General features: G+C 70.3%; 57 protein-coding genes and 1 pseudogene (2 of these 58 cut by a window edge). 41 read left to right on the top strand and 17 right to left on the bottom strand.

All coding sequences use genetic code 11. From position 1 onward, the window contains the following. The 7 genes from LSF15_RS00815 to LSF15_RS00785 form a co-directional block, all read left to right on the top strand. Window positions 1-425, top strand: the final stretch of a protein-coding gene (locus LSF15_RS00815) for an alpha/beta fold hydrolase (RefSeq protein WP_232496628.1). It extends 475 nt beyond the left edge of the window; only the last 425 of its 900 coding nucleotides appear in the window; its start codon lies off the left edge, out of view; it ends in the stop codon at window positions 423-425. Beyond that, window positions 422-1,225 (top strand): CoA transferase subunit A, encoded by an 804-nt coding sequence (locus LSF15_RS00810; RefSeq protein WP_232496627.1) that lies wholly within the window; start codon window positions 422-424, stop codon window positions 1,223-1,225. Before LSF15_RS00815 ends, LSF15_RS00810 begins: the two co-directional genes overlap by 4 nt. A gap of 3 nt (window positions 1,226-1,228) precedes the next feature. Further along, window positions 1,229-1,870 (top strand): CoA transferase subunit B, encoded by a 642-nt coding sequence (locus tag LSF15_RS00805; protein ID WP_232496626.1) that lies wholly within the window; start codon window positions 1,229-1,231, stop codon window positions 1,868-1,870. Between the two features lie 68 nt (window positions 1,871-1,938). Continuing rightward, a complete protein-coding gene (locus LSF15_RS00800; protein WP_232496625.1) occupies window positions 1,939-2,985 on the top strand; it encodes an alpha/beta fold hydrolase in 1,047 nt (348 codons plus the stop codon). A gap of 169 nt (window positions 2,986-3,154) precedes the next feature. Beyond that, entirely contained in the window at window positions 3,155-3,892 is a 738-nt protein-coding gene (locus LSF15_RS00795; protein ID WP_232496624.1) for a hypothetical protein, read from the top strand. 77 nt (window positions 3,893-3,969) lie between these two features. Then, entirely contained in the window at window positions 3,970-5,100 is a 1,131-nt protein-coding gene (gene ispG / locus LSF15_RS00790; RefSeq protein ID WP_232496623.1) for a flavodoxin-dependent (E)-4-hydroxy-3-methylbut-2-enyl-diphosphate synthase, read from the top strand. 75 nt (window positions 5,101-5,175) lie between these two features. Then, on the top strand, window positions 5,176-5,373 hold the full coding sequence (locus LSF15_RS00785; RefSeq protein WP_232496622.1) for a hypothetical protein: 198 nt from the start codon (window positions 5,176-5,178) through the stop codon (window positions 5,371-5,373). Between the two features lie 70 nt (window positions 5,374-5,443). Here LSF15_RS00785 and LSF15_RS00780 read toward each other — a convergent pair whose 3' ends face one another. Further along, a complete protein-coding gene (locus LSF15_RS00780) occupies window positions 5,444-6,874 on the bottom strand; it encodes an RNB domain-containing ribonuclease (protein WP_232496621.1) in 1,431 nt (476 codons plus the stop codon). A gap of 79 nt (window positions 6,875-6,953) precedes the next feature. Here LSF15_RS00780 and LSF15_RS00775 point away from each other — a divergent pair, with 79 nt between their 5' ends. The 5 genes from LSF15_RS00775 to rbfA all read left to right on the top strand — a co-directional run bounded on the left by LSF15_RS00775 (window position 6,954) and on the right by rbfA (window position 13,576). Further along, window positions 6,954-8,714 (top strand): proline--tRNA ligase, encoded by a 1,761-nt coding sequence (locus tag LSF15_RS00775; protein ID WP_232496620.1) that lies wholly within the window; start codon window positions 6,954-6,956, stop codon window positions 8,712-8,714. 108 nt (window positions 8,715-8,822) lie between these two features. Further along, window positions 8,823-9,821: a transcription termination factor NusA gene (gene nusA, locus LSF15_RS00770; RefSeq protein WP_231048353.1), complete on the top strand. Its 999-nt coding sequence runs from the start codon at window positions 8,823-8,825 to the stop codon at window positions 9,819-9,821. A 55-nt stretch (window positions 9,822-9,876) separates the two neighbouring features. Continuing rightward, entirely contained in the window at window positions 9,877-10,149 is a 273-nt protein-coding gene (locus tag LSF15_RS00765) for a YlxR family protein (RefSeq protein WP_232496619.1), read from the top strand. A gap of 59 nt (window positions 10,150-10,208) precedes the next feature. After that, the gene (gene infB, locus LSF15_RS00760) at window positions 10,209-13,028 is read left to right on the top strand and encodes a translation initiation factor IF-2 (RefSeq protein ID WP_232496618.1); all 2,820 of its coding nucleotides are present in this window, start codon (window positions 10,209-10,211) and stop codon (window positions 13,026-13,028) included. Window positions 13,029-13,084: 56 nt separating this feature from the next. Next, window positions 13,085-13,576, top strand: a complete 492-nt coding sequence (gene rbfA / locus LSF15_RS00755; RefSeq protein WP_232496617.1) for a 30S ribosome-binding factor RbfA — start codon at window positions 13,085-13,087, stop codon at window positions 13,574-13,576. 27 nt (window positions 13,577-13,603) lie between these two features. Here the strand turns inward: rbfA and LSF15_RS00750 are convergent, their stop codons facing one another. Both LSF15_RS00750 and LSF15_RS00745 read right to left on the bottom strand, forming a co-directional pair. Then, the gene (locus LSF15_RS00750; protein WP_232496616.1) at window positions 13,604-14,524 is read right to left on the bottom strand and encodes a LysR family transcriptional regulator; all 921 of its coding nucleotides are present in this window, start codon (window positions 14,522-14,524) and stop codon (window positions 13,604-13,606) included. Window positions 14,525-14,588: 64 nt separating this feature from the next. Continuing rightward, window positions 14,589-15,476: an HhH-GPD family protein gene (locus LSF15_RS00745; protein WP_232496615.1), complete on the bottom strand. Its 888-nt coding sequence runs from the start codon at window positions 15,474-15,476 to the stop codon at window positions 14,589-14,591. Between the two features lie 58 nt (window positions 15,477-15,534). On the opposite strand from LSF15_RS00745, the gene LSF15_RS00740 reads away from it, so the two are divergent. Beyond that, window positions 15,535-16,122, top strand: a complete 588-nt coding sequence (locus tag LSF15_RS00740) for a nucleoside/nucleotide kinase family protein (protein WP_232496614.1) — start codon at window positions 15,535-15,537, stop codon at window positions 16,120-16,122. 12 nt (window positions 16,123-16,134) lie between these two features. Here LSF15_RS00740 and LSF15_RS00735 read toward each other — a convergent pair whose 3' ends face one another. Further along, on the bottom strand, window positions 16,135-17,130 hold the full coding sequence (locus LSF15_RS00735; RefSeq protein WP_232496613.1) for a ketopantoate reductase family protein: 996 nt from the start codon (window positions 17,128-17,130) through the stop codon (window positions 16,135-16,137). Window positions 17,131-17,197: 67 nt separating this feature from the next. Between LSF15_RS00735 and truB the strand changes: the two genes are divergently transcribed. The 5 genes from truB to LSF15_RS00710 all read left to right on the top strand — a co-directional run bounded on the left by truB (window position 17,198) and on the right by LSF15_RS00710 (window position 21,229). Continuing rightward, window positions 17,198-18,118, top strand: coding sequence for a tRNA pseudouridine(55) synthase TruB (gene truB / locus LSF15_RS00730; RefSeq protein ID WP_232496612.1), 921 nt, complete (start codon window positions 17,198-17,200; stop codon window positions 18,116-18,118). Further along, window positions 18,115-18,483, top strand: coding sequence for a hypothetical protein (locus LSF15_RS00725; RefSeq protein WP_232496611.1), 369 nt, complete (start codon window positions 18,115-18,117; stop codon window positions 18,481-18,483). The genes truB and LSF15_RS00725 overlap by 4 nt, the downstream gene beginning before the upstream one ends. A 73-nt stretch (window positions 18,484-18,556) precedes the next feature. Beyond that, window positions 18,557-18,991, top strand: a complete 435-nt coding sequence (locus tag LSF15_RS00720) for a hypothetical protein (protein WP_372459886.1) — start codon at window positions 18,557-18,559, stop codon at window positions 18,989-18,991. After that, entirely contained in the window at window positions 18,988-19,920 is a 933-nt protein-coding gene (locus LSF15_RS00715; RefSeq protein WP_232496609.1) for a bifunctional riboflavin kinase/FAD synthetase, read from the top strand. Before LSF15_RS00720 ends, LSF15_RS00715 begins: the two co-directional genes overlap by 4 nt. A gap of 94 nt (window positions 19,921-20,014) precedes the next feature. Next, window positions 20,015-21,229, top strand: a complete 1,215-nt coding sequence (locus LSF15_RS00710; RefSeq protein ID WP_232496608.1) for an MFS transporter — start codon at window positions 20,015-20,017, stop codon at window positions 21,227-21,229. Between the two features lie 24 nt (window positions 21,230-21,253). Here the strand turns inward: LSF15_RS00710 and LSF15_RS00705 are convergent, their stop codons facing one another. Beyond that, entirely contained in the window at window positions 21,254-22,186 is a 933-nt protein-coding gene (locus LSF15_RS00705; RefSeq protein ID WP_232496607.1) for an ROK family protein, read from the bottom strand. A gap of 138 nt (window positions 22,187-22,324) precedes the next feature. On the opposite strand from LSF15_RS00705, the gene LSF15_RS00700 reads away from it, so the two are divergent. The 6 genes from LSF15_RS00700 (at window position 22,325) to LSF15_RS00675 (ending at window position 28,235) form a co-directional block, all read left to right on the top strand. Next, a complete protein-coding gene (locus LSF15_RS00700; protein WP_231048340.1) occupies window positions 22,325-23,269 on the top strand; it encodes a sugar-binding transcriptional regulator in 945 nt (314 codons plus the stop codon). Window positions 23,270-23,316: 47 nt separating this feature from the next. Next, on the top strand, window positions 23,317-24,324 hold the full coding sequence (gene deoC / locus LSF15_RS00695) for a deoxyribose-phosphate aldolase (RefSeq protein ID WP_232496606.1): 1,008 nt from the start codon (window positions 23,317-23,319) through the stop codon (window positions 24,322-24,324). An 82-nt stretch (window positions 24,325-24,406) separates the two neighbouring features. Beyond that, the gene (locus tag LSF15_RS00690) at window positions 24,407-26,020 is read left to right on the top strand and encodes an aldehyde dehydrogenase family protein (protein WP_232496605.1); all 1,614 of its coding nucleotides are present in this window, start codon (window positions 24,407-24,409) and stop codon (window positions 26,018-26,020) included. Further along, window positions 26,017-26,877, top strand: a complete 861-nt coding sequence (locus LSF15_RS00685; RefSeq protein ID WP_232496604.1) for an aldehyde dehydrogenase family protein — start codon at window positions 26,017-26,019, stop codon at window positions 26,875-26,877. Before LSF15_RS00690 ends, LSF15_RS00685 begins: the two co-directional genes overlap by 4 nt. A 10-nt stretch (window positions 26,878-26,887) precedes the next feature. After that, window positions 26,888-27,127: a hypothetical protein gene (locus tag LSF15_RS00680; protein ID WP_232496603.1), complete on the top strand. Its 240-nt coding sequence runs from the start codon at window positions 26,888-26,890 to the stop codon at window positions 27,125-27,127. A gap of 187 nt (window positions 27,128-27,314) precedes the next feature. Continuing rightward, window positions 27,315-28,235 (top strand): glycerophosphodiester phosphodiesterase, encoded by a 921-nt coding sequence (locus LSF15_RS00675; RefSeq protein WP_232496602.1) that lies wholly within the window; start codon window positions 27,315-27,317, stop codon window positions 28,233-28,235. Window positions 28,236-28,244: 9 nt separating this feature from the next. Here LSF15_RS00675 and LSF15_RS00670 read toward each other — a convergent pair whose 3' ends face one another. Beyond that, entirely contained in the window at window positions 28,245-28,799 is a 555-nt protein-coding gene (locus LSF15_RS00670) for an O-acetyl-ADP-ribose deacetylase (protein ID WP_232496601.1), read from the bottom strand. A gap of 1 nt (window position 28,800) precedes the next feature. Further along, window positions 28,801-29,079 (bottom strand): metal-sensitive transcriptional regulator, encoded by a 279-nt coding sequence (locus LSF15_RS00665; protein ID WP_232496600.1) that lies wholly within the window; start codon window positions 29,077-29,079, stop codon window positions 28,801-28,803. 89 nt (window positions 29,080-29,168) lie between these two features. Between LSF15_RS00665 and LSF15_RS00660 the strand changes: the two genes are divergently transcribed. Continuing rightward, entirely contained in the window at window positions 29,169-31,067 is a 1,899-nt protein-coding gene (locus tag LSF15_RS00660; protein WP_232496599.1) for a DUF2207 family protein, read from the top strand. A 72-nt stretch (window positions 31,068-31,139) separates the two neighbouring features. On the opposite strand, the gene LSF15_RS00655 is transcribed toward LSF15_RS00660, so the two are convergent. Beyond that, window positions 31,140-31,349, bottom strand: coding sequence for a hypothetical protein (locus LSF15_RS00655; protein WP_232496598.1), 210 nt, complete (start codon window positions 31,347-31,349; stop codon window positions 31,140-31,142). Between the two features lie 83 nt (window positions 31,350-31,432). Between LSF15_RS00655 and LSF15_RS00650 the strand changes: the two genes are divergently transcribed. From LSF15_RS00650 to LSF15_RS00625, 6 genes are all read left to right on the top strand, one after another. Continuing rightward, window positions 31,433-32,164, top strand: coding sequence for a ZIP family metal transporter (locus LSF15_RS00650; protein WP_232496597.1), 732 nt, complete (start codon window positions 31,433-31,435; stop codon window positions 32,162-32,164). A 236-nt stretch (window positions 32,165-32,400) separates the two neighbouring features. Beyond that, on the top strand, window positions 32,401-34,524 hold the full coding sequence (locus LSF15_RS00645; protein WP_232496596.1) for a DEAD/DEAH box helicase: 2,124 nt from the start codon (window positions 32,401-32,403) through the stop codon (window positions 34,522-34,524). A gap of 117 nt (window positions 34,525-34,641) precedes the next feature. Beyond that, window positions 34,642-35,673, top strand: coding sequence for a 6-phosphofructokinase (locus tag LSF15_RS00640; protein WP_232496595.1), 1,032 nt, complete (start codon window positions 34,642-34,644; stop codon window positions 35,671-35,673). A 22-nt stretch (window positions 35,674-35,695) separates the two neighbouring features. Beyond that, window positions 35,696-36,178, top strand: coding sequence for an 8-oxo-dGTP diphosphatase (locus tag LSF15_RS00635; RefSeq protein WP_232496594.1), 483 nt, complete (start codon window positions 35,696-35,698; stop codon window positions 36,176-36,178). A gap of 127 nt (window positions 36,179-36,305) precedes the next feature. Beyond that, complete coding sequence (locus LSF15_RS00630) at window positions 36,306-37,484, top strand: inorganic phosphate transporter (RefSeq protein ID WP_308188385.1); 1,179 nt, start codon at window positions 36,306-36,308, stop codon at window positions 37,482-37,484. Then, window positions 37,481-37,828 (top strand): peptidase, encoded by a 348-nt coding sequence (locus LSF15_RS00625; protein WP_232496592.1) that lies wholly within the window; start codon window positions 37,481-37,483, stop codon window positions 37,826-37,828. The genes LSF15_RS00630 and LSF15_RS00625 overlap by 4 nt, the downstream gene beginning before the upstream one ends. A 19-nt stretch (window positions 37,829-37,847) precedes the next feature. On the opposite strand, the gene LSF15_RS00620 is transcribed toward LSF15_RS00625, so the two are convergent. Further along, window positions 37,848-39,134, bottom strand: a complete 1,287-nt coding sequence (locus tag LSF15_RS00620; RefSeq protein ID WP_232496591.1) for a uracil-xanthine permease family protein — start codon at window positions 39,132-39,134, stop codon at window positions 37,848-37,850. A 185-nt stretch (window positions 39,135-39,319) separates the two neighbouring features. Here LSF15_RS00620 and LSF15_RS00615 point away from each other — a divergent pair, with 185 nt between their 5' ends. Beyond that, window positions 39,320-39,649, top strand: a complete 330-nt coding sequence (locus tag LSF15_RS00615) for a DUF4190 domain-containing protein (RefSeq protein WP_232496590.1) — start codon at window positions 39,320-39,322, stop codon at window positions 39,647-39,649. A gap of 165 nt (window positions 39,650-39,814) precedes the next feature. Beyond that, window positions 39,815-41,326, top strand: coding sequence for an aspartate ammonia-lyase (locus LSF15_RS00610; protein ID WP_308188384.1), 1,512 nt, complete (start codon window positions 39,815-39,817; stop codon window positions 41,324-41,326). A 152-nt stretch (window positions 41,327-41,478) separates the two neighbouring features. Here the strand turns inward: LSF15_RS00610 and LSF15_RS00605 are convergent, their stop codons facing one another. Both LSF15_RS00605 and LSF15_RS00600 read right to left on the bottom strand, forming a co-directional pair. Then, on the bottom strand, window positions 41,479-42,354 hold the full coding sequence (locus tag LSF15_RS00605) for a fumarylacetoacetate hydrolase family protein (protein WP_232496589.1): 876 nt from the start codon (window positions 42,352-42,354) through the stop codon (window positions 41,479-41,481). 119 nt (window positions 42,355-42,473) lie between these two features. Beyond that, the gene (locus tag LSF15_RS00600; protein ID WP_269756090.1) at window positions 42,474-44,060 is read right to left on the bottom strand and encodes a DNA-3-methyladenine glycosylase 2 family protein; all 1,587 of its coding nucleotides are present in this window, start codon (window positions 44,058-44,060) and stop codon (window positions 42,474-42,476) included. 98 nt (window positions 44,061-44,158) lie between these two features. Between LSF15_RS00600 and LSF15_RS00595 the strand changes: the two genes are divergently transcribed. The 6 genes and pseudogenes from LSF15_RS00595 to LSF15_RS19140 all read left to right on the top strand — a co-directional run. Next, window positions 44,159-45,565 (top strand): FAD-binding oxidoreductase, encoded by a 1,407-nt coding sequence (locus LSF15_RS00595; protein ID WP_232496588.1) that lies wholly within the window; start codon window positions 44,159-44,161, stop codon window positions 45,563-45,565. A gap of 9 nt (window positions 45,566-45,574) precedes the next feature. Continuing rightward, a complete protein-coding gene (locus tag LSF15_RS00590) occupies window positions 45,575-46,693 on the top strand; it encodes a PrsW family intramembrane metalloprotease (RefSeq protein WP_232496587.1) in 1,119 nt (372 codons plus the stop codon). Window positions 46,694-46,861: 168 nt separating this feature from the next. Then, window positions 46,862-47,233, top strand: a complete 372-nt coding sequence (locus tag LSF15_RS00585; RefSeq protein ID WP_232496586.1) for an FKBP-type peptidyl-prolyl cis-trans isomerase — start codon at window positions 46,862-46,864, stop codon at window positions 47,231-47,233. 92 nt (window positions 47,234-47,325) lie between these two features. Continuing rightward, a complete protein-coding gene (gene fdhD / locus LSF15_RS00580) occupies window positions 47,326-48,216 on the top strand; it encodes a formate dehydrogenase accessory sulfurtransferase FdhD (protein ID WP_232496585.1) in 891 nt (296 codons plus the stop codon). Next, the gene (locus tag LSF15_RS00575; protein ID WP_232496584.1) at window positions 48,213-50,501 is read left to right on the top strand and encodes an FdhF/YdeP family oxidoreductase; all 2,289 of its coding nucleotides are present in this window, start codon (window positions 48,213-48,215) and stop codon (window positions 50,499-50,501) included. The genes fdhD and LSF15_RS00575 overlap by 4 nt, the downstream gene beginning before the upstream one ends. Before the next feature lie 60 nt (window positions 50,502-50,561). Continuing rightward, window positions 50,562-50,723 (top strand): annotated as a pseudogene (locus tag LSF15_RS19140) (lysoplasmalogenase family protein); the annotation flags it as partial. A gap of 13 nt (window positions 50,724-50,736) precedes the next feature. Here LSF15_RS19140 and LSF15_RS00570 read toward each other — a convergent pair. After that, a complete protein-coding gene (locus tag LSF15_RS00570; RefSeq protein WP_232496583.1) occupies window positions 50,737-51,078 on the bottom strand; it encodes a protealysin inhibitor emfourin in 342 nt (113 codons plus the stop codon). A gap of 10 nt (window positions 51,079-51,088) precedes the next feature. Beyond that, complete coding sequence (locus tag LSF15_RS00565; RefSeq protein ID WP_232496582.1) at window positions 51,089-52,183, bottom strand: M4 family metallopeptidase; 1,095 nt, start codon at window positions 52,181-52,183, stop codon at window positions 51,089-51,091. 47 nt (window positions 52,184-52,230) lie between these two features. Between LSF15_RS00565 and LSF15_RS00560 the strand changes: the two genes are divergently transcribed. Then, window positions 52,231-53,082, top strand: coding sequence for a CPBP family glutamic-type intramembrane protease (locus LSF15_RS00560; RefSeq protein ID WP_232496581.1), 852 nt, complete (start codon window positions 52,231-52,233; stop codon window positions 53,080-53,082). A 10-nt stretch (window positions 53,083-53,092) separates the two neighbouring features. Here the strand turns inward: LSF15_RS00560 and LSF15_RS00555 are convergent, their stop codons facing one another. The 4 genes from LSF15_RS00555 to LSF15_RS00540 form a co-directional block, all read right to left on the bottom strand. Beyond that, window positions 53,093-53,587: a hypothetical protein gene (locus LSF15_RS00555; RefSeq protein WP_232496580.1), complete on the bottom strand. Its 495-nt coding sequence runs from the start codon at window positions 53,585-53,587 to the stop codon at window positions 53,093-53,095. 202 nt (window positions 53,588-53,789) lie between these two features. Beyond that, window positions 53,790-54,230, bottom strand: a complete 441-nt coding sequence (locus LSF15_RS00550; RefSeq protein ID WP_232496579.1) for a CHRD domain-containing protein — start codon at window positions 54,228-54,230, stop codon at window positions 53,790-53,792. A 76-nt stretch (window positions 54,231-54,306) separates the two neighbouring features. Then, the gene (locus LSF15_RS00545; RefSeq protein WP_232496578.1) at window positions 54,307-54,672 is read right to left on the bottom strand and encodes a DUF488 domain-containing protein; all 366 of its coding nucleotides are present in this window, start codon (window positions 54,670-54,672) and stop codon (window positions 54,307-54,309) included. A gap of 11 nt (window positions 54,673-54,683) precedes the next feature. Then, the gene (locus LSF15_RS00540) at window positions 54,684-54,878 is read right to left on the bottom strand and encodes a hypothetical protein (protein ID WP_232496577.1); all 195 of its coding nucleotides are present in this window, start codon (window positions 54,876-54,878) and stop codon (window positions 54,684-54,686) included. A 100-nt stretch (window positions 54,879-54,978) separates the two neighbouring features. Between LSF15_RS00540 and LSF15_RS00535 the strand changes: the two genes are divergently transcribed. Next, on the top strand, window positions 54,979-55,303 hold the beginning of the coding sequence (locus LSF15_RS00535) for an NAD(P)-dependent alcohol dehydrogenase (RefSeq protein WP_232496576.1). It continues 653 nt past the right edge of the window; the window shows 325 of its 978 coding nt (coding positions 1-325); it begins with the start codon at window positions 54,979-54,981; its stop codon lies off the right edge, out of view.

Genomic DNA, 55,303 nt, shown 5'->3' with positions numbered 1-55,303 from the left:
CCGACTACGTCGAGTTCTGGCAGCGGCATCCGGCCCTCGGGCCGTACTGGAACTCCGCGATCGAGGCGTACGTGCAGTACGACCTCGACGGAGACGAGCCGGCGCTGCGCAGCTCGGCGAGCGCCGCCGCCGTCGCGGTGAACGCGGTCGAGCTCGACGGCTCGGCGGGCTACACCGAGGCACTGCTCGCGACTCGCGGGCCGGTCGACTTCTTCCGCGCGCCGCGGGGCCTGCTCGACGGGGCGCCGCTCTACGCCGAGGAGCTCGCCGCCGAGTGGGCGGTGCGGATGCCGCAGCTGGTCGTGCACGACGTCGCCGACGTCAACCACTACACGATCGTCATGTCGGCCCTCGGAGTGGATAGTGTGATGCCCGTCATCCGCGACCGCATCCAGGCCGCGCAAACACAGGAAGGTGCATCGTGACACTCGACAAGGTCGTCGGGTCCGCTCAAGAGGCGGTCGCCGACATCCCATCAGGAGCAAGCCTCGCCGTCGGCGGGTTCGGGCTCTGCGGCATCCCCATGGTCCTGATCCAGGCGCTGCTCGACGCGAGCGTCGACGACCTCTCGGTCGTCTCGAACAACTGCGGCGTCGACGACTGGGGTCTGGGCGTGCTGCTCGCGAAGCAGCGCATCGCCAAGATGACCTCGTCGTACGTCGGCGAGAACAAGGAGTTCGAACGGCAGTACCTCTCGGGTGAGCTCGAGCTCGAGCTCACCCCCCAGGGCACCCTCGCCGAGAAGCTCCGCGCCGGCGGCAGCGGCATCGCGGGGTTCTTCACGCAGACCGGTGTCGGCACGCAGGTCGCCGAGGGCGGGTTGCCGCGCCGGTACCACGCCGACGGCACCATCGCGGTCGCGAGCTCGCCGAAGCAGGTGCAGTCGTTCGACGTCGACGGCCAGTCGCGCGAGTTCGTGCTCGAAGAGGCCATCACCACCGACTTCGCGCTCGTGCACGCCCTGAAAGGCGACCGGTTCGGCAACCTCGTGTTCGACAAGTCGGCCCGCAACTTCTCGCCGCTCGCGGCGATGGCGGGCCGGGTCTGCATCGCCCAGGTCGAGGAGATCGTCGAGGCGGGCGAGATCGACCCCGACGCCGTGCACCTGCCCGGCATCTACGTCGACCGCATCGTCGTCGTGGGGCCCGACATCGAGAAGCGCATCGAACGTCGCACCGTGTCCGTCGAGAACGCGGCATCCCGCGAGATGCCCGAAGGAGCCTGAGCCATGGCACTCACACGTCTTGAGATGGCGGCCCGCGCCGCGAAGGAGCTCTCCAACGGTTCGTACGTGAACCTCGGCATCGGGCTGCCGACGCTCGTGCCGAACTACGTGGCCGACGACGTCACGATCCTGCTGCAGTCCGAGAACGGCATCCTCGGCGTCGGCCCGTACCCGACTGAAGACGCCGTCGACCCCGACCTCATCAACGCCGGCAAAGAGACGGTCACGGTGCTGCCCGGCGCCGCGTACTTCGACTCGGCGACGAGCTTCGGCATGATCCGCGGCGGCAAGATCGACGCCGCCATCCTGGGCGCCATGCAGGTCTCGGCGGCCGGCGACCTCGCCAACTGGATGATCCCCGGCAAGATGGTCAAGGGCCCCGGCGGTGCCATGGACCTCGTCCATGGCGCCCGCCGCAAGATCGTGCTCATGGAGCACGTCGCCAAGGACGGCTCGGCGAAGATCGTGAACGAGTGCTCCCTGCCGCTCACGGGCAAGGGCGTCGTCGATCGCATCATCACCGACCTCGCCGTCATCGACATCACGCCCGAGGGGCTCAAGCTCATCGAACTCGCACCCGGCGTCACCGTCGACGAGGTCGTCGCCGCCACCGAGCCGCCGCTCGACACCTCAGCGGTCGAATAGCTGTTCTCGTCGGTCGAGTAGGCCCGTCAGGGCCGTATCGAGACCCACCTCTCACGAAAGGCAACACCATGGTCGACACGATCTTCCCGGGCATCACCACCAACCGGGTCGAGACCGATCGCCTCACAGCCAATGTGCTCGAGCGGCCATCGGAATCCGCGACGAAGATCGTGGTGTTCGTGCACGGCAACACGTCGTCGTCGCTGTTCTGGCAGCCGATGATGCTGGCCCTGCCCGATGACGTGCGGGCGCTCGCCGTCGACCTGCGCGGTTTCGGCGACAGCGAGACGCTCCCGGTCGACGCGACGCGCGGCGTTCGCGACTTCTCCGACGACGTGGCATCCGTCATCGAGGCGCTCGACCTCGGTGCGGTGCACGTCGTCGGCTGGAGCCTCGGCGGTGGCGTCGCGATGCAGCTGGTGCTCGACCGCCCCGACCTCGTCACGAGCCTCACGCTCGTCGCGCCGGTCTCGCCGTACGGGTTCGGCGGGACCGGCGCCGACGGCTCGCTCCTGACACCGGATGCCGCGGGCACGGGTGGCGGGGGAGCGAACCCCGACTTCATCGCCCGCCTCGCGCGCGGCGACCGCAGCGACGAGCCGGGGTCGCCGCGTGCGGTGTTCCGCGCAACGTATGTCGTACCGGGCTTCGAGGCCGAGCACGAAGACGTCTGGGTCGAGTCGATGCTCACGACCAAGACCGGCATCGACAACGACCCGGGCGACTCGACGACCTCCGACAACTGGCCGGGCTTCGCCCCGGGCAGCCGGGGCGTGCTCAACACCCTGGCGCCGTCGCTCTTCAACACCACGGCGATCGTCGACCTCGAATCGAAGCCGCCGATCCTCTGGATCCACGGTGCTCAAGACGCGATCGTCGGCGACGCCTCGTTCTTCGACCTCAACCAGCTGGGCAAGGCGGGCATCATCCCGGGCTGGCCGGGCGACGACGTGGCGCCGCCGCAGCCGATGATCCAGCAGACCCGTGCGGTGCTCGAACGCTACCGAGCGGCGGGCGGCGCGGTCACCGAGCTCGAGCTCGAGAACTGCGGCCATTCGCCGCACCTCGAGCGCCCCGACGAGTTCCGCGCGGCGCTGCTCGACCTGATCGGCTGAACCCGCGCGTGCCGGCGTCCCGATTCGGTGACGCCGACGAGGAGCACCCGAGACGGCGCCACGGCTTCGATATCAGATCGTGACGCGTCACGGATGGCTCGCTTGCCGCGACGCTGTCACGATCATCACAGGCACGCACCTGCTGCCCATCCCTCCCGATAGGTGTCCGATGCCCCGAATCCACCGCGCTGGCGCTCTTACCGCGCTCGCGCTCGCGCTTGCATGGGCCCTGACCGGATGCTTCGGGGGTTCGCCTGCGGCGGCGCCGGCCCCCGACGCCGAAGCACCGGCGGCAACCGCGGAGCCGACACCGAGCGCCGCGCCGGTCGATCCGCTCACGACGGTCACCGCGATCGTCGCGCGACCCGAATCGCTGGAGCTGCGCGACGCCTCCGATGCGGTGGTCGCCGAGTTCGGCTACCTCGATGACGTCGACCAGGCGATCGACTCGCTCACCGTGGTCTTCGGTGCCGACCCGACGGCAGAGGATCATCCGGGCTCCAGCCACTTCTCGCCTTCCACGGCGCACCGATGGGGTGCGTTCGAGCTCTGGGAACGGCGGTATGTCGACCGCTGGGCTGAATTCGCCGGGCAGGAGCGCACGTTGTACAAGCCGAGCTTCGGCGTGATCTTCACCGGGCCGAACTCCGCGGGGGTCGCGCTTGCCACCGAGCAGGGCGTCGTCGCCGGCGCATCGTGGGCGGAGCTCTCGGCGATGCCGGGCCTGCAGATCAACCCCAGCGGCTGCTCGGGGCCGTACCTCGACTACACGACGCATGAGGAGACATGGCCCGACGGCACGGTGCACGAGCAACGGTTCGGCGTCGACTTCGTCGTGAACGGTGACGGGTCGAGCATCGCGCGGGTCCGCGCCCCGCTTCCGATCCACGAAGACGGCTGCGCCTGAGGCATCCCGCCCGGCGCTGGGGGTTCGCCCGGCGATCCGGAAGTAGACTCGGACACGTGCCTGCTGTGAATCTCGGAATGCCCAAAGTCCCTGAGGTCTTGGCCCCGCGACGCAAGTCGCGCCAGATCAAGGTGGGCAAGGTGCTCGTCGGCGGCGACGCCCAGGTGAGCGTGCAGTCGATGACCACGACGCCCACCACGAACATCAACGCCACCCTGCAGCAGATCGCCGAGCTCACCGCATCGGGCTGCGACATCGTGCGGGTCGCGGTGCCGAGCCGCGACGACGCCGAGGCATTGCCGATCATCGCCAAGAAGAGCCAGATCCCGGTGATCGCCGACATCCACTTCCAGCCGAACTACGTGTTCGCCGCGATCGACGCGGGCTGCGCGGCGGTGCGCGTGAATCCGGGCAACATCCGCAAGTTCGACGACCGCGTCGGCGAGATCGCCAAGGCCGCGAAGGCGGCCGGCGTGAGCCTGCGCATCGGCGTGAACGCCGGTTCGCTCGACCCGCGCCTGCTCGAGAAGTACGGCAAGGCGACGCCCGAGGCGCTCGTCGAGTCGGCCGTGTGGGAGGCGAGCCTCTTCGAGGAGCACGACTTCCACGACTTCAAGATCTCGGTCAAGCACAACGACCCGATCGTCATGGTGAAGGCCTACCGCATGCTCGCCGAACGCGGCGACTGGCCCCTGCACCTCGGCGTCACCGAGGCCGGGCCGGCCTTCCAGGGCACGATCAAGAGCGCCACCGCGTTCGGCATCCTGCTGAGCGAGGGCATCGGCGACACGATCCGCGTGTCGCTCAGCGCCCCGCCGGTCGAAGAGGTCAAGGTCGGACTGCAGATCCTGCAGTCGCTGAACCTTCGCGAGCGCAAGCTCGAGATCGTCTCGTGCCCCTCGTGCGGCCGCGCGCAGGTCGACGTCTACAAGCTCGCCAACGACGTCACCGACGGGCTCGAGGGCATGACCGTGCCGCTGCGCGTCGCGGTCATGGGCTGCGTCGTGAACGGACCCGGCGAGGCCCGCGAGGCCGACCTGGGCGTCGCGTCGGGCAACGGCAAGGGGCAGATCTTCGTCAAGGGCGAGGTCATCAAGACCGTCCCCGAGTCCGAGATCGTCGAAACCCTCATCGCCGAGGCGCAGCGCATCGCCGACGAGATGGGCGCCGACGCCCCGGTCGGCTCGCCGCAGGTGCTGACCCCGTAGTCGCCGGCGGCCGCCGCGAGTACAGTGGGCGGCACCGGATGCCCCACCGGCGTCCGTGCGCGAGAGGGGATCGCGATGAGCGGCGAGAAGTTCGAGTTCGAGTATCCCGACCAGGCCGGCTATCCCGACGGGATGGGAACGCTGCACGAGGGCGTCGACGAGGACAACGAAGCAGGCACCGACGACCGTGCCGACGACGCCGCGACGGCGGCAGAACACGACCTCGAGGAGTTCGCGCTCGACGACGAGGAGGACGTCGACGGCAACGTCTGACGCGTTCGGGCACCGTCCGAACACGGCGCCTTCGAACGGCGGATCGCCGGTTGCCGAGCTTCGGTCCGACTCAGTCCGCGAGCGCGAACTGCACGGCGCCCGAAGCGATGTCGGCGCTGGCGAGCACGACGGCGATGCGCTCGCCCGAACGCGTCCGATCGCTCGCTGGGCAGGTCGCCGTGACCGCGGGGTCGGCGAGCTGCACGACCGCGCGATCGTCGCGCAGTTCGAGCACGGTCGCGTCGAAGCGCTCGCCGACGCGATCGGCGAGCACGGCCGCCTCGACCCTGGCCACCGACGCCGATTCGAGCTGGCTCGCCCGCTGCGACGAGGCACCCATGAGCGAGGGGAGCGCCGCGAGCGACTGTCGTGCCCAGCCCGGCACCTCTCGGCCCGCGCTCACCGCCTCGCACACGACGAGGCCCCACCGGTCGACGAGTCGACGCAGGGGCGCGGTGACGTGCGCATATGGCGCCGCGATCGCCGATTGCATGGGGTCGCGCGGCACAGTTCCGTCGAACGCCTCGTAGCCTGCGCCGCGGAACAGTCCTCCGGCAGCGCGCATCACGGCGAGGCACGCCGGGTCGGTGCGATCGAGGCCCCGCAGGTACTCGCCGTACGAGACCGACTCGGGCCATGGCCGCCCGAGCGCCTCGGTCTGCGTGCGGAATGCGGCGATGCGCGACGCATCAGGCGCCGGCATCGTTCGGAGGATCCCGACCCGGGCATCGACCATGAGCTGTGCCGCGGCCATCCCGGTCATGAGCGAGAGCTGCGCGTTCCAGTCCTCGACCGCCAGCAGGCTGCGCCACTCGAGCGCGTAGCCACCGTCGGAGCGCACGATCTCGGCCTCGGGCGAGTTCAGGCTCGCTCCGCCGCGTGCCCGCTCCTGCTCGATGCGAAGCAGGCCGATCTGCTTCAGCAGGCCGAGCGGCCCGTCTGCTGCGCCGGCGTCGATGCGCTCCTGCGCCTCGATATAGCTCAGTCGCTCGCGTGAGCGAACGATCGCGCGCTCGAGCCGGGTGCCGACGACCGCGCCCGCCTCGTCGAGGTCGAGCGCCCACACGTAGGCGCTCCGGTCGACGCCGGGTAGCAGTGAAACGCGATCCTCGCTGAGCACGGGCGGATGCAGCGGAATGCGGCCGTCGGCCGCGTAGAGCGTCTGCCCGCGCTCGCGCGCTTCGAGATCGACCGCGCGATCGGGGGTGACGAAGCCCGGGACATCCGCGATCGCATAGTGCACGGTGTACCCGCCCTCGCGACGTGCGAGGTGCAGGGCCTGATCGAGGTCCATCGAGCCGACCGGGTCGATCGTGAGGAATTCGAGGTCGCGCCGGTCGCGTTCGGGCGGCGGCGAAGCGGATGTCGCGGCCTCGGCCTCGGCGAGCACCTCGGCCGGGAACTCGGCGGGCAGCTCGAGCGACGCGCGCAACTCGGCGAGCGCGACGGCGAGTTCGCTCTGCGCGACGGATGCTGCGATGTGCGACCGGAGGGCGGACATCTGCCCAGCCTACGGCGGGTGGGCGCGACGAGGGGAGGGCGTGAAGTCGCGACATCCGCTCGCCTTCTAGACTGGGCGGGTGCCCACACGCCTGACCAACTACTTCCTCCGTACGCTCCGCGAAGACCCCGCCGACGCCGAGGTGACGAGCCACAAGCTGCTCGTGCGCGCCGGCTACATCCGCCGTCAGGCGCCGGGGGTGTTCGCGTGGCTGCCGCTCGGGCTGCGGGTGAAGGCGAAGATCGAGGCGATCATCCGCGAAGAGATGACGAACGCGGGCGCGCACGAGGTGCACTTCCCGGCGCTGCTGCCGCGCGAGCCCTACGAGGTCACCAACCGGTGGACCGAGTACGGCGACGCGCTCTTCCGCCTGCACGACCGCAAGGGCGCCGACTACCTGCTCGCGCCCACGCACGAAGAGGTGTTCACGCTGCTCGTGAAAGACCTCTACAACTCGTACAAAGACCTGCCCCTGTCGATATACCAGATCCAAGACAAGTACCGCGACGAGGCGCGGCCGCGTGCCGGCCTGCTGCGCGGCCGCGAGTTCACCATGAAGGACGCGTACTCGTTCGACGTGTCCGATGAGGGTCTCGATGCCTCGTACCAGGCGCAGCGCGACGCGTATGAGCGCATCTTCGCGCGCCTCGGGCTCGAGTACGTCATCGTGCAGGCCGATGCGGGCGCCATGGGCGGCTCGAAGAGCGAGGAGTTCCTGCACCCGACCCCCGTCGGCGAAGACACCTTCGTACGCTCGGCCGGGGGGTATGCGGCGAACGTCGAGGCGTTCCAGACGATCGTGCCCGAGTCGCTGCCCGTCGACGGCCAGCCTGCGCCGGTCGTGTTCGACTCGCCGAACACGCCGACGATCCTGACCCTCGTCGACCACGTCAACGAGCACGAGCCGCGCACCGACCGTGCTTGGCGTGCCGCCGACACGCTCAAGAACGTCGTGCTGGCGCTCACCCACCTCGACGGCAGGCGCGAGCTCGTCGTCGTCGGCATGCCCGGCGACCGCGAGGTCGAGGTCAAGCGGGCCGAAGTCGCGTTCGCCCCCGCCGAGGTCGAGGCGGCCACCGAATCCGACTTCGCGAAGCACCCCGGCCTCGTCAAGGGCTACATCGGACCCTGGTCGCCCGAGGGTCCCGTGCTCGGCGAGGAGTCTGCGAGCGGCATCCGATTCCTCGTCGACCCGCGCGTCGTCGAGGGCACCGCGTGGGTGACCGGCGCGAACATCGACCAGAAGCACGTGCTCTCACTCGTCGCCGGTCGCGACTTCGTCGCCGACGGCGTGATCGACATCTCCGACGTGCGCGCCGGCGACCCAGCGCCCGACGGCTCGGGCCCGGTCGAGCTCGCTCGCGGCATGGAGATCGGCCACGTGTTCCAGCTCGGCCGCAAGTACGCCGAGGCGCTCGGCCTCAAGGTGCTCGACGAGAACGGCAAGCTCGCGACCGTCACCATGGGCTCCTACGGCATCGGCGTCACGCGCATCCTCGCGATCCTCGCCGAGGGCAACAACGACGAGAAGGGCCTCGTGTGGCCCGCCGCCGTGGCGCCGTTCGACGTGCACGTGCTCGCGACCGGCAAGGACGCCGCGGTGTTCGACACCGCCGAGACGATCGTGGCCGCGCTCGAGGCATCCCGATTCGACGTGCTCTACGACGACCGGCCCAAGGTATCGCCGGGCGTGAAGTTCGGCGACGCCGAGCTCATCGGCGTGCCCAAGATCGTGATCGCGGGCCGCGGCGTCGCCGACGGCGTCGTCGAGGTCTGGGATCGCGCAACGGGCGAGCGTACGCAGGTGCCGATCGACGGGGTCGTCGCCGCGCTCTCCTGACCGCCCGAAGGCGCGAGCGGATGACCCGCCCCGCGTCAACCGGTATCGTTGAGTCCTGCCGACTCCGAGGGGAGAGCGGCACTGAGAGCTGAATAGAGGAGGCCGGCGATGGATATCGACCTCAGCGTGCTTCGCATGATGGAGCGCGAGAAGGAGATCCCGTTCGACGAACTGGTGGAGATCATCGAACAGGCCATCCTGATGGCCTACCTGAAGCACACCAATCCGGGGCAGCACGGCCATGCGAACCCGAACGGGGCTCGCGCGCACCTCGACCGCAAGACCGGGCACGTCTCGGTGTTCGTGCCCGAGCTCGACGACGAGGGAAACGTCATCGGCGAGGCCGAGGACTCGCCGAGCGACTTCGGTCGCATCGCGGCATTCGCGGCGAAGCAGGTCATCAACCAGCGCCTGCGCGACCTGGCCGACGACGCGGTGCTGGGGGAGTTCCGCGGGCGTGAGGGCGATATCGTCGCCGGCATCATCCAGCAGGGTCCCAACCCGAAGATGGTGCACATCGACCTCGGCACGGTCGAGGCGATCCTGCCGCCCGAAGAGCAGGTGCCGGGCGAGGAGTACCCGCACGGCCAGCGCATCCGCGTCTACGTGACGAGCGTCGCCAAGGGCACGAAGGGCCCGTCGATCACGGTCTCGCGCACCCACCCCGCACTGGTGCGCAAGCTGTTCGCGCTCGAGGTGCCCGAGATCGCGTCCGGCGTGGTCGAGATCGTCTCGCTCGCTCGCGAGGCCGGGCACCGCACGAAGATCGCGGTGCGTGCGAACCAGCCGGGCGTGAACGCCAAGGGTGCGGCGATCGGCGAGCTCGGGCAGCGGGTCCGCGCGGTCACGGCAGAGCTCGGCGCCGAGAAGATCGACATCGTCGACTGGTCCGACGACCTCGCCACGTTCGTCGCGAGCGCCCTGTCGCCGGCCAAGGTCACGAGCGCGTTCGTCATCGACGAGTCGACACGCGCCGTCCGCGCCCTCGTGCCCGACTACCAGCTCTCGCTCGCGATCGGCAAGGAGGGCCAGAACGCCCGTCTCGCAGCCAAGCTGACCGGCGCGAAGATCGACATCCAGCCCGACTCGATCCTCGAGTCGAACTGACGTCTGCCGTGCGCTCGCCGGCCGTGTCGGCGGGCGCACAGCTCAGAGGTGTAACATGGAACCCGTCAGAACGTGCATCGGATGCCGTTCGCGCTCCCCGCGATCCTCACTTCTGAGGGTCGTCACCCAGAACTCCCACGTCATCGCAGATGATTCGGCTGTGCTTCCGGGAAGGGGTGCGTGGCTGCATCCGTCACTCGAGTGCTACCGGCTCGCCGTGCGGCGACGCGCGTTCACCCGCGCACTTCGCGTCCGCGGCGAACTGGACACCAGCAACGTAGAGAACAGGCTGAAGGCAAATGGACAACTCATGAGCGGCTCGAAATGAGACCCGTCCGCCATTGATGGTCCGCCCCTGTCCGGGGTCGGGCCCGGAACAGGAGAGAAGTGGCTGCCAAACCACGTGTACACGAGATCGCATCCGAACTCGGTGTCGACAGCAAGATCGCGCTTGAGAAGCTCAAGCAGATGGGCGAGTACGTCAAGGGACCCTCGTCGTCCATCGAACCCCCCGTCGCGCGCCGCCTGAAGGCGGCGCTCGAAGCCGACGGCGCCGCGGCCAAGGCAGCGGCGCCCGCCCCTGCCGCCGCGGCCAAGCCCGCGTCGTCGACCGTGAAGCCCGGCGTCAAGCCCGGCCCCAAGCCGGCCGCCAAGCCCGTCGTCGAGGAGCCCGAGGCGCCGGCGCCGGCGGCGCCCGTCGCCGAGGTGCCCCTCACGGTCGCCGAACGTCAGGCCCAGGCTGAAGAGAAGGCCGCGCACGCGGCTGCCGAGAAGGCCGAACAGCAGGCTGAGCAGGCTGAGAAGCCCGCCGCTGCCGCCGCTGCCACCGCCTCCGACGTCGCGAAGCCGTCGACCGGTCCCAAGCCCGGCGGCGCGGTCCCGCGCCCGGCCGGCGCCCCTCGCCCCGGTGCTCCTCGCCCCGGCAACAACCCGTTCTCGAGCTCGCAGGGCATGGGCTCGCGTCCGGCTCAGCCTCGTCCGGGCAACAACCCGTTCTCGAGCTCGCAGGGCATGGGACAGCGGCCGAGCCCCGGCAACATCCCGCGCCCGCAGGCGCCGCGGCCAGGTTCGCCGCGCCCCGGCGCTCCCCGCCCGGCCGGCGCCGGCGGCCGCCCCGGCGGCGGCTTCCAGCGTCCCGGCGGCGGTGGCGGCGCAGGCGCTCGTCCCGGCGGTGCCGGCGGTGGCTTCCAGCGTCCCGGTGGCGCGCCAGGCGGCGGCTTCGGCGGCCCGCGTCCTGCGGGTGGCGGCGGCCGTGGTCGTGGCCCCGGCGGCGGTACGGCAGGTGCCTTCGGTCGCGGCGGTGGCAAGAGCAAGTCGCGCAAGTCGAAGCGTACGAAGCGGGCCGAGTTCGAGATGCGGGAGGCCCCGTCGCTCGGCGGCGTGAGCGTTCCCCGCGGCGACGGCAACACCGTCATCAGGCTGCGTCGCGGCTCCTCCATCTCCGACTTCGCCGACAAGATCGATGCGAACCCCGGTTCGCTCGTCACCGTGCTGTTCCACCTCGGTGAGATGGCGACGGCGACCGAGTCGCTCGATGAGGCGACCTTCGAGGTGCTCGGCGCCGAGCTCGGCTACAAGATCCAGGTCGTGTCTCCCGAAGACGAAGACCGCGAACTCCTCGAGGGCTTCGACATCGACCTCGACCAGGAGCTCGAGAACGAGACCGACGACGACCTCGCGGCGCGTCCGCCGGTCGTCACCGTCATGGGTCACGTCGACCACGGTAAGACCCGCCTGCTCGACGCCATCCGCAACGCGAATGTCGTCGCGGGCGAGGCCGGTGGCATCACGCAGCACATCGGCGCCTACCAGGTTCACACCGAGCACGAGGGCATCGACCGCGCGATCACCTTCATCGACACCCCCGGTCACGAGGCGTTCACCGCCATGCGTGCCCGTGGTGCGCAGGTGACCGACATCGCGATCCTCGTGGTCGCGGCCGACGACGGCATCATGCCGCAGACGATCGAGGCGCTGAACCACGCGCAGTCGGCGAACGTGCCGATCGTGGTGGCGGTGAACAAGATCGACAAGCCCGACGCGAACCCCGCCAAGGTGCGCCAGCAGCTCACCGAGTTCGGCCTCGTGGCCGAGGAGTACGGCGGCGACGTGCTGTTCGTCGACGTCTCGGCTCGTGAGGGCATCGGCATCCAGGAACTGCTCGACGCAGTGCTCCTCACCGCCGACGCCGGACTCGACCTGCGCGCGAACCCCGACAAGGACGCACGTGGCGTCGCGATCGAGGCGAAGCTCGACAAGGGACGTGGTGCGGTCGCGACCGTGCTCATCCAGTCGGGCACGCTCCGGGTCGGCGACGCGATCGTCGCGGGCACCGCCTATGGCCGCGTTCGTGCGATGGCCGACGAGAACGGCGACGCGGTCGCCGAGGCGACACCGGCTCGCCCGGTGCAGGTGCAGGGCCTCTCGAGCGTTCCGCGAGCGGGCGACACCTTCCTCGTCACCGAGGAGGACCGCACGGCCCGCCAGATCGCCGAGAAGCGCGAGGCGGCAGAGCGCAACGCCCTGCTCGCGAAGGCGCGCAAGCGCATCTCGCTCGAGGACTTCACCCGTGCGCTCGAAGAGGGCAAGGTCGAGTCGCTCAACCTCATCATCAAGGGTGACGTGTCGGGTGCCGTCGAGGCGCTCGAGGAGTCGCTCTTGAAGATCGAGGTCGACGAATCGGTGCAGCTGCGCATCCTCCACCGCGGTGTGGGTGCCGTCACTGAGAGCGACATCGACCTCGCGACGATCGACAACGCGATCGTCATCGGGTTCAACGTGCGCCCCGACGTGAAGGCGCGGGAGCGTGCCGCCCGCGAGGGTGTCGACGTGCGCTTCTACTCGGTCATCTACAACGCGATCGACGACATCGAGAACTCGCTCAAGGGCATGCTCAAGCCCGAGTACGAAGAGGTCCAGTCGGGCGTCGCCGAGATCCGCGAGGTGTTCCGCTCCTCGAAGTTCGGCAACATCGCCGGTGTCATCGTGCGGTCGGGAACGATCACGCGAAACGCCAAGGCACGCGTCATCCGCGATGGCGTCGTCGTCGGCGACAACCTCGCGATCGAGTCGCTGCGCCGGTTCAAGGACGACGTCACCGAGGTCCGCACGGACTTCGAGGCGGGCATCGGCCTCGGCAAGTTCAACGACATCCAGGTCGGCGACGAGATCGAGACCATCGAGATGCGCGAGAAGCCTCGCGCCTGATCGAACGGCCGGGGCGGCTTGCCGCCCCGGCCTCGCTCGGAAGGAAACACTGCACCATGGCTGATCCGGCACGGGCCAGGAAGATGGCCGACCGCATCAAGGAGATCGTCGCGAAACGGCTCGACAAGGGCCTTCGCGACCCGCGGCTCGGGTTCGTGACGATCACCGACGTGCGCGTCACGGGCGACCTGCAGCACGCGAGCATCTTCTACACGGTGTACGGCACCGATGAAGAGCGTCGCGATTCTGCACTGGCGCTCAAGTCGGCGACCGGGATGCTCCGCACCGAGGTCGGCCGCAACATCACCGCGCGGCTCACCCCGTCGCTCGAGTTCATCGCCGACGCGATCCCCGAGAACGCCGAGCACATCGAGGAACTGCTCCGCGAGGCGCGCGAGCGCGACGCGGAGACCACAGAACTCGCGTCGACGGCCGAGTACGCCGGTGAGGCGGATCCGTACGTCAAGCCGCGTGACCTCGACGACGACGGCGCCGACGAGCTCGACGGTGACACCGTCGACGTCGCCGACGAGGGGCGCGCGGGCTAGGTCCGCACGGGCTGGTCCGCGACGGCCTCAGCGCGGCCCGCCACTGCCGTGCAGGTCGGCGGCGACCTCGGCGATGCGCGCCTGCATGGCGGTGATGAAGGCCAGCACGACCGGCTGTCGCAACGCCTCGGGCCGGCACACCAGCCAGTAGGGCAGTCGCTCGTCGATCTCGGCGGGGAACAGTCTCACGAGGTCGTCGTGCCGGTCCGCGAGGAATGCCGGCAGGAGGCCGTATCCCGCGCCCGCGCGCGTCGCGTCGACGTGGACGAACACGTTGGTACTCGAGACCGCGTCGACCATGCGGCGGGTCGAGCGACGCGCCTCGTCGAGCGCGTCGACCTGCAGCATCGACTCGATGAAGTAGACGAGCGGCCGGCCGTCGAGGTCGGCCGTCGTGCGTGGCGTCCCGTGCTGCTCGAGGTACGGGCGGCTCGCATACAGGCCGAGCGCGTAGTCGGCGAGGTGCACCGCTTCGGCGCGGTTGACGTGCGGTTTCCCGACGACGACCTCGAGGTCGACGCCGACGCGCTGCTGGGCGGCACGGCGTTGCGCCGCGACGATCTCGAGCGAGACGTCGGGATGCGCGCGCCGGACGGCGACGATCGCGGGGGCCGCGATGAACCCGCTGAAGCCGTCGGTCGCCGAGAGGCGCACGACGCCCGAGAGCCGCGCCGACTCGGGGGAGAGCGCGCCGAGCGCGCGCTCGACGCCCTCGGCCGCGGTGATCGCATGCTCGCCGAGAGCCGTCAGCACCCAACCGGCCGCCCCCCGCGCGAGCACCCGGCCGCCGAGCGCGGCTTCGAGGGCCGTGATGCGACGAGCGATGGTGGTGTGGTTCAGGCCCAGCTCGGCCGCGGCCGCCGTGTAGCGGCCCGCCCTGGCCACGGCCAGCAGCACCAGCAGGTCGTCGGGGTTCGGCCGGGATGGCGGGAGCTTCAGCGAGGGCACTCCTGCATATTCGCACACGCGATGCCGCAGGCAGCCGGGCGTTCTGCACTCGGTCGCAGAATCCTCACCGTTCGGGCAGGCGGTATCCCGCGTCGTCACCGACCAGGAGCCCATCGGCGAGCAGTCCCGCGATCGCGCGGTCGAGCTGGGCGGCATCCGCCCAGACGGGGGCGAGCTCGACGCGGTCGACCGGTCGGTGTGCGGCACGCAGTTCTCGCATGACGAGGCCGCGCACCTGCCGATCGGAGCCCGCGAAACGCGCCTGCACGGGTCGCCGAGCGCCCTCGTACGGCGGGTAGCCCGCCCGGCGCCAGGCGCACGCGTCGGCGATGGGGCACTCGTCGCAGCGCGGGGCACGGGCGGCGCACACCGTGGCGCCGAGTTCCATGGTCGCCGCGTTCACGATGCGCGCCGAGGGCGGGTCATCGGGCAGCAGTGCCTCCATCGCGGCGAGATCGCGGGCCGTCGATGGCGGCCCCGCTTCACCCTGCCCCGCGACGGCGCGTGCGAGCACGCGTCGCGTGTTCGTGTCGACCACCGGATGTCGCAGGCCGAACGCGAACGCGGCGATCGCGCGCGCCGTGTAGGGGCCGATGCCCTGCAGCGCGAGCAGCGCATCGAGGTCGTGCGGCACCTCGCCGCCGTGCCGCTCGACGATCTCGGTCGCGGCCCGGTGGAGCCAGAGCGCCCGCCGCGGATAGCCCAGCCGGTCCCAGGCCCGCACCGCTTCGGACGGAGGCTCGGCCGCGAGCGCCGCCGGGGTCGGCCATCGCTCGATCCACGCCTCCCAGCGCGGGAGGACCCGGGCGACCTGCGTCTGCTGCAGCATGAACTCGCTCACGAGCACCGCCCACGGCGAAACGTCGGCCGCACGCCACGGCAGGGGCCGCGCGGCATCTGCGAACCAGCCGATGAGCGTGTCGGCGATCGGCGATGGCGTGTGGCGCGACATCCGCTCAGCCTATGACGTCGACCCGGCACGGGTGGGGGCTCGCGGCTAGGCTCGGAGCATGCGACTCGTCACGACGCCAAGGGTCACGTTCCTGCGTGGGCTCGCCGATGAGATCGTGGCGCAGTACGGGCACGGCCGAATGATCGTCGCGATCGACGGGCCGCTGCGCAGCGGCAAATCGAAGTTCGGTGACGACCTCGCCGATGTGCTCCGCGAACGGGAGCATTCGGTGTTCCGTGCGAGCATCGAGGACTTCCATCGGTCGAGGGCGGCGCAGGCGGCGTACGGCGCCGACACCCCGGCCCGGTACTACGGGTACGGCATCGACGAGTCGGCGCTGCGGCGCGTGCTCGTCGAGCCGTTCCGCATGGGCGGGTCGACCGCCTTCGTCACCCGCGTGTTCGATCCCACTCGCGACGCCTGGGTCGAGCCGAAGTGGATCACCGGCCCCGAGGACGCGATCCTCGTCATCGACGGCCGGTTCGTGCTGCGTGAGCGGCTCGCGGGGCTGTGGGACGTGCGTATCGCCGTCGACGGGGATCCCATCGACCCGGCCGACGTCCTCGCCTATGGCGAGCGCGACCCGCGAGCGGTGGCGGCGGCGATCATCGACCTGACCGATCCCGACCACCCGACCCGAGGCTGAAATCCCGATCCGTCAGACCGGTACGTCGGCGAGCACCCGGTCGGGGGTGAGCGGCTCGCCGCGCCGCTCGACCTCGTGCACGAGCGCGGTCAGCGCACGGCTGACGGGTGCGTCGAGACCGGCGGCGGATGCCTCGCGCACGACGGCCCCGTTGAGGAAGTCGATCTCGGTGGGTTGCCCGCGACGCAGGCTCTGCTGTGTCGACCCGAGGTTGGGCACGCCGCCCATGCGGATGCGCATCGACCACGGCAGCACCTGGCCGATCGCGAGCGGGAGTCGTGCGAACAGGCGCAGGCGCCGATCGCCGAGTCCCTGCAACGACCCGAAGCGGATGCCCCGGGCGATGCCCACACGCACGGCCTCGCGCATCGACGCGGCGACGACGCGTCGCAGGCGGGGGTCGTCGACGACGTCCTGCACGCTCTCGCCCACGATCGCGGGGACGGCGTTCAGCATGTTGACGATGAGCTTCGTCCACTGCGCGCCCCGGAACCCGTCGATCGCGACGACGGGTACGGCGCCCGACAGTACTCCGGCGACCCTCACGCATTCGGCGTCGGCCGGGCCGTCGCCGCGGCCGAGGTAGCTCGTCGCGGGAGTCGTGACGCGCACCACGCCCGGCTCCGTGTAGTTCGCCGCGATGATCGAGAGCATACCCATGCACGACGACTGCGGCAGCAGCCTCGTCGCTGTCGCGACGCCGTCGAGCCCGTTCTGCACGACCACGACGGGCACGCCGTCGATGCGCAGCGCGTTCGCCGTGATCGCGGCCTCGGCATCCTGCGCCTTCGTGCAGACGAGCACGAGGTCGGGCCGGATCGACAGCGTCTCGGAGGCGGCGACGGTGGCGTGCACGTCGCCGTACCCGCCGCTCATCCGGATGCCGCTCTCGCGGATCGCCGCCAAACCGGCGCCGCGCGCCGCGACCTCGATGTCGTGGCCGGCCCGCACGAGCAGGGCGGCGAAGGTCCCTCCGAGCGCGCCGGCGCCGATGATCCCGATCCTCACGGTCTCAGCGTAGGCGGCGCGCAGTCGCCCCCGTGTGCCGACCACGGGTCGGCCGGCTGTTAGCCTGATGGGCGTGAACAGCGGCATCCTCCTCGTCGACAAGCCGCAGGGAATCACGAGTCACGACGTCGTCGCCCGCATGCGCCGCCTCGCCGGAACCCGCAAGATCGGGCACGCGGGCACGCTCGACCCGATGGCGACGGGCCTGCTCGTGCTCGGGGTCGACAGCGCGACTCGGCTGCTGCACTACCTCGTCGGGCTCGACAAGGAGTACTTCGCGACGATCCGCCTCGGCTGGGGCACGACGACCGACGATGCCGAGGGCGAGCCGTTGCCCGCGACCGACGTCGATCGGGCGGCCATCGCCGCGCTGACCGACGAGTCGATCCACGTCGCGATGCTCCGACAGGTCGGCGAGATCGACCAGGTTCCGAGCGCGGTCAGCGCCGTGAAGGTCGACGGCAAGCGCGCCTACCAGCGCGTTCGCGACGGCGAGCAGGTCGAGCTGGCATCCCGCCGCGTGACCGTGTCGGCGTTCGAACTGCTCGAGTCGCGTGCCGGCGACGGATACGTCGACCTCGACGTTCGCGTCGAATGCTCGTCGGGCACGTACGTGCGCGCCCTCGCGCGCGACCTCGGTTCCGCGCTCGGCACGGCCGGCCATCTCACGGCACTGCGCCGCAGCCGCATCGGGCAGTACTCGGTCGACGAGGCCAGCGAGCTCGAAGGGTTCGACGTCGTCGCGTCGCTCATCGGACCCGCCGCCGCCGCGAGGCGATCCATGCCGGTCGTCGAGGTCACCGCCGCCGAGGCCGTCGACCTCGGCCACGGCAAGCGCGTCGCGGTCGACGAGGCGCGGCTCGCGGCATCCGATCGCGACGCGTCGTTCGCGGCGATCGCGCCCGGCGACCGGCTCATCGCGATCGTCGAGCGGCGCGGCGATCAACTCAAGGTCATCACCGGATTCCCGCAGCAGGAGCAGTCGTGATCGAGTGGTTCACCTGGGTGCAGCTCGCCGTCGCCGTCGCCGCAGGCGTGCTCTGCCTCGTGCTCGGGCTCGCAGGCCGGGTGCCGAGCGACCTCACGATCGGTGCGCTGGCGCTCGTCGAGGTGTTGCTCGTCGTGCAGCTCGTCGTCGCGATCCTCGCTCCGGCCTTTGGCAACGAGCCCACCGGCAGCCTGCTGGAGTTCTACACCTACCTCGTGAGCGCGCTGCTGCTGCCGCCGGCCGCCGCGTTCTGGGCGTTGCTCGAGCGCAACCGGTGGTCGACGGTCGTGCTGGGCGTCGCCGCGCTCGCCGTCGGCGTCATGGTGTACCGCATGCTGCAGATCTGGACCGTGCAGTCCGCGTGATCCGCGTCTGAGAGAATCGAGCGACATGAGCAAGCTGCAGAATCCCCCGGAAGAAGTGCGACCGTCGACCCGCATGAGCGGCGTCGGACGCGTGCTCGTCACCGTCTACGGGGTACTCGCGCTCGCGGCGACCGGACGCTCGTTCGTGCAGATCGTGTCGAAGTTCGACGAAGCGCCCCTCGCCTACGCGCTGTCGGCCCTCGCGGCGGTCGTCTACATCGTCGCCACGATCGCGCTCGTGCGCCCCGGGGTCGTGTGGTACCGCGTGGCGTGGGCGACGATCGTCTTCGAGTTCATGGGCGTGATCGTCGTCGGCGCCCTCAGCGTCATGATGCCCGACCTGTTCCCGCACGACACGGTGTGGTCGGGGTTCGGCCGGGGCTACCTCTACATTCCGCTCGTCCTGCCGGTGCTCGGCATGTGGTGGCTCGCCACGCATCGGCCCGCCGCGCCGGGCTCGTCGAGCGCACGTCCGGCCGCCGGCCCGGCGGGGGAGGGTGCCGCGTGAAGATCTTCAAGGGCCTCGCCGGAGTGCCCGCAGGCTTCGGCCCGTCGGCGGTGACGATCGGCAAGTTCGACGGGGTGCACCAGGGGCATCGCGCCGTCATCAGCCGGCTCCGCGGCATCGCCGAGTCCGAGGGGCTGAAAGCGGCGGTCGTCACGTTCGACCGCAACCCGCTCGCGCTGCTCGCGCCCGAGAAGTGCCCCGACGCGCTCGTGAGCGTTCGCCAGAAGCTCGAGCTGCTCGCCACCACGGGCATCGACGCGACGCTGATGCTGCCGTTCGATCGCGCGCTGGCCTCGGTTCCCGCGACCGAGTTCGTCGAGCGCGTGCTGGTCGACACCCTCGCGGCCAAGGCCGTGCTGGTCGGCCGGGACTTCCGCTATGGAGCTCGCGGCGCCGGTGACGTCGACCTCCTCGTCGACCTCGGGGCGACGTTCGGGTTCACGGTCGAGGTCATCGACGACGTGACCCCGCAGGGCGGGAGGCGCGTGTCGTCGACCTGGGTGCGCGAGCTGCTCGCCGAGGGCGACGTCCGGCACGCGACCGAACTGCTCGGGCACACTCCGACGGTGTCGGGCATCGTCGTGCACGGTGCCAAGCGCGGCCGCGAACTGGGATTCCCGACCGCGAACCTCACGCCCGAGTCAGAGGGGCTCATCCCCGCCGACGGCGTCTACGCAGGCTGGCTCACCGACGCCGGCACCCGGTACCCCGCCGCGATCTCGGTCGGCGACAATCCCACGTTCGAGGGCGTCGCGAAGAAGCAGGTCGAAGCGTACGTGCTCGACCGCGAGCTCGACCTCTACGATCATGTCGTCGACATCGAGTTCGTCGAGCGCATCCGCGGCATGGTGGCGTTCACGAACATCCCCGACCTCATCGACACCATGCGCGGCGACGTCGACCACTCCCGCGAGATCCTGGCCGACTGAACGCGAGCACCGCCCGCGACGGGCGGTTTCCGTGGACGTCCCAGCCGCCCGCCCCAGGCGTTCGGTGGCTGGTCGGAGCCATAGACTCGACGTGATGCCCTCGATCCCGCCCCGACCGCTCTGGGCGGGGCGCTCTCTCGCCCTCATCGGGATCGTGCTCGTTGCGTTCAACCTGCGCACCGCGGTGGCATCGCTCTCGCCGATCCTCGACCAGGTGGGGGCCGAGATCACGCTCGATCCGGTCGTGCTCGGGTTCCTCGGCATGCTTCCGCCGCTGAGTTTCGCCGTGTTCGGCATCCTGACTCCGCTCGTCGCCCGCCGCTTCGGCCTCGAGGGCACGCTCATCGTCTCGCTCATCGCGCTCGCCGCAGGGCTCGCGTGGCGGGGGCTGTCGGGCTCGGCGCTGACGCTCGTCGCCGCGAGCACGCTCACGTTCGCCGCGATCGGCGTCGCCAACGTGCTGCTGCCGCCGCTCGTGAAACGGTACTTCCCCGATCGCATCGGGTTCATGACCGCCCTGTACGTGACCGCGATGTCGATCAGTGCGTTCACGCCGCCGCTCGTCGCGGTGCCGGTCGCGGATGCCGCGGGCTGGCGGGTCTCGTTGGGCGAATGGGCGATCGTGGCCGCATTGGCGCTCGTGCCGTGGATCGCGCTGCTCGTGCACCCGAAACGCCAGGCACCCGAGGCGTTGCCCGAGGAAGCCGATCGCGGACAGCTGCGCCACGCATTGCGTTCGCCGCTGGCCTGGTCGCTCGCCGTCGTGTTCGCCATGCCGGGGTTCAACAGCTACACGGCGTTCGCCTGGCTTCCGGTGATCCTGCGCGACCTCGCCGGGGTCTCACCCGCCGAGGCGGGCGCGCTGCTCGCGCTGTACGCGGCGATGGGTCTGCCCGCCGGGCTCATCGTGCCCGTCGTGGCGGCGCGCTACGGCAAGGTCCGGCTGCTCGTCGTCGTGGCGATCGTCACGCTGGCGATCGGCTACCTCGGCCTGCTCATCGTCCCCACGGTGGCGACGTGGCTGTGGGTCGCGCTCGCCGGGATCGGTCCGATGCTCTTCCCGCTCGCCCTCGTGCTCATCAACCTGCGCACGCGCACGCACTCGGGCGCCGTGGGCCTCTCGGCATTCGTGCAGTCCGCGGGTTACCTGATGGTTGCGACCGGGCCACTGCTCGTCGGCATCCTCGCGGAGCAGACCGGTGGCTGGGTCTGGCCGCTGCTGCTGCTGCTGGCATCGGCCGTGCCGGTGGCGATCGCGGGGGCGGTGGTCGCCCGCCCGCGCTACTTCGAGGACGAGCGCGACGGCTGATCGTCGAGGCCGCGGGCGCGGGCTTCAGGCCAGCAGTTCGGGCCGGTGCACCAGCGCCCCTGCTCCGATGAGCGGGCCCTCGTCGGAGAGTCCGGACGGCACGATCTCGACGCGCGTCACGAACGGGAACGAGGTGCGCTCAGCCACGGCCGCACGTGCGTGGTCGAAGAGCGCGGGGGAGACCCGCGAGAAGCCGCCGCCGATGGCGACGACGTCGAGATCGAGCAGGCTGGCCGACGTGGCCACGGCATGCCCGATCGCGGTGCCGGCGCGTTCGACGGCGGCGAGCGCGACCGGGTCGCCCGCGGCGTGGGCGAGCGCGAGGTCTTCACCGGTCTCGCCCGTGAAGCCCCGGGTGCGCGCCCACGCGACGGTGCGCGGGCCCGAGGCGACGGCTTCGAGGCACCCGCTGCCGCCGCACGCGCACAGGTCGTCGAATCCGCCGACCTCGACGTGGCCGATGTGCCCGGCGTTGCCCGTCGGGCTCGGCACGGCGCGGCCGCCGAGCACGAGGCCGCCGCCGACGCCAGTCGAGACGACCATGCCGAGCATGTTCGCGGCGCCCACGCCGGCGCCGACCCAGTATTCGGCGAGCGCGATGCAGAGTCCGTCGATGCGCAGCGTCACGGGTGCGTCGTGCACCATCTCGGAGGTGCGTTCGACCAGCGGATGTCCCCGCCAGGCGGGCACGTTGAGGGGCGAGACCGTGCCATGCTCGAGGTCGATGGGGCCTGCCGCGCCGACGCCGACTCCGAGGAGCGGCGTGTCGGCGGGGCGGGCGAAGAGTGCGGCCGAGACGACGTCGCGCACCGCGGCGTCGAGCTCGGGCGAGGACGCGCCGGCGCCGGTCGGCCGACGATGGCGGGAGCCCGCCACGAGCGCGCCTCGGGCATCGACGAGCGCTGCCTCGACCTTGGTTCCGCCGAAGTCGACGGCGAGGGCGAGCGGCAGTGGCATCCCTTCAGCATAGGCGCGCGACATCCGACGCTCGGATGCTCATCTGAGCAGGATCACCCGCGAGTGTTGCCGATGCGCCTCGACCTGCCTACGCTGGAATGCGAGGCCCGGCGGAGGCGCCGGGCCAGACGGAGGGGCATGGACGAGATCGACGAGCTGCTCTCGATCAGGGCGGCCGAACTCTATTACGAAGAGAACAAGACGCAGGACGAGATCGGGCAGGCCCTGCGCCTCACCCGGTGGAAGGTCGGGCGGCTGCTCGCGCAGGCGAAGCAGCGCGGCTTCATCCGCATCGAGATCCTGCATCCGCGCGCTCGACGCCTGCCGATCGAGCGTCGGCTCCGCGACGAGCGGGGGCTCACCGACGCGATCGTCGTGTCGTCGGCCGGCGTCGTCTCGGCCGAAGAGTTGCAGGCGCGCACCGCCCAGGCCGCGGCCGACTACCTCACCGCGCTGCGCCCCGTGCCGCGCACCCTCGGCGTGAGCTGGGGGCGCACCCTCTTCGACATCTCGCAGCACCTGCGCAACGGGTGGGCCGCGGGGGTCAACGTGGTGCAGATCAACGGCGGCGTCAGCCTCAACCGTCGAGCCGGCACCGCCGCCGCGACCGCGGTCGCCATCGCGCAGAAGGGCGGCGGCAGCGCCACGCTGCTGCCGAGCCCCGCGATCCTCGAACAGCTCTCCACCAAAGAGGCCATCGAGTCCGACCGGGTGGTGGCCGGGGTCATCGACCTCGCCCGCTCGGCCGACGCGTACCTCTTCAGTGCGGGCGCCGCCGACCACAGCTCGGTGCACGTCGAGAGCGGCTACCTCTCGACCGCCGACGTCGACCTGCTCGTGCAGAAGGGCGCGGTCGGCGATGTCGTGGGGCGTTACATCGACTCCGACGGCAACATCGTCGACCCCGCGCTCGACGCGCGCACGGTCGGCCTCACGCTCGACGAGCTCCGCGCATCGCAGTTGGCGATCGCCGTGATCGCCGGCTCCGCCAAGCACGCCGTCGCCGACGCCGTCGTGCGCAGCCGTCTCTGCTCGGTGCTCGTCACCGACGAATCCACGGCGCTCCACCTCCTCGACGGCTGACGTCGCACCACCGCCTCACCCCTCACACGAAAGACAGGTCGAACACCATGTCAGGCACTTCACTCGTCACCGCCCGCGAGCGCGCGCTCGCCGTGCTCGGCGGCGAACCCGACGACCAGACGCTCGGCCGGTACCTGCACGGCATCCCCGGGGTCGACGCGGTCGGCCTCGAGCAGCGCGCCGCCGGGCTCGGCACCCGCTCGATCAAGACCTCGTCCAAGAAATGGGCGCTCGACAAGATCATCTCGCTCGTCGATCTCACCACGCTCGAGGGTGCCGACACCCCCGGCAAGGTGCGTTCCCTCGTCGCCAAGGCGATGAACCCCGATCCCGCCGACCCGTCGACGCCGCGCGTCGCAGCGGTCTGCGTGTACGGAGACATGGTGCCGTTCGCGGTCGACGCCCTGGGCGGCGCCCACGGAGATCCCGACGACGGGCTCATCTCGGTGGCCGCCGTCGCGACCGCGTTCCCGAGCGGTCGGTCGTCGCTCGAGATCAAGCTCGCCGACACAGCCGAAGCCGTCGCCGCCGGAGCCGACGAGATCGACATGGTCATCGATCGCGGAGCGTTCCTCGCCGGTCGCTACGGGCAGGTCTTCGACCAGATCTCCGCCGTGAAAGACGCCTGCCGCCGTGCCGACGGCACGAGCGCGAGCCTCAAGGTCATCCTCGAGACCGGCGAACTCGTCACCTACGACAACGTGCGCCGGGCCTCGTGGCTCTCGATCCTCGCGGGCGGCGACTTCATCAAGACCTCCACCGGCAAGGTTTCGCCGGCGGCGACCCTACCGGTGACGCTGCTCATGCTCGAGGTCGTGCGCGACTGGCATCTGGCCACGGGCCACAAGGTGGGCGTGAAGCCGGCCGGCGGCATTCGCGCCTCGAAGGACGCCATCAAGTACCTGGTCACCGTCGCAGAGACGGTCGGCGAAGACTGGCTCGTGCCCCACCTCTTCCGGTTCGGCGCATCGAGCCTGCTGAACGACGTGCTGCTGCAGCGCCAGAAGATGACCACCGGCCACTACTCCGGTCCCGACTACGTCACCATCGACTGAGCCCTTCGAGACGGCCCTGGGGGCCTCCTCAGGCACCGAACCACCCTCATCCATACGACTCCGAACCGAAGGGTTCCACCTCATGAGTTTCCTCGAATACGCACCCGCCCCCGAGTCGCGGGCGATCCTGTCGCTGCGCGACCAGTACGGCCTCTTCATCGACGGTGAATTCGTCGAGGGTCGCGGCACCCCGTTCCAGACAATCTCGCCGGCGAGCGAAGAGCGCATCGCGATGATCGCGAACGCGAATGCGGCCGACGTCGACGACGCCGTCGCCGCCGCGCGTCGCGCGTACGACCGCACGTGGTCGAAGATGAGCGGTCGCGACCGCGGCAAGTACCTGTTCCGCATCGCCCGGCTCGTGCAGGAGCGCGCGCGTGAACTCGCGGTCGCCGAGTCGCTCGACAACGGCAAACCGATCAAGGAGTCGCGCGACGTCGACGTGCCGCTCGTCGCGGCGTGGTTCTTCTACTACGCCGGGTGGGCCGACAAGCTCGACCACGCCGGACTCGGCGCAGGCCCCCGCGCGCACGGCGTCGCCGCCCAGGTGATCCCGTGGAACTTCCCGCTGCTGATGCTCTCGTGGAAGATCGCACCCGCGCTCGCCGCGGGCAACACCGTCGTGCTGAAGCCAGCCGAGACGACCTCGCTCACCGCGCTCATCTTCGCCGAGATCCTGCAGCAGGCCGACCTGCCGCCCGGGGTCGTGAACATCATCACCGGCGCTGGCGACACCGGCGCGAACCTCGTCGCCCACGACGACGTCGACAAGGTCGCGTTCACCGGCTCGACCGCGGTCGGCCGGGCGATCGCGAAGCAGATCGCGGGCACCGACAAGAAGGCCACGCTCGAACTCGGCGGCAAGGCGGCGAACATCGTGTTCGACGACGCACCGATCGACCAGGCCATCGAGGGCATCGTCAACGGCATCTTCTTCAACCAGGGCCATGTGTGCTGCGCCGGCTCGCGACTGCTCGTGCAAGAGAACATCCACGACGAGGTCGTCGAGCGCCTGAAGCTGCGCCTCTCGACCCTGCGTCTCGGCGACCCGCTCGACAAGAACACCGACATCGGCGCGATCAACTCGCGCGAGCAGCTCGAGCGCATCCGCGAGCTGAGCGACATCGGCGTCGCAGAGGGCGCCGACCGGTGGAGCGTGCCGTGCGAGATCCCCGAGAACGGGTTCTGGTACGCGCCGACGATCTTCACGAACGTGCAGACCTCGAGCCGCATCGCGCGTGAAGAGATCTTCGGCCCGGTGCTCTCGGTGCTCACGTTCCGCACGCCCGCCGAGGCGATCGCCAAGGCGAACAACACGCCCTACGGGCTTTCGGCCGGCATCTGGACCGACAAGGGCAGCCGCATCCTCGCTGTCGCCGACAAGCTCCGCGCCGGGGTGATCTGGGCCAACACGTTCAACCGGTTCGACCCGTCGAGCCCCTTCGGCGGCTACAAGGAGTCGGGTTATGGGCGCGAGGGCGGCCGCCACGGCCTTGCCGCCTACCTGACGCCCGCGCCGGTCGGCCAGGCGGCGGTCACCGCCGGTCGAACAGGCGCCAAGTCGGTTTCCGCCGGTCGAGCAGCGGCGAAGCCCGCCACCGCTGGGCGACGAGCGGCGAAGCCGCGTATCGAGACCAAGGATGCCGCGAAGACCACGCGATCAGCCACGCCCGCGAAGAAGGGAGCAGCGAAGTGAGCCGCCTCGCCGTGCCGAAGACCTACAAGCTCTACATCGGCGGCGCGTTCCCGCGCAGCGAATCAGGGCGCACCTACGAGGTGCTCCGCGCCGACGGCGCGTTCCTCGCGAACGTCGCGAAGGCATCCCGCAAAGACGCGCGCGACGCGGTCGTCGCGGCGCGCGGCGCGGTCTCCGGCTGGTCGGGCGCGACCTCGTACAACCGTGGGCAGGTGCTCTATCGCATCGCCGAGCTCCTCGAGGGTCGGCGGGCCCAGTTCGTCGCCGAGATCGAAGAGGCCGAGGGGGCGTCGCGTGCCGTGGCATCCGCCCAGGTCGACGAGGCGATCGATCGCTGGGTCTGGTACGCCGGGTGGGCCGACAAGTTCGCGCAGGTCACCGGCAACGCCAACCCGGTGGCCGGTCCGTACTTCAACATCTCGGTGCCCGAGCCCACGGGCGTCGTGGCGATCATCGCGCCGCAGGACTCCTCGCTCGTCGGGTTCGTCTCGGCGCTCGCACCCGCGCTCGTCGCCGGCAACTCGGCCGTCATCGTGGCGAGCGAACGGTACCCACTCTCGGCGATCAGCCTCGCCGAGGTGCTCGCGACGAGCGACGTCCCCGGGGGCGTCGTCAACGTGCTCACGGGTTCGCCTGCCGAGATCGCGCCGTGGCTCGCGAGCCACTCCGATGTCAACGCGCTCGATCTCGTCGGCGCCGGCGATCTCGACTGGGTCTCGCTCGAGATCGACGCGGCCGACACGCTGAAGCGCGTGCTGCGCCCAGAGGGCGGCGCCGACGCGGCAGCGCCGACGCTCGGTCGCATCACCGCGTTCACCGAGACGAAGACCGTCTGGCACACCAAGAGCCTCAAGTAGGGAGCAGCACATGGCAGGTCGCAATGGCGCGTCCGACCAACGCGGGCGGCTGGCGTCCGACCCGTTCGACTACCGCATCGCGAAGGACGGGGCGGTGATCGTGTCGCGCGGCGGCCGACCGGTCACCACGGTCGGGGGTCGCGATGCGGGCAGGCTCGCTGCTGCCCTGCAGCGCGCCGACGACCTGACGACGCAGCATCTGCTCGCGCGCATCACGGGCAACTACAAGCGAGGCAACGAGCGAGGCTGACCGGCCTCAGTGCCGGCGGCGGGCGGTGAGCTCGGTCTCGGCCCCCGAAATTGGAGGTAACGAAACGGTAACGGTGTTGCTAGAGTGACCTGCACCCGCCGCGCAACGGTGCGCGGCCGGCGGAAAGGCCCGAACACCCGTGACCCGAACGTCCAGGGCGACCGACCCCGCGGTCGCATCCTCGCCGATGCCCGCGCCGGCACCCGCCCGACCACGGCTCGACCGACTCCTCGTGCAGCCGCGACGCGCCGTCCGCGTCGCCTGCGCACTGACGGGCACCATCGTCATCGCCTCGGTGCTGCTCATCGCGGCCACCCCGACGGTCGCTTCGGCGGTCGACGTCTTCGGTGCCCTGCGGCTGCCCGGCGAGGCCGCGTTCATCGTCGGTCATCGCGGCGACCGCGCCGAAGCGCCGGAGAACACGATGGCATCGCTCGAACTCGCCATGGACGACCTCGCGTACGTCGAGACCGACGTGCAGCTCAGCCGTGACGGCGTTCCCGTGCTGTTCCACGACACGACCCTCGAGCGCATCACGGGCGACCGTCGCACCGTCGGCGAACTCGACGTCACCGAGCTCCGGCGTCTCGACGCGGGCGCATGGTACGACCGTGACCACGCCGGCGAGCGCATCCCGACGCTCGACGAGTTCCTCGCCGCGCTCGCCGATCGCGAGTCCGCCCGTGCGCTCGTGGAGCTCAAGGCCGATTGGCGGCCCGACGAGGTGCGCACGGTGCTCCACCTGATCGAACGGCATGGGCTGCGCCAGCGCGTCGTGTTGCAGAGCTTCAGCCTCGAGACGCTCTTCGCCGTGCAGCGGGTGTCGCCGACGACGCCGCGAATCCTCCTGATCCGCGAGCTGCCCGCCGATCCGGTGCCGATGGCCGAACGCCTCGGGGTGATCGGATTCGGCACGACGGCGGCATCGGTCTCGGCCGAGCCCGGGGCGCTCGAGGCGCTCCACGAGGTCGGGGTCGCGGTGCTCTGCTACACGCTCAATTCGCACGAGCGGTGGCAGGAGGTCAGCGCCCTCGGCGTCGACGGCATCATCACCGACCAGCCGAGCGACCTCGACGCATGGCTCGCCGCCACCGCGCCCGGCACGTGAGCAGCGACGTCAGTCGAGTTCGATCGTGATGCCGAGCCGCTCGGCCGCCGCGCGGAACTCATCGTGCATGCGGGCCGAGAACAGCACGAAGCGCACACGACCCGGCACCGTATCCGCTGCCGCACTGCTCGCAGCGGCCAGGGCGAGGGTCGCGGCGTCGTCGGCGGGCCAGCCGTAGATTCCGGCCGACACGGCGGGGAGCGCGATGGAGGTCGCACCGAGCCGTGCCGCCAGCCCGAGCGAGTTGCGGTAGGCCGCGCGCAGCAGCTCCCGCCGGGCTTCAGCCTCGGCCCCTGGACCGGGCCACACCGGACCGACGGTGTGCACGACCCATCGAGCGTGCAAGCGCCCGGCGCCGGTCGCGACGGCGTCGCCAACGGACAGGCCGTCGGGCAGGGTCGTCGCGCGGAGTTCGCGGCACTCCGCGAGGATCGACGGGCCGCCAGCGCGGTGGATCGCCCCGTCGACGCCTCCACCGCCGAGCAGGCTCGAGTTGGCGGCGTTTACGATCGCATCGACCCGCTCGCCGGTGATGTCGCCGGTGATGAGTTCGATGCGGGTCACGTCAGCTCCGGTTGTTCGACAGCTCGAACACGCGAACCAGTTCGGCGACGGCGGCCTCGCGCTGCTCACCGCCCGCCTCGTACATCTCGGTGACGTGCGTTCGCAGGTGGTTCTCGACGAGGAGCTTGTTGAGCGACGCGAGCGACTTCTGCACCGCGAGCGAGAGCGTGATGATGTCGACGCAGTAGTCGTCGTTCTCGATCATCTTCTCGATGCCGCGCAACTGGCCCTCGATGATCTTCGTGCGGTGCAGGGCGCGCTTCTTGATGTCCTCGATCACCCTCACAGGATACTCGCGGATTCTGTGATACCCCGAGTGGGTACTGAAACGCCATCGTGTCGCCGCCCGCGGCGCGCTAGCGTTGGCCCATGGCCCGTCCTGGTCTCGTGCGAGCGATCTCCCTCCTCATCGCGGGTGCTGCGCTTGCGGCGGCGCCGGCGGCATCGGCTGCGGCGTCCGGCACGCCGATGACGGGCGACGACCGGTCGGGCGAGCGGGTCGTGGTCGCGGCATCCGTCATCGGCGAGCCCATGCCGAACGTCGACGACTTCAGCTTCCGGTCCTTCGACGCCGTGTACCGACTCTCGCGCGACGCCGATCGCCGCTCGGTGCTCGAGACCACCGAGACGCTCGTGGCGCAATTCCCCCAGTTCGACCAGAACCGCGGCATCAGGCGCGCGATCCCGCTCGACTACGACGGCCATCCCACCGACCTCGTCGTCGAATCGGTGACGGATGCCTCGGGCGCGCCCCGCGCGTTCGAGACCGAGCGCGACGAGGCGGGCGAGTTCCTCCTCGTCACGGTGCGTGCCGACGACTTCGTGCACGGCGAACAGACATACGTCATCACCTACCGCCAGCAGAACGTGACGTTCGAGCCCGACGACGCGGCGATCGACGAGTTCTTCTGGGACGTGAACGGCACCGGATGGCGCCAGCCGTTCGGCTCGGTGCGCGCAGAACTGCGGCTGAGTCCCGACCTCGTCGACGCGCTCACCGGCGACGCGGCGTGCTACCGGGGCCCGAGCGGATCGATCCAGCCGTGCGACTCGCTCGTCATCGACCCTCCGGCGGCCGTCGCCGAGGCCGCAGGCCTGGGGCCGTTCGAGAACTTGTCGCTCGCGGTCGCGTTCCGCGATGGCACCTTCGAGCCGCGCGACGCGTCGTTCGGGGCATCGCCGGCCGCGATCACCGGCGCCGTCGGGGCCGCATTCGCGCTGTTCGCGATGCTGACGACGATCGTGCTGCGCGCCGTGCGCTGGCGCAACCACCCCGGGCGCGGCACGATCATCGCGCAATATGAACCGCCGACCGGGCTCAGCGCGATGGAGGCGGCCGACCTCGCCGGGCATGCCGGCAAGGGCGTCACCGCGACGATCCTCGAACGCGCCGTAGCCGGAGAGCTTCGCGTCGTCGAGACCGGGCGCAAGCGGTACGCGGTCGACTTCGTCGGCGGCGAACTCGGCGACCACGATGCGCAGTCGGTCGTGCGCGCGCTCTACCGCGACAACCCCTATCCGGGCGCGCGACGAGCGTTGAAGTCCCGCGATCCGTCGCTCGGGCGAAGACTGCTCTCCTTACGGCAGAAGGTGCACAAGCGGGTCGTGAAGTCAGGGCTCCGGCATCGTCCTGACCTCGGCATCCGCCTGCTGCTCGCCGTCGTCGCGGTGGCTGCCGCCGTGCTCAGCGTCGTCTTCGGCATCATCGCGCTCGACGATCGGCGCGGCGGAGCCTGGCCGTTCCTGGTCTTCGTCGTCGCGATCATCGGGGCACTCGCGACGGTGGTCATCGTCGCCGGCGTGAGGCCGCTCACCGAGGCGGGGCGCGCCGCGCGCGACCACCTCGAGGGGCTTCGTCTCTACATCCGACTCGCCGAGGCGGATCGGCTGCGGGTGCTGCAGAGCCCGAGCGGGGCGCTGCGGGTCGGCGCGCCCGGGGCTGCGGCACCCGTGGCCGGGCAGGTGCCCGACCCCGCGACGGTGCTGAAGCTCAACGAGCGACTGCTGCCCTACTCGGTGCTGTTCGGCCTCGAACGCGAGTGGAGCGAGGTTCTCGCAGAGCTGTACGCACGCGAGGGCGGCTCGCCGAGCTGGTACTCGGGCAGCAGCGGTTTCAACGCCGGCGCCTTCGCCGTGGGCGTGTCGTCGTTCTCGTCGGCGTCGAGCGCGTCGTGGTCGGGCTCGAGCTCGAGCTCGTCGTCGAGCGGATCGGGCGGCGGCGGCTCATCGGGCGGCGGCGGAGGCGGCGGGGGCGGCGGCGGCGTCTGAGTTCGCGCGGTCGCGCGTACCGGTCGCCATCCGTCACGCTGACCGCCGCGGTTCGATGATCAGCCAGAGCGGTCAGTCGTCGCCGGCGACCGCGCGCTCGTCGCGCAGGTCGACGCGCCGCTCGGCGTCGACACCCGGCAACTCGTCGTCGAGGCTGTCGTCGACGGAGCGGCCGTCGTCGTCGCGGGCCTCGTCGGGCTCGTCGAACTCGGTGTCCTGCGAGACCGTGAATTCGTCATCTTCGGGCGTGACTGCGGCGCCCACCCCCGGGAGCTCATCCATGCTTCAAGGGTATGCCCGTCGCCCGGAACACGCACGGGTGAAATCAGCCACGACGGACGCCGCCCGCCGCCTAGGCTCGCAGCATGCCCGACTGGCTCTTGGCGGCGATCGCCGGACTCCTCGCCGGCGGCGCGCTGCTCGCCGGTGCGGTCGTCGCCTGGTTCGTGCGGGTGCCGGATCGAGTCGTCGCTGCCGTCATGGCGTTCGGCGCCGGCGTGCTGATCTCGGCCCTCGCGTACGACCTCGTGCTCGAGGCACAGGACGAGGGCGGCTTCTGGCCGACCGTGGGCGGGTTCGCCGTCGGCGCCGTCGTCTACGTCATGGCGAACCGGTTGCTCGACCGATCCGATCAGCGCAATCCCCGGGGGCGCGGCGAGAGCCCGGGCACGGGCCTCGGCATCGCACTCGGCGCGCTGCTCGACGGGATCCCCGAGTCGGCGGTGCTCGGACTCAGCATGGTCGGCGGCGGGGGAGTGAGCATTCCCGTGTTCGTCGCCATCGTCATCTCGAACGTGCCCGAGGGGCTCTCCAGCACCGCGGAACTCAAGGCGGGCGGGCGCTCGCGCACGTACGTGTTCATGTTGTGGACGGGGATCGCGCTCGCGAGCGCCCTCGCGTCGCTTGCGGGCTTCCTGCTGCTCGACGGCGTCGGCGGAGAGCTGACCGCGTTCATCACGGCGCTGGCCGCAGGTGCGATCCTCGCGATGATCTGCGACACGATGATCCCCGAGGCGTTCCGATCGGCGCACGCGTTCACAGGACTGCTGGCGACCGCGGGGTTCCTGCTGAGCTACGCCATCCACGTCGTCGGCTGAGGCCGCCGCTCCGGCGATCTGCGCACGGATGTCCCGCGGCGGGCGTCGCGCCCGCTAGAATGAACACGCGCCCGACGAATCCGCTCTGTCGTCCGACCGTGTGAGCCCCGCTCACCGCTGCTCGGTTCGGGATTTCGGCGTACTGCGCCCAGCGGCATCCCAGCCGCTCCGTGCGGGCTCGTTCACCACAACGGTGCCGAGGGGGTGCCGGATCGGCACGAGGAAACGGGAGGACCATGGCCCAGACGAGGCAGCGGCAACGTACGCGTTCGCGCGATGACGACGCCCCCATCATCCCGATCCTCGCCCGCAAGGTGCGAGAGGTCGAGCAGAAGGCCCAGAAGGGCAAGCTCGGCCCGACGAACCGCACGAAGTTCCAAGTCATCGCGCTGCTGATGCGCGAAGAGCGCGCGAGGGTCAAGGCCGACACCGAGGTCGCCGATGCCGCACGGGTCGAGTTGCTGAAGCGCCTCGACGGGATCGCGCAGATCCTCGCGAAGACCGCGGCACGCGACACGAGCCTCATCGCCCTGCTCGAACCCGACGCCTCGATCTCGACGGTCGCGCAGCGGTTCCGCCGCGACTGGCTGCTCGAGTCCGGTGCCGAGCTCAGCCCCGACGAACTCATCATCACTCGCGAGCCCGAGGTCAGACTCGAACTCGCCGAGAACCAGGTCATTCCGGCCTCCGTTCGCTCGAGGCAGCTCGCCAACCCGTTCCTGGCCCCCGATTTCTCGAAGCCCGCCGCGCCGATCGTGCCGGTTCGCCGCCTCGCCAACTGGGAACTGCTCGGTCCCCTGTTCAAGTCGTTCGAGATGGGCTCGGGCGGGCGCGCCGCCTCGATGGACCTGCCAGAGGCCCCGGTCGTCGACCGGCTCTCACCGCGAGGCCTCGAGCTCATGAAACACCAGGCGCGGTTCATCGAGAGCGCCCGCGACGGGCACCGCACGTTCCTGCTCGCCGACGAGCCGGGCCTCGGCAAGACGGCGCAGTCGGTGCTCGCGGCATCCGTCGCCGACGCCTACCCGCTGCTCGCCGTCGTGCCCAACGTGGTCAAGATGAACTGGGCCCGCGAGGTCGAGCGGTGGACCCCGCAGCGCCGGGCCACCGTCATCCACGGCGACGGCGACTCGCTCGATGCATTCGCCGACGTCGTAGTCGTGAACTACGACGTGCTCGACCGGCACATGGCGTGGCTCTCGACCCTCGGGTTCAAGGGCATGGTCGTCGACGAGGCGCACTTCATCAAGAACCTGCAGTCGCAGCGTTCGAAGAACGTGCTCGCGCTCGCCGATCGCATCCGCCGGGCCGCGCCCGGCGGCGACCCGCTGCTGCTCGCGCTCACCGGCACCCCGCTCATCAACGACGTCGACGACTTCCGCGCGATCTGGAAGTTCCTCGGCTGGATCGAGAGCGACAAGCCATCGGCAGAGCTGCTCGGAAAGCTCGAAGAGACGGGGCTCACGCCCGCAGACAACGGCTTCTACACCGCGGCCCGGCAGACCGTCATCGACCTCGGCATCGTGCGCCGCCGCAAGGTCGACGTCGCTGCCGACCTGCCCGACAAGCGCATCGCCGACCTCCCCGTCGAACTCGACGACGAGCTCGGCCGGTCGGTACGTGCCGCCGAGCGCGAGCTCGGCAACCGCCTCGTCTCGCGCTTCCGCGCACTCGTCGAGTCGCGTGCCCTGCGTGTCGGCGACCTCGACGACGACCAGCGCGACCAGTTCATCCGTGCGGTCGCGAGCGCTGAGCTCGAGGAGTCGAAGTCGGCGAAGTCCGGCGAGAACGTCTTCACGATGGTGCGGCGCATCGGCCAGGCGAAGGCCGGCCTCGCTGCCGACTATGCCGCGCAGCTCGCCCGCTCGGTGGGCAAGGTGGTGTTCTTCGCGAAGCACATCGACGTCATGGACCAGGCCGAGGCTGCACTCGCGGCACGCGAGTTGCGCACCGTGTCGCTGCGAGGCGACCAGACCGCCCTGCAGCGCCAGGCCGCGATCGACGCGTTCAACAAGGATCCCGAGGTCGCCGTCGCCGTCTGCTCGCTCACCGCGGCCGGCGTCGGTGTCAACCTGCAGGCCGCCTCGAACGTCGTGCTCGCCGAGCTCAGCTGGACCGCGGCCGAGCAGACCCAGGCGATCGACCGCGTGCACCGCATCGGGCAGGACGAACCGGTCACGGCGTGGCGCATCATCGCGGCGCACACCATCGACGCCCGGATCGCCGAGCTCATCGACTCGAAGCAGGGCCTCGCCGCCCGTGCGCTCGACGGCAGCGACGTCGAGCCCGGCTCGGCCGACTCGGTGCAGCTCGACGCGCTGCAGCACCTGCTCCGTCGCGCGTTGGACGGTGCGCTGTAGCGCACCCTCGAGCGGGGCACCGCCGCCGGAACGGATAGACTGCGGCAGTCGAACCGCCCCGGCGTCGTGGCATCCGGCACACCTAATGTTCCGACGCGCATTTGGAGTCACCTCACCATGAAGATCGGCATCCTCACCTCGGGCGGCGACTGCCCCGGCCTCAATTCGGTGATCCGAGGCGCCGTGCTGAACGGTGTCATCTCGCACGACACCGAGTTCGTCGGCTTCCGGTGGGGCTGGAAGGGCGTCGTCGAGGCCGACATCATGCCGATCACCCGCCACGACGTGCGCGGTCTCTCGAAGCAGGGCGGCACGATCCTGGGCTCCAGTCGCACGAATCCCTACGAGGGTGAGGGTGGCGGCCCCGAGAACATCCAGCGCATGCTCGACGAGCACGGCATCGACGCGATCATCGCGATCGGCGGCGAGGGCACTCTCACCGCCGCGCGCCGCCTGTACGACGAGGGCGGCATCAAGGTCGTCGGCGTGCCGAAGACCATCGACAACGACCTCGCGGCCACCGACTACTCGTTCGGCTTCGACACCGCGGTCGAGATCGCCACCGAGGCGATCGACCGGCTGCGCACCACCGCCGACTCGCACGGCCGCTGCATGGTGCTCGAGGTCATGGGCCGACACGTCGGCTGGATCGCGCTGCACTCGGGCATGGCCGGGGGAGCGCACGCGATCCTCATCCCCGAGCAACCCCAGTCGATCGAGCAGATCTGCGAATGGGTCGAGTCGGTGCGCAACCGCGGCCGAGCGCCGCTCATCGTGGTCGCCGAGGGATTCACCCTCGACTCCATGGAGGAGGCGCACTCCCACAAGGGCCTCGACGCGTTCAACCGCCCCCGGCTCGGCGGCATCTCCGAGCAGCTCGCGCCGATCATCGAGGAACGCACGGGCATCGAGTCGCGGGCGACGGTGCTCGGACACATCCAGCGCGGCGGTGCGCCGAGCGCGTACGACCGCGTCCTCGCGACCCGCCTCGGCATGGCCGCCGTCGACGCCGTCTACGCGCAGGCATGGGGCTCGATGGTGACGCTTCGGGGCACCGACATCGAGACGGTCTCGATCGCCGATGCGACGCACAGCCTCAACCGCGTGCCCCAGCACCGCTACGACGAGGCGAAGATCCTCTTCGGCTGATCCGACGATGCAGGAACGACCGATGCCGTTGCCCCAGGTCTGCGTCTGCTACCTCGTGCGCGAACGCGCGGGGGCGACCGAGGTGCTGCTCGGCCGCAAGAAGCACGGCCTCGGCATGGGCAACTTCGTCGGACTGGGCGGAAAGCTCGAACCCGGCGAGACGGCGACGGATGCCGCGGTGCGCGAGGTGTTCGAGGAGTCGGGTGTCGTCGTGCACGCGTCCGCGCTCGAGGCGCGGGGCCTGCTCAGCTATCACTTCCCCCACCGCGAGGCCTGGAGCCAGGAATCGAGTGTGTTCGTCTGCCGCGAGTGGGATGGCGACCCCGGGCCATCCGACGAACTCGACCCCGAGTGGTTCGAGCTCTCGTCGATCCCGTTCGACGAGATGTGGGACGATGCCCGCCGCTGGCTGCCGCAGGTGCTCGCCGGGGCGAGCGTTCGGCGCGTCTTCGTGTTCGGTGAGGATCTCGCCACCGTGGTGTCGGAGCACACTCCCGTCGCGTAACATCTTCGGAGGTGTGTCGTGAGCGCCGAGCTTGCAACCCGCTTTCCATGAACATCTGGTGAAAGTTCATTCCCGAAGGATGGGCCTCACCGATCCCAGAGGCTGTATTCACGTACGAAAGGCGCCGGTGGATCTCACCCTCATCGTCGTGCTGGTCATCGCACTGGCGCTCTTCTTCGACTTCACGAACGGCTTCCACGACACGGCGAACGCGATGGCCACGCCCATCGCGACCGGTGCGCTGCGCCCCAAGACCGCGGTCGCGCTCGCCGCGGTCCTCAACCTCGTGGGCGCATTCCTGTCGACCGAGGTGGCCAAGACCATCTCGGGCGGCATCATCAAGGAAGGCGACGGCGGCGTGCTCATCACGCCTGAGCTCATCTTCGCCGGACTCATCGGCGCGATCGTCTGGAACATGGTCACCTGGCTCCTCGGGCTGCCGTCGTCGTCGAGCCACGCACTGTTCGGCGGGCTCATCGGTGCGGCGATCGTCGGCTTCGGCGTCGGCGCGATCGACTTCGCCGTCGTCATGTCGAAGGTGATCCTGCCTGCACTGCTCGCCCCGCTCACCGCAGGGCTCATCGCCTACGCCGCGACGAAGCTCGCCTATGCCATCACGCGCCGCTACGACGGCAAACCCGACGGTCGCGACGGATTCCGCCATGCGCAGATCTTCTCTTCATCGCTCGTCGCCCTCGCACACGGCACGAACGACGCCCAGAAGACCATGGGCGTCATCACGCTCACGCTCGTCGCGGCAGGCATGCAGGAGGCCGGCAGCGAGGTGCAGACCTGGGTCATCGTCACGTGCGCCGTCGCGATCGCCCTCGGCACCTACATGGGGGGCTGGCGCATCATCAAGACGCTCGGCACCGGGCTCACCGACGTGAAGCCGGCCCAGGGCTTCGCAGCCGAGACCGCCACCGCGGCCACGATCCTCGCCTCGAGCCACGTCGGCTTCGCGCTCTCGACGACGCAGGTGGCGTCGGGCTCGGTCATCGGCTCTGGCCTCGGACGGCGCGGTTCGAAGGTGCGTTGGCGCACCGCCGGCCGCATCGGCGTGGGCTGGTTGCTGACGTTGCCCGCGGCGGGCGCGGTCGGTGCCCTCGCGGCGGCGGTAGCGCACCTCGGCGTCGTCGGCGTGCTCATCGACGCGGTCGTCGGAGTGACCGTGATCATCGGCATCTTCCTCTGGTCGCGCCGCAGCGAGGTCTCGCCCGACAACGTGCTGAGCGAGGTCGCCGATTCCGGTCGCGCCGTGAAGATCAAGCGCAATCCCAAGCCGAAGAAGAAGGTGAAGGCATGATCGACTGGCTCGCCTTCCTCCTGGTCTTCGTGGCGGCGTTCGTCAGTTCGGCCGTCGTGGTGTCGGCCTACGCGCTCGGTATCCGGCTGCTGACGATCTCGGGCCGTACGCCCATCGTCACACCGGCGGAGTTCACCGATGCGATCACGATCGTGACACCCGCCGAGGCCCGTCAAGCTGAGAAGCGCGCGGCGAAGGCGGCGCGCAAGAGCCCATTGAGCGACGGCCAGAAGCGTGCCGCGCTCGTCTGCGCCTGGGCGTGCTTCGCACTGAGCGGATTCGCCGTGCTCTTCGGCATCTACCTGATCGTCGGCGAGAAGGTGCTCGGCCTCCTCGGCGCGTGAGCCGCCCGGCAGCGCAGTCTCAGTCGGTGCCGCGTGCCTTCGCGATGCCGTTCATCACGTGGTAGATCACGATCGCCGCGATGGTGCCGAGCGCGATGCCGTTGAACGAGACTCCGCCGATCGCGAAGGTGAAGTCGGCGATGCCGATGATGAGCGCGGTGGCCGCGGTGAACTGGTTGACCGGCTTCGTGAAGTCGACCTTGTTGTCGAGCCAGATCTTCACGCCGATGATGCCGATGAGGCCGTAGAGCGCCGTCGTCACGCCGCCGAGCACTCCGGGTGGGATCGTGTTGATGACCGCGCCGAATTTCGGCGAGAGGCCGAGCAGCAGCGCCACGATTCCGGCGATCCAGTATGCAGCGGTCGAGTACACGCGGGTGGCGGCCATGACGCCGATGTTCTCGCCATACGTGGTCGTGCCCGACCCGCCGAAGAAGCCGGCGATGGTCGTCGCGAACCCGTCGGCGAACAGGGCACGGCCGATCGAGCGGTTGACGGCCGGATCGGTCATCTGCGCGACGGCCTTGATATGCCCCACGTTCTCGGCGATGAGCACGAGCACGACCGGCAGGAACGCCGGGAGCAGGCCCCAGAGCGCCGCGTCGGCGAACGGGTTGGCGGGGAGGTGGAACGCGGGCAGGCCCACCCAAGCCGCCTGCTCGATCGCGCTGAAGTCGATCTCGCCCTGGACGGTCGCGGCGACATAGCCGACGACGACTCCGACCAGGATCGACATGCGCCCGAGGATGCCGCGGAACGCGACGCTCGCGATGATGACGGTCGCGAGCGTGATGATCGCCGTGAGCGGGGCGAGCATGAAGTTATCGCGAGCGGCGGGGGCGAGGTTGAAGCCGATGAGCGCGACGATCGCGCCGGCGACCACCGGCGGCATGAGCGCGTCGATCCAGCGCGAACCCACCCACTGCACGATGAGGCCCACGACGGCGAGCAGCACGCCCACGACGACGATGCCGAAGAGCGCCGCCCCCATAGGGTCGTCGATGCCCTGGGCGCCCATGGCGGCCGCGATGGGGGCGATGAATGCGAACGACGAGCCGAGATAGCTCGGCACCCGGTTTCGCGTGATCACGAGGAAGAGGATCGTGCCGAGGCCCGAGAAGAACAGCGTCGTCGCCGGGGGGAACCCGGTGAGGATGGGCACGAGGAACGTCGCGCCGAACATCGCGACCACGTGCTGCGCGCCGAGACCGATCGTGCGGGGCCAGCTCAGGCGCTCGCCCGGGGCGACGACCTCACCGGGCCTGACGTGCTTGCCGTCGCCGTGAAGGGTCCAGGGCAGGTTCATGCGGCTCCGTTCGCGGGCGAGGTGTGGGGAGTGGGGCGGGTCCCTGCGATCGTAGCGGGCGGGCGGTTCGCATCGGGTACGACCGGCATGCACGCCCACCTCGGGATCGGGGGGATAGCCCCATATCGCGGCGCACGGGGCATCCGTAATTTTGAATCACCTTCCACGAACAGGAGATTCAGATCATGAGCACCGCCACCCACAACGAACCGCAGGCGCCGTTCGCCGACCAGCCGAACCCGTACGCCGCACCCTCGGCCCCCGTCGCCGAGTCGCGTGGGTTCAGCATCGCGAGCCTCGTGCTCGGACTCGTCTCGATCGTCGCGAGCTACACGTTCGTCGTTCCGGCCGCGGGCCTCGTGCTCGGCATCATGGCGCTCAAGCGCGAACCCGAATCGCGGACCATGGCGATCTGGGGCATCGTGCTCAACGCGGTGATGCTCGGCGGTGCCGTGCTCGTCGGCATCGGCGCGGCCTTCGTCGGCCTCGCGATGCTGCCGTTCGCCTTCATCTGATCGACCGAACCGGTCGACCGGGCCGCGCTCCCGTTTCGGGAGCGCGGCCCTTCGTGTGCCGCGACGACGGCTAGGCTCGAGATGCAAGCGGCGATCCCGCATCGCACCCGAACCGAACACCCGCCGCGCCTCATCCCGCGCGCCCGAGGCAATGGAGCCCATCTCGTGTCGACGCCCGCATACCCTTCAGCCGAACGCCGTCTCGGTGCGAGCGAGCACCTCGCCGCGCCCGGTGCGCCGACGCGCACCGAGAGTGATTCGCTCGGCATGGTCGAGGTGCCCGCCGATGCGTACTGGGGCGTGCACACGATGCGGGCACTCGAGAACTTCCCGATCTCGAAGCGGCCGATCTCGGTCTACCCCGAACTCGTCATCGCACTCGCCTCGGTCAAGCAGGCCGCCGCACGTGCCAACCGAGAGCTCGGCGTGCTCACGCAGCAGAAGGCGGCGTGGATCGACGAGGCCTGCCAGCGCGTGATCGACGGAGAACTGCACGACCAGTTCGTCGTCGGAGTCATCCAGGGCGGCGCCGGCACATCGACCAACATGAACGCCAACGAGGTCATCACGAACCTGGCGCTCGAGATCGGCGGCTACGCCAAGGGCCGCTACGACGTGCTGCATCCCATCGACGACGTGAATCGCAGCCAGTCCACCAACGACACGTACCCGACCGCGGTGAAGCTCGCGATGGCGTTCTCGCTGCGTACGATGCTGACCGAGCTCGACCAGCTGCGCATCGCCTTCGGGCGAAAGGGCCGCGAGTTCAACGACGTCCTCAAGGTCGGCCGCACCCAACTCCAGGACGCCGTGCCCATGACGCTCGGGCAGGAGTTCCACAGTTTCGCCACGACGCTCGGCGAAGACGTCGACCGGCTGCGCGAGACCATCAAGCTGCTGTCCGAGGTGAACCTCGGCGCCACGGCGATCGGCACCGGCATCACGGCCGAGCCCGGCTACACCGCCGCCGCGGTCGCCCACCTCAGCGCCATCACGGGCATGCGCCTCGAGTCGGCGCCCGACCTCATCGAGGCCACCAGCGACACGGGTGTCTTCATGACGTTCTCGAGTGCGCTCAAGCGCAGCGCGATCAAGCTCTCGAAGATCTGCAACGACCTGCGCCTGCTGTCATCCGGGCCGCAGGCCGGGTTCGGCGAGATCAACCTGCCGCCCAAGCAGGCGGGGTCGAGCATCATGCCGGGCAAGGTGAACCCCGTGATCCCCGAGGCCGTGAGCCAGGTCGCCTACGCGGTCGCCGGGGCCGACGTCACCGTCATGATGGCGGCCGAGAGCGGCCAGCTGCAGCTCAACGCCTTCGAGCCGGTGATCGCGCACTCGCTGCTGCAGTCGATCACGTGGATGCGCCAGGCATGCTGGACGCTTCGGGTCAATTGCGTCGACGGCATCACCGCGAACACCGCGCGCCTCGACGCGATGGTCGCGTCGAGCGTCGGCGTCATCACGGCGCTCATCCCGTTCATCGGCTACACCGCGGCGGCGACGCTCGCGAAGGAGGCGTTGGCGAGCGGTCGTCCGGTCGCCGATCTCGTGGTCGAGTCGGGGCTCATGACCCGTGAAGACGTCACGGCGCAACTCTCGCCGTCGAAGCTGTCGGGCATGCGCCCGATCACGATGGCGATTCCGGTGATCGACATGCAGGGGGAACCGAGCGAGTGACGAGATGACGCGGCCGTGCGTGGCGTGCTCCATCGCCTGAACGCACCCACGGCCGGTCGCCCCGCTCGCCGCGCCCACGCCCTGCCGATGATCCTCACCCTCTCGCTCGGCGGCGAACTCGGGAGAACGGTCGATGTCGCGCTGCGGGTCGACTACAGGACGCGGCAGTGCGTGGTGAGCGAGCCGATGCCCTCGATCGTCACGGTCACGGTCGAGCCGTCGCGCAGGAACACCTGGGGATTGCGGGAGTAGCCCGCGCCGCCGGGGCTGCCGGTCGAGATGAGGGTGCCCGGCGGAATCGTCGCTGACCGTGAGAGGTAGGCGATGATGTCGGCCACCGGGCGTACCATCTCGTTGGTCGAGGCGTCTTGCAGGATGTGCCCGTCGAGGTTCGTCGTGAGCCACAGGTCTTGCGGGTCGGCGATCTCGTCGGCGGTGACCACGACGGGTCCGGTGGGGGTGAAACCATCGAAGGACTTGCAGCGCGACCATTGCGCCTCGCTGAACTGGATGTCGCGTGCGGTGATGTCGTTGACGACGGTGTAGCCCCAGACGTAGTCGAGTGCGTCGCGGGTATGCACTGCACGAGCCGGCCGGCCGATGATCACGCCGAGCTCGGCCTCGTAGTCGACCTGGGTCGCGAGGTCGCCGGGCCACGTGGTCGTGGCGCCGTGCGCCGTGAGCGAGTTCGGCCACAGGGAGAACACCGTCATGGCGGTCTCGGAGCGCAGCTTGAGCTCGGAGGCGTGGGCGGCGTAGTTCGCGCCGATCGCCAGCACCTGGGCGGGCCGGAGCACCGCCGACGAATGACGCAGTTCGGCGACCGGCGTGAGCTCGGCGCCGATGTGGCCGTTCGCATCGACGACCTCGCGAACCGCGTCGAGCCCCTGGGGACCGCGCTCGATGAGGTCTTGCAGGTCGCGCGGCGCCTCGGGCATCACCTCGTCGAGGAAGAGGGCGGCTTCGCCGACGACCACCGCGAGTCGAGGGGTCGTCTGGCCTTCGGCTCTGAGGTGCGCGAACTTCACCTGTCTAGGCTATCGGGCGCACCCGCGCGACCTGTGTGGGAGGTGTACAACGAACGGGCGTGGTCGCGGGTTCGCATCGACAATCAGGTTCGGATCGACGATCGGGATGGCATCGACGATCAGGGCTTCGCTCCGGCGGCGCGCCAGAGGTGCATCGAGGCATAGCTGCGCCAGGGCGCCCAGCGCGAGCCCAGGGCGTCGAGATCGGTGGCGGTGCCGGGCAGGCCGAGGCGTTCGGCACCGTTGCGCAGCGCGAGGTCGCCCGTGAGCAGCACGTCGGGAGCGCGGGTGACGCGCATGGAGACGTACCCTGCCGTCCACGGACCGATGCCGGGCACCTCGAGGAGGTCGAGTCGCAGGTCTTCGCGCTCGCGCTCGGCCGCCACGACGAGCTCGCCCGAGTCGAGCCGCCGCGCGACGTCGACGATCGTGCGCACGCGCGCGGCCGGACCACGCAGTACATCGGCGCCGTGCTCGGCGATGGCCGCCGCCGTGGGGAACAGCAGATGGGGCACGGTGGTCGAGCCGCCGTCGCTCGCGGCTCGCCCGGCGCCGCCGAGGAGGTCGACCCCGGCAGGGTCGACATGTTCGCCGAGCTCGGCAGCAAGGCGCGAGAGCGCGGTGCGCGCGGCCTTCACCGAGACCTGCTGCCCGATGAGCGCGCGGAACACCAGCTCGTGCGGATCGAGGCACCCCGGAACCCGGATGCCCGGTGTGGCCGCGACCGACGGAGCCAGTACGGGGTCGGCGGCGAGCACCTCGTCGATGGCCACCGCATCGGCGTCGAGGTCGAACAGGCGGCGGACCCGGGCGACGAGCGGCGGCAGGTCGGCGAGGCTCGCGAGCCTCGCGTCGACGTCGATCGCGGGGGAGCCGGCATCGCCCCCTGCGCCGAGCTCGACGAGCGCCGGTCCGCCGGGAAGTCGCAGCGTGCGCCGGAATCGGTCGTGGCCGGCGACCTCGATGCCGTCGACGGCCCTCGCCTCGAGCCAGGCGAACACGCCCGCGGCGTCGAACGGGGGCCGGGCGGGAAGCCGCAGGTGCACGATTCCGGGGGCCGCCGCGGCGGCACGCGGCCGATGTGCGACCCGCTCACGCACGCGAGCCAATGCCCGCAGTTCGAGCGGACTGCGGTCGTAGACCTCGCGGATCGTGTCGTTGAACTGCCGCACGCTGCCGAAGCCCGACGCGAACGCGACATCGGCCGCCGGCAGCGCCGTGCTCGTGAGCAGCACTCGAGCCGTCTGTGCGCGGTGCGCCCGAGCGAGTGCGAGCGGCCCGGCCCCGAGTTCGGCCGTGAGCACGCGGTTCAGGTGGCGGGTGGTGTAGCCGAGCCGCGCGGCGAGGCCCGGCACGCCCTCGCGCTCGACGACGCCGTCGGCGATGAGCCGCATGGCACGCGCGGCCAGGTCGTCGCGCAGGTCCCACTCGGGGGAGCCCGGCACGGCGTCGGGCAGGCACCGCTTGCAGGCGCGCAACCCCGCTTCATGCGCGGCGGCTGCGGTGAGGTAGAAGCTCACGTTCGTGGGCTTCGGCGACACGGCGGGGCAGCTCGGTCGGCAATAGATGCCGGTGGAGTGCACGCCCGTGATGAACTGGCCGTCGAACCGCGAGTCGCGGGCGCGCATGGCGCGGTAGCGCTCGGCGAACACGGGGTCGACCAACGGATCGCCGGGTCGGGTCGGAGCGGCCGCGGGGTCGGCCATGCGGGCGGATGCGGTCTGCGTCATACTCCAAGCCTCGCACGCGCCACCGACCACGGTCGGCGGGAATCGGACACGACCGGCGTCGATAGTGTTGAGGGATGTCGCACACCGTCGTCGCCCGCCTTCACGAGATCCTGGGGGCTTCCGTCACCACCGAACCGAGTGTGCTGGAGGCGACACGCGACGACCGCTCGGGCTGGCGCAGCGCCAGCCTGCCGATCGCCGTCGTGCACGCGACATCCGTCGACGAGGTCCAAGCAGTCATGCGCATCGCCCACGCCACCGACACGCCCGTCGTGCCGCGCGGTGCCGGCACGGGCCTCGCGGGCGGCGCCATCGCGAGCCCCGGGGCGATCGTGCTCGATGTCTCGCGAATGAACCGCATCCTCGAGATCTCCGACGCAGACGAACTGGCCGTCGTCGAGCCGGGCGTACTCAACGGCGACCTGAACGACCTGCTCGCACCGCGCGGGCTCTGGTTCGCGCCCGATCCCGCGAGCCGCGCGATCTCGACGATCGGCGGCAACATCGCCACGAACGCCGGCGGCCTGCTGTGCGCGAAGTACGGGGTCACGCGCGAGGCGGTGCTCGGGCTCACGGTCGTGCTCGCCGACGGAAGGCTGCTGCGCACCGGCCACCGCACCGTGAAGGGTGTCACCGGCTACGACCTCACCGCGCTCCTGACCGGCTCCGAGGGCACCCTCGGCGTCATCGTCGAGGCGACCGTGCGGCTGCGGCCGGTCACGCCGGGCGTCACCGTCACCGTGGCGGGCGTGTTCCCCGATGTCGAGGCTGCGGCCGCCGCATCCGCAGCCGTCACCGCCGCTCGGCTGCGCCCCGCGGTGCTCGAACTCATCGATGCGGCCGGTCTCGCCCGTGTCGCCGCGCACCTCGGCGACGCCGAGTTGGCGGGCACGCCACTCGCCACACTCGCCCCCGGCGAGACGTTCCTGCTCGCGCAGACCGACGGCGTGGGGTCCGACGTCGAAGCGGGGGCCATCGCCGAGCTGTTCGCGGCGGCGCGCGGCCGAGTCGAGCTGTCGACCGATCGCATCGCGGGCGAGCGGCTGCTCGGCATCCGCCGGGCCATGCACCCTGCGCTCGCCGCGTCGGGCCAGGTGCTCATCGAGGACGTCGCCGTGCCGCGTTCGCGACTGCCCGAGATGTTCCGCGCGATCGAACGGATCGGCGCGCGGCACGGCATCGAGATCCCGACCCTCGCACATGCCGGTGACGGCAACCTGCACCCGAACTTCGTGTACACGGGCGACGAGGTGCCGGCGCACATCTGGGAGGCGGCCGACGAGATGTTCCGCGCCGCCGTCGCCCTCGGTGGCACGCTCACCGGCGAGCACGGCGTCGGCGTCCTCAAGCGCCGCTGGCTGGCCGATGAGCTCGGCGACGACTCGTTCGAGCTGCAGCGCGGCATCAAGGCGCTGTTCGACCCGACCGGCATCCTGAACCCGGGGGTCATGTTCGAGGTATCCGCGCCCGCTCCTCGATAGGCTTCGGGCGTGAGCCAGACGGCACCCGCACCAGCCCCCCATCGCGCGCGCAGCGGTGGGTTCGCGCTCGCGGTCATCGGCATCGCGATCGCCGGCCTCGTCGGGCTCGGCGTCGTCGCCTACCTCGCGTCGGCCCTCGGCGTGTCGACGCTCGTGGTCGGCTCGGTGGTGGCGCTCGTACCGCTCGTGGGCGTGCTGCTCGCGATCCGCTGGGTCGACCGCTGGGAGCCCGAACCGGTCGGCGCCCTGTGGTTCGCGTTCCTGTGGGGCGCGGCCGTCTCGGTGGCCATCGCCCTCATCGTCGATCTCGGGGTGCAACTCACGATGGCATTCGCCACTGGCGCGGCCGCCGACGAGGCGGTTCAGGCCGTGGTGCAGGCGCCCCTCGTCGAGGAACTCGCGAAGGGCGTCGGTGTGCTGCTCATCTACGCGTTCTCACGGGCGCACTTCGACGGGCCGATCGACGGGCTCGTCTACGCGGCGACCGTCGCCGCAGGGTTCGCCTTCACCGAGAACATCCTCTACTTCGGTGTCGCGCTCATCGAGGGCGGCGGCGAGGAACTCGGCGCGACGTTCGTCATCCGCGGCATCTTCTCCCCGTTCGCGCACGTGCTGTTCACGGCGTTCACGGGCATCATGATCGGCGTGGGCGCGCGCCGCGGCGGGGGAGCGGGCGTGGTCGGCTGGTTCCTGATCGGCCTGCTGGGGGCGACCCTGCTGCACGCGCTGTGGAACGGTTCGGCCGTTTTCGCGACCGATGCGATCGGCGTGTACTTCACCGTGCAGGTGCCGATCTTCATCGCCGCGGTGCTGCTCACCGCGTGGCTCCGGCGTGAAGAGGTGCGGGTCACGCGTCGTCGTCTGGGCGAGTACGCCGCCGCGGGCTGGCTGAGCGCCGGCGAGGTCGACATGCTCGCGACACCGTCGGGCCGGCGGCGGGCGAAGGCGTGGGCGGTGGCGCAGGCTCCGCCGCGCACCGTCGCGATGCGACGTCTGATCCGGGATGCCACGCACCTCGCATTCACGCGGCAGAAGCTCGCGTCGGGGCAGGGCGGCGCGCGCGCCGTCGCCGACGAGCAGGCGCTGCTCGCGTCGATCTCGGCGACGCGACGCGAACTGCTGCACTGATCGGACACGAAGAAACTCGCCGCCCAAGTGGTGTGGCATGGCCGACAGCGCTACGTGGGCGACGAGTTCTCGGATTCCAGAGTGCAACGTGTTCGCAGTCAGCGCAAGAGGGTGGTGGACGGGTGTCCCGCATTGCGGGCGGCACCACGCATCTGCTCAACTGGAGCCATGACCGATACGAACAGCAAGCCCGAGATCGACGCTCCTGAGGGCCCCGCCCCCGCCGACCTCGTCATCGAAGACCTCGTCGTAGGCGAGGGTGCCGAGGCCACCGCAGGCTCGACGGTCGACGTGCACTACCTCGGCGTCGAGTACGACAGCGGCGCAGAGTTCGACTCCTCGTGGAGTCGTGGCCAGTCGATCAACTTCCCGCTGCAGGCGCTCATCGCCGGCTGGCAGGAGGGAATCCCCGGCATGAAGGTGGGCGGCCGTCGCAAGCTCACGGTCCCTCCGCAGAAGGCCTATGGCCCCGCGGGCGGCGGCCACCAGCTGTCGGGCAAGACCCTGATCTTCGTGATCGACCTCCTCGGCGTGAGCTGAGCCGACACGCGTGATCGAAGGCCGGTGGGCGGATGCCCACCGGCCTTCGTGGTGTGTCAGGCGGGGCTCGCGCGCGGTGCGACAATGTTGCGATGAGCCGAATCACGGCGCGACGACGCGTCACCCGGTACACGCTCGGCGAGCGCACCTCACGCCGTGAAGACGAGCTCACCGTCGAGGAGCCGCTGGAGGTGCGCGTCGGCGGCCGACCGCTCGCCGTCACGATGCGTACACCCGGGCACGACGTCGAGCTCGCACTCGGTCTGCTGGTCTCCGAAGGGATCGTCCGCAACCACGACGACGTCGTCGGTGCACGCCATTGCACCGGCGACGAGGCATCCGACGGCGAATTCAACGTGCTCGACGTGACCCTTGCGGCCGGCGCACCGCCGATCCCGATCGGGGCACGGCACGCGCTGACCATGACGAGCGCGTGCGGCCTGTGCGGCAAAGACAGTATCGACGCGGTACGGCAGCGATCGGCATACGACGTCGCCGACGATCCGATCACGGTCGATCCGGCCTGGGTGGTCGGGCTGCCCGATCGCATGCGCGAGGCCCAGGCGCTGTTCGCGAGGACGGGTGGGTTGCACGCGGCCGCACTCGTCGACATCGAGCGCGACGAGCTTCTCGTCGTTCGTGAAGACGTGGGGCGCCACAACGCCGTCGACAAGGTCGTCGGCTGGGCGGTGCGCGAGGGCCGGCTGCCCCTGCGCGGCACGGTGCTCGTGGTCTCGGGCAGGGCAGGTTTCGAACTCGCCCAGAAGGCGTCGATGGCGGGTGTCCCGATGCTCGCGGCGGTGTCGGCGCCGTCGTCGCTCGCGGTCGACCTCGCGAGCGAGGTGGGGCTGACGCTCGCCGGCTTCGTGAGAGGCACCTCGATGGTCGTGTACGCGGGCGACGAGCGCGTGCGCCCCGCGACCGAGCACGCGGCATCCGAGCACGCGGCATCCGAGCACGCGGCATCCGTGGCGCTCGCATGACCCGGCCGGTTCCCGAGCGCGCCGACTATCCCGACCTCGAGGTCGGCCATCCGAAGCGCGAGGCGGTCGGCGCCGAGGCGGTCGTGCGCTCGCTCGAGTCGACCGTGGCGAACCTCGGCGCGGCGCGGGCCGCCCGGCTGCTGCTCGCCGTCAACCAGAACGGCGGCTTCGACTGCATGAGCTGCGCGTGGCCCGACCCCGCGCATCGCCACACTGCCGAGTTCTGCGAGAACGGTGCGAAGGCGATCACGTGGGAGGCGACGCGCTCGACCGTGGCGCGAACGTTCTGGGCAGAGCGTTCGCTCACGTCGCTGCAGGACGCGACCGAGTACTGGCTCGGGCAACAGGGGCGACTCGTCGAGCCCGTGCACAAGCCCGCGGGCAGCGACCACTACCAGCCGGTCAGCTGGGAGCGTGCGTTCGAGATCGTCGGCGCCCATCTGCGTGAGCTCGACAGCCCTGATGAGGCGGCGTTCTACACGAGCGGCCGCACGGCGAACGAGACCGCGTTCCTCTACCAGCTCTTCGTGCGCGCGTACGGCACGAACAACCTGCCCGACTGCTCGAACATGTGCCACGAATCCACCGGAACTGCGCTCAACGACGTCATCGGCGTCGGCAAGTCCACGATCGCGTACGACGACTTCGGCCGGGCCGACCTGGTGATCGTCATGGGCCAGAACCCCGGCACGAATCATCCGCGCATGCTCACTGCACTCGAGGAGACCAAGCGCAACGGTGGCCGCATCATCGCCGTCAACCCGCTGCCTGAAGCCGGCCTCATCCGCTACAAGAACCCGCAGAAGGCGCGCGGGCTGATCGGTCGTGGCACCGAGATGGCCGATCGGTACCTGCAGATCCGGTCCGGCGGCGACATGGCGCTCCTGCAGGCGGTCTCGAAGCGCGTGCTCGAGGCCGAGGCCGCCGCGCCCGGCACCGTGCTCGACCACGTGTTCCTGCGTGAGCACACCGTCGGGCTCGAGGCGCTCACCGAGCATCTCGCGGCGCTCGACGATGCCGAGGTGCTCGTCGCCACGGGCCTCACGGTCGACGACCTCGATGACCTCGCCGCCGAGTACCTGGCCGCCGACCGCGTGATCATCACCTGGGCGATGGGGCTCACCCAGCAGCGAAAGGCGGTCGACACGATCAAGGAGGTCGTGAACCTGCTGCTGCTGCGCGGCAACATCGGCAAGCCCGGCGCCGGCGCCTCGCCGATCCGCGGGCACTCGAACGTGCAGGGCGACCGCACGATGGGCATCTCGGAGCGCATGCCCGAGTCGTTCCTCGACGCGCTCGGGCGGGAGTTCGCGTTCGAACCGCCACGGGCGCACGGGCTCGATGCGGTCGACACGCTGCACGCGATGCGCGACGGCCGCGTGAAGGTGTTCGTGGCGCTCGGCGGCAACTTCGTCGGCGCGATCTCCGACACACTCGCCGCCGAAGACGCGGTGCGCGGCGCCCGGCTCACGGTGCAGGTCTCGACGAAGCTGAACCGCTCGCACATCGTCACCGGACAGGAGGCGCTCATCCTGCCGGCGCTCGGCCGCACCGAGGTCGACCTGCAGCAGGCAGGCCCGCAGTTCGTGTCGGTCGAAGACAGCGTGTGCGCCGTGCACGCCTCGCACGGCGCCGTGCCGCCGATCGGCGACGAGGTGCGCAGCGAGGTCGCCATCGTCGCGGGCATGGCCAGGGCGACACTCGGCGACGACCACCCCATCGACTGGGACGGCATGACACGCGACTACGACGTGATCCGCGACCACATCAGCCGCGTCGTGCCCGGGTTCGAGCACTTCAACGACGACGTGCGAACACAGGGCGGGTTCGTGCTGCCCAACGGCCCGCGCGACTCGCGGACCTGGCCGACTCCCAGCGGAAGGGCGCACCTCACCGTCAACGAACTCGAGCACATCGAGTGCCCGCCCGGACGACTCATCCTGCAGACGCTGCGCTCGCACGACCAGTTCAACACGACGGTCTACAGCCTGAACGACCGCTATCGCGGCGTACGCAAGGGGCGTGACGTGGTGTTCGTGAACCCCGATGATCTCGAGCGTCTCGGACTGGCCGACGGCGACCGAGTCGATGTCGTGAGCGAGTGGCCCGGCGAGTCCGATCGCCGACTGCCGGGGCAGCGCGTCATCGCGTATCCGACCGCGAGAGGATGCGCCGCCGCGTACTTCCCCGAGGCGAACGTGCTCGTCTCACTCGCGAGCACCGCGATCGGCAGCAACACGCCCGTCTCGAAGGCGGTCATCGTTCGACTCGAGAAGGTGGCATGACATGACCGCCCGCCCGCGTGGTACGTCGCCTTCCTCGCGCTGCTCGGTCCGCACCTCGCGGTGTTGCTCGTGCCCGTCGCAGTGTACGGCGCGGTGCTCGGCACCATGGCCGCGCTGGCGGGCGGGCGCGGCGGGGTCATCGCGGTGGGAGGCGCGCTCTTCGTCGTCTCGGACTCGGTGCTCGCGCTCGGTCGGTTCCTGCCGGGCTACGAGTTCGCCCTGCACGACCTCGTCGTCATGTCGACGTATCTCGCCGCGCAGGGTCTGATCGCGTGGGGTGTGCTGGTGGGTCTTCGCGCTGGCCGCGCCGCAACGGTTCAGCCGCCTCTTGCACCAGATCGACGAGCTGGCGCCACGGGCCGGTGAGCTGGCGGTCGGCGAGCGTGGCCTCGTGCGGCGCACAGCGGATCTTGTAGACGAAGCGGTCGGGCTCGAGCGGCACCGGTCGGGGTTCGCTCCACGGCAGCTCGTCGATGAGCAGGTACCACTCGCGCGGGTCGGGCTGTTCCTCGACGCGAACCTCCCAGGTCAGCCGGAGACCGGCGAGGCCACCGCTGCGCGAGACGATGACGTCCATGGGGGCGATGCTACTCCCGCGGCACCTCGATGCCCACCGTCGACCAGCCGCCCGCGACGGCACGCTCTTCGCGTGAGTCGCGTCCGTGGCGCTCGCGTGCGGCGCGCACCGTCTCGGCGGCGAATCGGCGGAAGCCGGTGTCGGGCCGCAGACGGCCTGACGTGAGCACGTCGTACCAGATGCGCCCGACCCCCTCCCAGGCGAAGCCGCCGAGTTCGCGCGCGGCCAGCGCGAACGCGCGGTTGGGGATGCCCGAGTTCAGGTGCACGCCGCCGTTGTCGTCGTCGGTCTCGATGTAGCGGTCGAAGTGGTCGGGCTGCGGGTCGCGGCCGAGCACGTCGTCGTCATAGGCCGTTCCAGGATTCAGCATCGACCGCAGCGCGCGACCCTCGACGAGATCGGTGAAGATGCCCTCGCCGATGAGCCAGCTCGCCGAGTCGGCGTCTTGGCCGCTCGCGTACTGTTCGACGAGCGCACCGAACACGTCGGAGACGTGCTCGTTGAGGGCGCCCGACTGGCCCTGGTAGCGAAGCCCGGCCGTGTGCTCGGTGACGCCGTGCGCGAGTTCGTGCCCGATGACGCTCAGCGAGTCGGTGAATCCACGGAACACCTCGCCGTCGCCGTCGCCGAACACCATGCGCTCACCGTCCCAGAAGGCGTTGTCGTAGCGGTCGCCGTAGTGCACGGTGGCTTCGAGGGGCATGCCGGCACCGTCGATCGAGTCGCGTGAGAACACCCTCGCGAAGAGCTCGAAGGTCTCGCCGAGTCCGTCGTAGGCGGCATCGACCGATCGGTCGCCCGACGGCGGCTGGCCCTCGCGACGCACCAGGCGACCGGGGAGCCGCTCTTCGCCCTCGGCGTCGGAGACCCGGCGGTCGGGCGCGGGCGCCAGCCCGGGGCCCGCGGTGGGGCGTTCGTCACGGGCAGGGTGCTCGGGGAGGAGGAAGGGCGGCCGTTCAGCCGCCGACCTCCACTCGCGCAGCGGTGCGTCGCGCAGCAATGATCGACGAGCCGCGGCGGTGGCCCGGGGAAAACGCAGGTCGTCGGCGGCGGCGATGCGGGCGAGCAGGTAGGGCGGCACGATCGCATGGGTTGGCTGCTGCATGCCTCGATCGTGCCATGGCGCGGTGACACCCGTGGGAAGCTTGGGGTGTGGCAGCCTCGACCGGCACGGACCTCATAGAGCGCGACGTGCGCACGCACGCGATCGGACTCGTCCCCGCCGTCCTGGTGTGCGGCGCGGCCGTGCTGCTCTTCGGCTTCGTGCTGCCGTTCGCAGGCTATGCGCTGCTCGTCGCGGGGCTCCTCGGGGCGTGGCTCACCGACCGTTCGGGTCGCACGAGCCGGCTGCTGCCCGACCTCTTCCTCATCGCGCTCGGGCAGGCGATCATCTCGACGATCTCGCTCGAGGCCGACATCAGCTACCCCGCGATAGTGCGCTTCGCCGTGGTGCTCGGCCTCGCCGTGGTCGTGCCGTACGTCATCTCGCGTTACTGGTACGGCGACCGCGTCATCCGGTTCCCGTGGCGCACCGGGCGCCGCTGGACCCGCACGCAGTGGTTCTACCTGATCTTCGTGACGGTGGCCGGGTGGCTCATCCTGCCGTTCTACTTCATCACCTCGGGCGTCTACCAGAATTGGCCGACCGTCACCGCCCCCGACGAGATCGCACGCCTCTTCGTGGGCGTGAACGCGGTGGGCACGTGGGACGAGTTGTTCTTCATCTGCACGGTCTTCGCGTTGCTTCGCCGCCACTTTCCGACGTGGCAGGCGAACCTCCTGCAGACGATCGTGTTCGTGTCGTTCCTGTGGGAGCTCGGCTACCAGTCGTGGGGACCGCTGCTGACCATCCCGTTCGCACTCATCCAGGGCTACACGTTCAAGCTCACGAAGTCGCTCACCTACGTGTTGGTGGTGCACCTGATCTTCGACGCGGTCGTGTTCTGCGTCATCGTGTACGCGCACAACGGCTGGCCGGCGATCTTCCCGTTGGTTCCGTCGTAGGCGCCCAGCCTCACGCGGGCGCACGCAGCGCCAGCATGCAGCGCACAGAGAAGACCGCCAGAACGACCGCGGCAGCCACGATCGCCGCGCACAGCGCCCACTCCAGCACGGTCGGACGCGCGGGTGGAGTCTCGAACACGGCACCCGAGTCGCCGCGGTAGACCGTCGCGGTCGCGCCGACGACGAGATCGTCGCTGTGCATCTCGGCGCGAATCCCGTCGGGCAGTTCCACGCTCACGACGCGGAACGGCACGCGATTGCTGCCGCGCCGGTCGGCGACCAGCGCCTCCTCGGTTCGCTCGTCGACGACGGTCGCCTCGACCGGTGTGTACGACGTGAACGCGCGGGCGGTGGTTTCGCCGATCGCGACGACCGCACACACGGCGAGCACGACGGCGAAGAGCGCGAGCACGGCGGCGGTGAGCGCCGGCGGAGGGTATCCCGCGCGGTCGACAGGTCGTCGTTGGGCGCTGGTCATCGTGGTGCGACCTTTCGGGTCACTCATCTCTATCGTCGCATGAATGACGTGGCCGGACACCGGTGTCTGCGCGGCTTCAGCGCGGCAGTTCAGAATGAGGCCGGCGCGTAGTGATCCAGTAGTGCTTGCCATTCCTCGTCGATCGAGTCGTTGGTGACGGCGCGCAATACTGCACGGCGTGCACGATTCCCGGCGCGCTCGATCGTCGACTGAAGCTCTCGCCAGTGCGCTACTTCAACTGCCCGCGGATCTCTCCCGGCGGGTTGTTCGCGTTGTGCACGTTGATGTAGTACGCCTTCGGGTCCGCCTCGATGGCGGCGAGCACCATCGGATTGGCCGTCGTGCAGGTATCGACCTCGAAGCTCGTCGCGTTGACCACGGTGAGCGGCACCACCACGGGACCTGCGACATTGCGCGGTGCCACGTGGATGTGCGCGGCCGTCGCCGGAGATGACAGGCCGTCGACCTCGAGCGTGTAGCAGAGTTCGTCGCCGTCGATCTCGTAGCTGAACCAGCCGTGCGCTCCGAAGTTGTTCGGCGCGGGGCTCTCTTGTCCGCCGTTCAGCGGGATGGCGCCGGCGGCGTTCGCGGCGCCGGAGCCGGCGAAGGTGAACGCGGCGGCGGCGGCGATGGCGATGGCGGCGGTGCGGGTGCGGTTGGTCGCGTGCATGAGTTGTGCTCACTTCCTCGATTCACCCGCACGCTACGCCCACCGCGTGCAGACCTCAAGAGCGTCACCGTCAGGATCAGGGCTCGACGGATGCCCCGTGCTCGCGCAGCCACGCCAGCAGCACGGTCGCGTGGTTGACCTGTTCGTCGCGCGCACCGAAGAGCAGGGTCACCCGTTCGTGCTGGGTGCCGAGGTCGAGCAGGGAGCTCGCGGCATCGCCCGCGTCGAGTTCGTCACGGTAGCGTGCCGCGAACTCGTCGAACCGCTCGCGGTTGTGGTGCCACTCGGTGCGCAACTCGGGGGAGGGCGCGACGTCTTTGGCCCACAGGTCGAGTTCGGCCCGCTCCTTGCTGACGCCGCGGGGCCAGAGCCGGTCGACCAGGACCCGGAAGCCATCGGTCGCCTCGGCCGGGTCGTACACCCGCTTCATCGTGAACGCCATGTCACCGGGCCTCAATCCCTGCGACCGCGGCGCAGGCCGACCACGACGAGCGCGATCCCGGCGAGCGCGATGATCGGCCCGAGAACCGCCCAGAGCGTGGACCCGCTCATGGCACTGCCGCCGATGACCCCGAACCCCTGGAACATGAAGATCACGCCCATGAGCGCGACGATGGCGCCGATCATGACGAGGACGGGTTTGCTCATGCGGAGCAGCCTCGCGCACGCTGGGCCCCGACGCAAGGTGCCGTCGAAATCGGACCGAAGACCCGCACGGCAGACCCGCACGGCTCGATACGCTCGTGCCGTGACCACTGCGTCCCACCTCATGCGTGCGATCGTGCTCGACCGCTACGGGCAGCCCGAGCGCGTCCTGCGCCTCGCCGAGATCCCGCGCCCGGCGCCCGGCATGCGCGAGGTCGAGGTGCGCGTCGCGGCCGTGTCGCTCAACTCGTGGGATGTCGACCTCGTCATCGGCGAGGCACTCAACCGCATCGCCGCACCGTTCCGGCCTCAACATCGGATCGTCGGGTCGGATGTCGCGGGCGAGGTCGTTGCCGTCGGCGACGGCGTCACGCGGCACCGCGTGGGCGACCGGGTGTTCGGCGAGCTCACTGCGAGCGGTTGGGGCG

The sequence above is a fragment of the Agromyces humatus genome (genome assembly GCF_021228295.1).
GTDB lineage: Bacteria > Actinomycetota > Actinomycetes > Actinomycetales > Microbacteriaceae > Agromyces > Agromyces humatus.
The sequence above is the reverse complement of the archived record's forward strand: the minus strand, read 5'-3'. Positions and strand labels throughout refer to the sequence as shown.

What these genes read in the sequence shown, in the direction of transcription:
- LSF15_RS00645 (WP_232496596.1), top strand. Translation starts at nt 32,401, where the DNA reads ATGGCCCAGACGAGGCAGCGGCAACGTACGCGTTCGCGCGATGACGAC.
- LSF15_RS00570 (WP_232496583.1), bottom strand. Translation starts at nt 51,078, where the DNA reads ATGGACGTCATCGTCTCGCGCAGCGGTGGCCTCGCCGGTCTCCGGCTG.
- LSF15_RS00565 (WP_232496582.1), bottom strand. Translation starts at nt 52,183, where the DNA reads ATGCAGCAGCCAACCCATGCGATCGTGCCGCCCTACCTGCTCGCCCGC.
- LSF15_RS00620 (WP_232496591.1), bottom strand. Translation starts at nt 39,134, where the DNA reads ATGAACCTGCCCTGGACCCTTCACGGCGACGGCAAGCACGTCAGGCCC.
- LSF15_RS00555 (WP_232496580.1), bottom strand. Translation starts at nt 53,587, where the DNA reads ATGAGTGACCCGAAAGGTCGCACCACGATGACCAGCGCCCAACGACGA.
- deoC (WP_232496606.1), top strand. Translation starts at nt 23,317, where the DNA reads ATGTCAGGCACTTCACTCGTCACCGCCCGCGAGCGCGCGCTCGCCGTG.
- LSF15_RS00765 (WP_232496619.1), top strand. Translation starts at nt 9,877, where the DNA reads ATGGAACCCGTCAGAACGTGCATCGGATGCCGTTCGCGCTCCCCGCGA.
- LSF15_RS00595 (WP_232496588.1), top strand. Translation starts at nt 44,159, where the DNA reads ATGTCGCACACCGTCGTCGCCCGCCTTCACGAGATCCTGGGGGCTTCC.
- LSF15_RS00540 (WP_232496577.1), bottom strand. Translation starts at nt 54,878, where the DNA reads ATGAGCAAACCCGTCCTCGTCATGATCGGCGCCATCGTCGCGCTCATG.
- LSF15_RS00780 (WP_232496621.1), bottom strand. Translation starts at nt 6,874, where the DNA reads ATGTCCGCCCTCCGGTCGCACATCGCAGCATCCGTCGCGCAGAGCGAA.
- LSF15_RS00660 (WP_232496599.1), top strand. Translation starts at nt 29,169, where the DNA reads ATGGCCCGTCCTGGTCTCGTGCGAGCGATCTCCCTCCTCATCGCGGGT.
- fdhD (WP_232496585.1), top strand. Translation starts at nt 47,326, where the DNA reads ATGAGCCGAATCACGGCGCGACGACGCGTCACCCGGTACACGCTCGGC.
- LSF15_RS00805 (WP_232496626.1), top strand. Translation starts at nt 1,229, where the DNA reads ATGGCACTCACACGTCTTGAGATGGCGGCCCGCGCCGCGAAGGAGCTC.
- LSF15_RS00785 (WP_232496622.1), top strand. Translation starts at nt 5,176, where the DNA reads ATGAGCGGCGAGAAGTTCGAGTTCGAGTATCCCGACCAGGCCGGCTAT.
- LSF15_RS00640 (WP_232496595.1), top strand. Translation starts at nt 34,642, where the DNA reads ATGAAGATCGGCATCCTCACCTCGGGCGGCGACTGCCCCGGCCTCAAT.
- LSF15_RS00705 (WP_232496607.1), bottom strand. Translation starts at nt 22,186, where the DNA reads ATGCCACTGCCGCTCGCCCTCGCCGTCGACTTCGGCGGAACCAAGGTC.
- LSF15_RS00615 (WP_232496590.1), top strand. Translation starts at nt 39,320, where the DNA reads ATGAGCACCGCCACCCACAACGAACCGCAGGCGCCGTTCGCCGACCAG.
- nusA (WP_231048353.1), top strand. Translation starts at nt 8,823, where the DNA reads ATGGATATCGACCTCAGCGTGCTTCGCATGATGGAGCGCGAGAAGGAG.
- LSF15_RS00720 (WP_372459886.1), top strand. Translation starts at nt 18,557, where the DNA reads ATGAGCGGCGTCGGACGCGTGCTCGTCACCGTCTACGGGGTACTCGCG.
- LSF15_RS00550 (WP_232496579.1), bottom strand. Translation starts at nt 54,230, where the DNA reads ATGCACGCGACCAACCGCACCCGCACCGCCGCCATCGCCATCGCCGCC.
- LSF15_RS00690 (WP_232496605.1), top strand. Translation starts at nt 24,407, where the DNA reads ATGAGTTTCCTCGAATACGCACCCGCCCCCGAGTCGCGGGCGATCCTG.
- LSF15_RS00700 (WP_231048340.1), top strand. Translation starts at nt 22,325, where the DNA reads ATGGACGAGATCGACGAGCTGCTCTCGATCAGGGCGGCCGAACTCTAT.
- LSF15_RS00740 (WP_232496614.1), top strand. Translation starts at nt 15,535, where the DNA reads ATGCGACTCGTCACGACGCCAAGGGTCACGTTCCTGCGTGGGCTCGCC.
- truB (WP_232496612.1), top strand. Translation starts at nt 17,198, where the DNA reads ATGGGCGTGAACAGCGGCATCCTCCTCGTCGACAAGCCGCAGGGAATC.
- LSF15_RS00675 (WP_232496602.1), top strand. Translation starts at nt 27,315, where the DNA reads ATGCCCGCGCCGGCACCCGCCCGACCACGGCTCGACCGACTCCTCGTG.
- LSF15_RS00585 (WP_232496586.1), top strand. Translation starts at nt 46,862, where the DNA reads ATGACCGATACGAACAGCAAGCCCGAGATCGACGCTCCTGAGGGCCCC.
- LSF15_RS00800 (WP_232496625.1), top strand. Translation starts at nt 1,939, where the DNA reads ATGGTCGACACGATCTTCCCGGGCATCACCACCAACCGGGTCGAGACC.
- LSF15_RS00655 (WP_232496598.1), bottom strand. Translation starts at nt 31,349, where the DNA reads ATGGATGAGCTCCCGGGGGTGGGCGCCGCAGTCACGCCCGAAGATGAC.
- rbfA (WP_232496617.1), top strand. Translation starts at nt 13,085, where the DNA reads ATGGCTGATCCGGCACGGGCCAGGAAGATGGCCGACCGCATCAAGGAG.
- ispG (WP_232496623.1), top strand. Translation starts at nt 3,970, where the DNA reads ATGCCCAAAGTCCCTGAGGTCTTGGCCCCGCGACGCAAGTCGCGCCAG.
- LSF15_RS00710 (WP_232496608.1), top strand. Translation starts at nt 20,015, where the DNA reads ATGCCCTCGATCCCGCCCCGACCGCTCTGGGCGGGGCGCTCTCTCGCC.
- LSF15_RS00575 (WP_232496584.1), top strand. Translation starts at nt 48,213, where the DNA reads ATGACCCGGCCGGTTCCCGAGCGCGCCGACTATCCCGACCTCGAGGTC.
- LSF15_RS00795 (WP_232496624.1), top strand. Translation starts at nt 3,155, where the DNA reads ATGCCCCGAATCCACCGCGCTGGCGCTCTTACCGCGCTCGCGCTCGCG.
- LSF15_RS00600 (WP_269756090.1), bottom strand. Translation starts at nt 44,060, where the DNA reads ATGGCCGACCCCGCGGCCGCTCCGACCCGACCCGGCGATCCGTTGGTC.
- LSF15_RS00680 (WP_232496603.1), top strand. Translation starts at nt 26,888, where the DNA reads ATGGCAGGTCGCAATGGCGCGTCCGACCAACGCGGGCGGCTGGCGTCC.
- LSF15_RS00545 (WP_232496578.1), bottom strand. Translation starts at nt 54,672, where the DNA reads ATGGCGTTCACGATGAAGCGGGTGTACGACCCGGCCGAGGCGACCGAT.
- LSF15_RS00650 (WP_232496597.1), top strand. Translation starts at nt 31,433, where the DNA reads ATGCCCGACTGGCTCTTGGCGGCGATCGCCGGACTCCTCGCCGGCGGC.
- LSF15_RS00625 (WP_232496592.1), top strand. Translation starts at nt 37,481, where the DNA reads ATGATCGACTGGCTCGCCTTCCTCCTGGTCTTCGTGGCGGCGTTCGTC.
- LSF15_RS00635 (WP_232496594.1), top strand. Translation starts at nt 35,696, where the DNA reads ATGCCGTTGCCCCAGGTCTGCGTCTGCTACCTCGTGCGCGAACGCGCG.
- LSF15_RS00745 (WP_232496615.1), bottom strand. Translation starts at nt 15,476, where the DNA reads ATGTCGCGCCACACGCCATCGCCGATCGCCGACACGCTCATCGGCTGG.